55 protein-coding genes and 2 tRNA genes (1 of these 57 running past the window's edge) are annotated in these 55,601 nt (G+C 62.6%); 17 read left to right on the plus strand and 40 right to left on the minus strand.

What is annotated here, in order from left to right:
• Positions 1-39 precede the first annotated feature (39 nt).
• Together ABFC66_RS10570 and ABFC66_RS10575 are read left to right on the plus strand one after the other, a co-directional pair.
• A tRNA-Ser gene (locus ABFC66_RS10570) sits at positions 40-127 on the plus strand.
• Between the two features lie 359 nt (positions 128-486).
• The gene (locus ABFC66_RS10575) at positions 487-948 is read left to right on the plus strand and encodes an HIRAN domain-containing protein (protein ID WP_346740928.1); all 462 of its coding nucleotides are present in this window, start codon (positions 487-489) and stop codon (positions 946-948) included.
• Positions 949-1,155: 207 nt separating this feature from the next.
• On the opposite strand, the gene ABFC66_RS10580 is transcribed toward ABFC66_RS10575, so the two are convergent.
• The 16 genes from ABFC66_RS10580 to ABFC66_RS10655 form a co-directional block, all read right to left on the minus strand.
• The gene (locus ABFC66_RS10580) at positions 1,156-1,605 is read right to left on the minus strand and encodes a hypothetical protein (protein WP_346740929.1); all 450 of its coding nucleotides are present in this window, start codon (positions 1,603-1,605) and stop codon (positions 1,156-1,158) included.
• A 294-nt stretch (positions 1,606-1,899) separates the two neighbouring features.
• Positions 1,900-5,223: a hypothetical protein gene (locus ABFC66_RS10585; RefSeq protein ID WP_346740930.1), complete on the minus strand. Its 3,324-nt coding sequence runs from the start codon at positions 5,221-5,223 to the stop codon at positions 1,900-1,902.
• On the minus strand, positions 5,223-5,429 hold the full coding sequence (locus tag ABFC66_RS10590) for a hypothetical protein (protein ID WP_346740931.1): 207 nt from the start codon (positions 5,427-5,429) through the stop codon (positions 5,223-5,225). The genes ABFC66_RS10585 and ABFC66_RS10590 overlap by 1 nt, the downstream gene beginning before the upstream one ends.
• 10 nt (positions 5,430-5,439) lie before the next feature.
• The gene (locus ABFC66_RS10595; protein ID WP_346740932.1) at positions 5,440-6,588 is read right to left on the minus strand and encodes a phage major capsid protein; all 1,149 of its coding nucleotides are present in this window, start codon (positions 6,586-6,588) and stop codon (positions 5,440-5,442) included.
• A complete protein-coding gene (locus ABFC66_RS10600; RefSeq protein WP_346740933.1) occupies positions 6,585-7,241 on the minus strand; it encodes an HK97 family phage prohead protease in 657 nt (218 codons plus the stop codon). The genes ABFC66_RS10595 and ABFC66_RS10600 overlap by 4 nt, the downstream gene beginning before the upstream one ends.
• A complete protein-coding gene (locus tag ABFC66_RS10605) occupies positions 7,234-7,479 on the minus strand; it encodes a hypothetical protein (RefSeq protein WP_346740934.1) in 246 nt (81 codons plus the stop codon). The genes ABFC66_RS10600 and ABFC66_RS10605 overlap by 8 nt, the downstream gene beginning before the upstream one ends.
• A gap of 320 nt (positions 7,480-7,799) precedes the next feature.
• Complete coding sequence (locus tag ABFC66_RS10610) at positions 7,800-8,252, minus strand: MarR family transcriptional regulator (RefSeq protein WP_346740935.1); 453 nt, start codon at positions 8,250-8,252, stop codon at positions 7,800-7,802.
• A 15-nt stretch (positions 8,253-8,267) separates the two neighbouring features.
• Positions 8,268-8,468: an AlpA family phage regulatory protein gene (locus tag ABFC66_RS10615; protein WP_346740936.1), complete on the minus strand. Its 201-nt coding sequence runs from the start codon at positions 8,466-8,468 to the stop codon at positions 8,268-8,270.
• Between the two features lie 84 nt (positions 8,469-8,552).
• Positions 8,553-9,224 (minus strand): hypothetical protein, encoded by a 672-nt coding sequence (locus ABFC66_RS10620; protein WP_346740937.1) that lies wholly within the window; start codon positions 9,222-9,224, stop codon positions 8,553-8,555.
• Positions 9,221-10,456, minus strand: coding sequence for an integrase arm-type DNA-binding domain-containing protein (locus ABFC66_RS10625; protein WP_346741188.1), 1,236 nt, complete (start codon positions 10,454-10,456; stop codon positions 9,221-9,223). The genes ABFC66_RS10620 and ABFC66_RS10625 overlap by 4 nt, the downstream gene beginning before the upstream one ends.
• 216 nt (positions 10,457-10,672) lie before the next feature.
• The gene (locus tag ABFC66_RS10630; protein ID WP_346740938.1) at positions 10,673-11,440 is read right to left on the minus strand and encodes an alpha/beta hydrolase; all 768 of its coding nucleotides are present in this window, start codon (positions 11,438-11,440) and stop codon (positions 10,673-10,675) included.
• Positions 11,441-11,505: 65 nt separating this feature from the next.
• Entirely contained in the window at positions 11,506-12,432 is a 927-nt protein-coding gene (locus ABFC66_RS10635) for an SRPBCC family protein (protein ID WP_346740939.1), read from the minus strand.
• Entirely contained in the window at positions 12,429-12,773 is a 345-nt protein-coding gene (locus tag ABFC66_RS10640; protein ID WP_346740940.1) for a metalloregulator ArsR/SmtB family transcription factor, read from the minus strand. Before ABFC66_RS10640 ends, ABFC66_RS10635 begins: the two co-directional genes overlap by 4 nt.
• A 67-nt stretch (positions 12,774-12,840) precedes the next feature.
• A complete protein-coding gene (locus ABFC66_RS10645; protein WP_346740941.1) occupies positions 12,841-13,260 on the minus strand; it encodes a PaaI family thioesterase in 420 nt (139 codons plus the stop codon).
• A 31-nt stretch (positions 13,261-13,291) separates the two neighbouring features.
• Positions 13,292-13,678, minus strand: coding sequence for a hypothetical protein (locus ABFC66_RS10650; RefSeq protein ID WP_346740942.1), 387 nt, complete (start codon positions 13,676-13,678; stop codon positions 13,292-13,294).
• A gap of 120 nt (positions 13,679-13,798) precedes the next feature.
• Positions 13,799-14,416, minus strand: a complete 618-nt coding sequence (locus tag ABFC66_RS10655; RefSeq protein ID WP_346740943.1) for a glutathione S-transferase — start codon at positions 14,414-14,416, stop codon at positions 13,799-13,801.
• A 196-nt stretch (positions 14,417-14,612) separates the two neighbouring features.
• Here ABFC66_RS10655 and ABFC66_RS10660 point away from each other — a divergent pair, with 196 nt between their 5' ends.
• The 3 genes from ABFC66_RS10660 (at position 14,613) to ABFC66_RS10670 (ending at position 17,822) form a co-directional block, all read left to right on the plus strand.
• A complete protein-coding gene (locus tag ABFC66_RS10660; protein WP_346740944.1) occupies positions 14,613-15,860 on the plus strand; it encodes an MFS transporter in 1,248 nt (415 codons plus the stop codon).
• Between the two features lie 29 nt (positions 15,861-15,889).
• A complete protein-coding gene (locus tag ABFC66_RS10665; RefSeq protein ID WP_346740945.1) occupies positions 15,890-16,471 on the plus strand; it encodes a gamma carbonic anhydrase family protein in 582 nt (193 codons plus the stop codon).
• Between the two features lie 100 nt (positions 16,472-16,571).
• A complete protein-coding gene (locus ABFC66_RS10670) occupies positions 16,572-17,822 on the plus strand; it encodes an MFS transporter (RefSeq protein ID WP_346740946.1) in 1,251 nt (416 codons plus the stop codon).
• Positions 17,823-17,836: 14 nt separating this feature from the next.
• On the opposite strand, the gene ABFC66_RS10675 is transcribed toward ABFC66_RS10670, so the two are convergent.
• Positions 17,837-18,307 carry an allene oxide cyclase family protein gene (locus tag ABFC66_RS10675; RefSeq protein ID WP_346740947.1) on the minus strand — a complete coding sequence of 157 codons (471 nt, stop codon included), beginning with the start codon at positions 18,305-18,307 and terminating at the stop codon, positions 17,837-17,839.
• A 245-nt stretch (positions 18,308-18,552) separates the two neighbouring features.
• On the opposite strand from ABFC66_RS10675, the gene ABFC66_RS10680 reads away from it, so the two are divergent.
• Entirely contained in the window at positions 18,553-19,596 is a 1,044-nt protein-coding gene (locus tag ABFC66_RS10680; RefSeq protein ID WP_346740948.1) for a CoA ester lyase, read from the plus strand.
• A gap of 72 nt (positions 19,597-19,668) precedes the next feature.
• Here ABFC66_RS10680 and ABFC66_RS10685 read toward each other — a convergent pair whose 3' ends face one another.
• Complete coding sequence (locus ABFC66_RS10685; RefSeq protein WP_346740949.1) at positions 19,669-20,772, minus strand: NADH:flavin oxidoreductase; 1,104 nt, start codon at positions 20,770-20,772, stop codon at positions 19,669-19,671.
• Between the two features lie 136 nt (positions 20,773-20,908).
• Here ABFC66_RS10685 and ABFC66_RS10690 point away from each other — a divergent pair, with 136 nt between their 5' ends.
• The 3 genes from ABFC66_RS10690 to ABFC66_RS10700 all read left to right on the plus strand — a co-directional run bounded on the left by ABFC66_RS10690 (position 20,909) and on the right by ABFC66_RS10700 (position 22,992).
• Positions 20,909-21,814, plus strand: a complete 906-nt coding sequence (locus ABFC66_RS10690; RefSeq protein ID WP_346740950.1) for a polysaccharide deacetylase family protein — start codon at positions 20,909-20,911, stop codon at positions 21,812-21,814.
• A gap of 26 nt (positions 21,815-21,840) precedes the next feature.
• Positions 21,841-22,173, plus strand: a complete 333-nt coding sequence (gene hspQ, locus ABFC66_RS10695) for a heat shock protein HspQ (protein WP_346740951.1) — start codon at positions 21,841-21,843, stop codon at positions 22,171-22,173.
• A gap of 96 nt (positions 22,174-22,269) precedes the next feature.
• Complete coding sequence (locus ABFC66_RS10700) at positions 22,270-22,992, plus strand: acyltransferase (RefSeq protein WP_346740952.1); 723 nt, start codon at positions 22,270-22,272, stop codon at positions 22,990-22,992.
• A 3-nt stretch (positions 22,993-22,995) separates the two neighbouring features.
• Here the strand turns inward: ABFC66_RS10700 and ABFC66_RS10705 are convergent, their stop codons facing one another.
• Entirely contained in the window at positions 22,996-23,562 is a 567-nt protein-coding gene (locus ABFC66_RS10705; RefSeq protein WP_346740953.1) for an invasion associated locus B family protein, read from the minus strand.
• A 203-nt stretch (positions 23,563-23,765) separates the two neighbouring features.
• Here ABFC66_RS10705 and ABFC66_RS10710 point away from each other — a divergent pair, with 203 nt between their 5' ends.
• Positions 23,766-25,577: an extracellular solute-binding protein gene (locus tag ABFC66_RS10710; protein ID WP_346740954.1), complete on the plus strand. Its 1,812-nt coding sequence runs from the start codon at positions 23,766-23,768 to the stop codon at positions 25,575-25,577.
• 3 nt (positions 25,578-25,580) lie between these two features.
• On the opposite strand, the gene ABFC66_RS10715 is transcribed toward ABFC66_RS10710, so the two are convergent.
• Together ABFC66_RS10715 and ABFC66_RS10720 are read right to left on the minus strand one after the other, a co-directional pair.
• Positions 25,581-26,339, minus strand: coding sequence for a histidine phosphatase family protein (locus ABFC66_RS10715; RefSeq protein ID WP_346740955.1), 759 nt, complete (start codon positions 26,337-26,339; stop codon positions 25,581-25,583).
• A complete protein-coding gene (locus tag ABFC66_RS10720; RefSeq protein ID WP_346740956.1) occupies positions 26,336-27,466 on the minus strand; it encodes a CaiB/BaiF CoA-transferase family protein in 1,131 nt (376 codons plus the stop codon). Before ABFC66_RS10720 ends, ABFC66_RS10715 begins: the two co-directional genes overlap by 4 nt.
• A gap of 142 nt (positions 27,467-27,608) precedes the next feature.
• Here ABFC66_RS10720 and ABFC66_RS10725 point away from each other — a divergent pair, with 142 nt between their 5' ends.
• Entirely contained in the window at positions 27,609-29,165 is a 1,557-nt protein-coding gene (locus tag ABFC66_RS10725; RefSeq protein ID WP_346740957.1) for an acyl-CoA synthetase, read from the plus strand.
• A 15-nt stretch (positions 29,166-29,180) separates the two neighbouring features.
• Here the strand turns inward: ABFC66_RS10725 and ABFC66_RS10730 are convergent, their stop codons facing one another.
• Together ABFC66_RS10730 and ABFC66_RS10735 are read right to left on the minus strand one after the other, a co-directional pair.
• Positions 29,181-29,429 (minus strand): hypothetical protein, encoded by a 249-nt coding sequence (locus ABFC66_RS10730; RefSeq protein WP_346740958.1) that lies wholly within the window; start codon positions 29,427-29,429, stop codon positions 29,181-29,183.
• A gap of 159 nt (positions 29,430-29,588) precedes the next feature.
• Positions 29,589-30,362, minus strand: coding sequence for a glucose 1-dehydrogenase (locus ABFC66_RS10735; RefSeq protein ID WP_346740959.1), 774 nt, complete (start codon positions 30,360-30,362; stop codon positions 29,589-29,591).
• Between the two features lie 145 nt (positions 30,363-30,507).
• Here ABFC66_RS10735 and ABFC66_RS10740 point away from each other — a divergent pair, with 145 nt between their 5' ends.
• Positions 30,508-31,158 (plus strand): DsbA family oxidoreductase, encoded by a 651-nt coding sequence (locus tag ABFC66_RS10740; protein ID WP_346740960.1) that lies wholly within the window; start codon positions 30,508-30,510, stop codon positions 31,156-31,158.
• Here ABFC66_RS10740 and ABFC66_RS10745 read toward each other — a convergent pair whose 3' ends face one another.
• From ABFC66_RS10745 to ABFC66_RS10760, 4 genes are all read right to left on the minus strand, one after another.
• Positions 31,159-31,770, minus strand: coding sequence for a protein-methionine-sulfoxide reductase heme-binding subunit MsrQ (locus ABFC66_RS10745; protein WP_346740961.1), 612 nt, complete (start codon positions 31,768-31,770; stop codon positions 31,159-31,161).
• 2 nt (positions 31,771-31,772) lie between these two features.
• A complete protein-coding gene (gene msrP / locus ABFC66_RS10750) occupies positions 31,773-32,705 on the minus strand; it encodes a protein-methionine-sulfoxide reductase catalytic subunit MsrP (protein ID WP_346740962.1) in 933 nt (310 codons plus the stop codon).
• 81 nt (positions 32,706-32,786) lie between these two features.
• The gene (gene mfd, locus ABFC66_RS10755; protein ID WP_346740963.1) at positions 32,787-36,287 is read right to left on the minus strand and encodes a transcription-repair coupling factor; all 3,501 of its coding nucleotides are present in this window, start codon (positions 36,285-36,287) and stop codon (positions 32,787-32,789) included.
• An 11-nt stretch (positions 36,288-36,298) separates the two neighbouring features.
• Positions 36,299-36,598 carry a succinate dehydrogenase assembly factor 2 gene (locus ABFC66_RS10760; protein ID WP_346740964.1) on the minus strand — a complete coding sequence of 100 codons (300 nt, stop codon included), beginning with the start codon at positions 36,596-36,598 and terminating at the stop codon, positions 36,299-36,301.
• A 196-nt stretch (positions 36,599-36,794) separates the two neighbouring features.
• Between ABFC66_RS10760 and recG the strand changes: the two genes are divergently transcribed.
• Positions 36,795-38,894, plus strand: a complete 2,100-nt coding sequence (recG, locus tag ABFC66_RS10765; RefSeq protein WP_346740965.1) for an ATP-dependent DNA helicase RecG — start codon at positions 36,795-36,797, stop codon at positions 38,892-38,894.
• Here the strand turns inward: recG and ABFC66_RS10770 are convergent.
• Positions 38,872-39,519: a DUF502 domain-containing protein gene (locus tag ABFC66_RS10770; protein WP_346740966.1), complete on the minus strand. Its 648-nt coding sequence runs from the start codon at positions 39,517-39,519 to the stop codon at positions 38,872-38,874. The genes recG and ABFC66_RS10770 overlap by 23 nt on opposite strands.
• Positions 39,520-39,799: 280 nt before the next feature.
• Here ABFC66_RS10770 and ABFC66_RS10775 point away from each other — a divergent pair, with 280 nt between their 5' ends.
• From ABFC66_RS10775 to ABFC66_RS10785, 3 genes are read left to right on the plus strand one after another with little or no spacing between them, the layout of a single operon-like run.
• Positions 39,800-40,834 carry a hypothetical protein gene (locus ABFC66_RS10775; protein WP_346740967.1) on the plus strand — a complete coding sequence of 345 codons (1,035 nt, stop codon included), beginning with the start codon at positions 39,800-39,802 and terminating at the stop codon, positions 40,832-40,834.
• 1 nt (position 40,835) lies between these two features.
• A complete protein-coding gene (locus ABFC66_RS10780; protein WP_346740968.1) occupies positions 40,836-41,852 on the plus strand; it encodes a phosphotransferase family protein in 1,017 nt (338 codons plus the stop codon).
• Positions 41,853-41,856: 4 nt separating this feature from the next.
• Positions 41,857-42,240: a DUF6285 domain-containing protein gene (locus tag ABFC66_RS10785; RefSeq protein ID WP_346740969.1), complete on the plus strand. Its 384-nt coding sequence runs from the start codon at positions 41,857-41,859 to the stop codon at positions 42,238-42,240.
• A gap of 12 nt (positions 42,241-42,252) precedes the next feature.
• Here ABFC66_RS10785 and ABFC66_RS10790 read toward each other — a convergent pair whose 3' ends face one another.
• The 8 genes from ABFC66_RS10790 to ABFC66_RS10825 all read right to left on the minus strand — a co-directional run bounded on the left by ABFC66_RS10790 (position 42,253) and on the right by ABFC66_RS10825 (position 52,651).
• Complete coding sequence (locus ABFC66_RS10790; protein WP_346740970.1) at positions 42,253-43,266, minus strand: hypothetical protein; 1,014 nt, start codon at positions 43,264-43,266, stop codon at positions 42,253-42,255.
• A 12-nt stretch (positions 43,267-43,278) separates the two neighbouring features.
• Positions 43,279-44,790, minus strand: coding sequence for an MBOAT family O-acyltransferase (locus ABFC66_RS10795; protein WP_346740971.1), 1,512 nt, complete (start codon positions 44,788-44,790; stop codon positions 43,279-43,281).
• An 88-nt stretch (positions 44,791-44,878) separates the two neighbouring features.
• Positions 44,879-46,081 (minus strand): acetyl-CoA acetyltransferase, encoded by a 1,203-nt coding sequence (locus ABFC66_RS10800; protein WP_152216478.1) that lies wholly within the window; start codon positions 46,079-46,081, stop codon positions 44,879-44,881.
• Positions 46,082-46,128: 47 nt separating this feature from the next.
• A complete protein-coding gene (locus tag ABFC66_RS10805; protein ID WP_346740972.1) occupies positions 46,129-47,628 on the minus strand; it encodes a 3-oxoacyl-[acyl-carrier-protein] synthase III C-terminal domain-containing protein in 1,500 nt (499 codons plus the stop codon).
• A gap of 117 nt (positions 47,629-47,745) precedes the next feature.
• Positions 47,746-48,810: an SPOR domain-containing protein gene (locus ABFC66_RS10810; protein ID WP_346740973.1), complete on the minus strand. Its 1,065-nt coding sequence runs from the start codon at positions 48,808-48,810 to the stop codon at positions 47,746-47,748.
• Positions 48,811-48,986: 176 nt separating this feature from the next.
• A complete protein-coding gene (gene glmS, locus ABFC66_RS10815; RefSeq protein ID WP_346740974.1) occupies positions 48,987-50,810 on the minus strand; it encodes a glutamine--fructose-6-phosphate transaminase (isomerizing) in 1,824 nt (607 codons plus the stop codon).
• Positions 50,810-52,168 carry a bifunctional UDP-N-acetylglucosamine diphosphorylase/glucosamine-1-phosphate N-acetyltransferase GlmU gene (glmU, locus tag ABFC66_RS10820; protein ID WP_346740975.1) on the minus strand — a complete coding sequence of 453 codons (1,359 nt, stop codon included), beginning with the start codon at positions 52,166-52,168 and terminating at the stop codon, positions 50,810-50,812. Before glmU ends, glmS begins: the two co-directional genes overlap by 1 nt.
• A gap of 174 nt (positions 52,169-52,342) precedes the next feature.
• Positions 52,343-52,651, minus strand: a complete 309-nt coding sequence (locus ABFC66_RS10825) for a hypothetical protein (protein ID WP_346740976.1) — start codon at positions 52,649-52,651, stop codon at positions 52,343-52,345.
• Between the two features lie 238 nt (positions 52,652-52,889).
• On the opposite strand from ABFC66_RS10825, the gene ABFC66_RS10830 reads away from it, so the two are divergent.
• Complete coding sequence (locus ABFC66_RS10830) at positions 52,890-53,537, plus strand: carbonic anhydrase (protein WP_346740977.1); 648 nt, start codon at positions 52,890-52,892, stop codon at positions 53,535-53,537.
• Between the two features lie 4 nt (positions 53,538-53,541).
• Here ABFC66_RS10830 and ABFC66_RS10835 read toward each other — a convergent pair whose 3' ends face one another.
• The 4 genes from ABFC66_RS10835 to queA form a co-directional block, all read right to left on the minus strand.
• Positions 53,542-53,919, minus strand: coding sequence for a hypothetical protein (locus ABFC66_RS10835; protein ID WP_346740978.1), 378 nt, complete (start codon positions 53,917-53,919; stop codon positions 53,542-53,544).
• 96 nt (positions 53,920-54,015) lie between these two features.
• Positions 54,016-54,091, minus strand: a tRNA-Lys gene (locus tag ABFC66_RS10840).
• Positions 54,092-54,162: 71 nt separating this feature from the next.
• Positions 54,163-55,314: a tRNA guanosine(34) transglycosylase Tgt gene (gene tgt, locus ABFC66_RS10845; RefSeq protein WP_346740979.1), complete on the minus strand. Its 1,152-nt coding sequence runs from the start codon at positions 55,312-55,314 to the stop codon at positions 54,163-54,165.
• Positions 55,311-55,601 carry the final stretch of a tRNA preQ1(34) S-adenosylmethionine ribosyltransferase-isomerase QueA gene (gene queA / locus ABFC66_RS10850; RefSeq protein WP_346740980.1) on the minus strand. The gene runs 768 nt beyond the window's last position, so only the last 291 of its 1,059 coding nucleotides appear in the window; its start codon lies beyond the right edge, outside the window; the stop codon is at positions 55,311-55,313. Before queA ends, tgt begins: the two co-directional genes overlap by 4 nt.

Below are 55,601 nucleotides of genomic sequence, written 5' to 3' on the forward strand. Positions count from 1 at the left end.
GTTGAGTCAACGGCCCGAAGCCGGTAATGGCTTCATCACGGAAGGGTGGCCGAGTGGTTTAAGGCACCGGTCTTGAAAACCGGCGATGGGCAACCATCCGTGGGTTCGAATCCCACCCCTTCCGCCAAGGTGCCTTATAAATCAATGACTTAAGCGGTAGTCACGGCTCCTGCCCACAATTCGACCCACAACGCGATTTTGGCACTGACGAAATCGAAAAGGTGCTTGTGCCGCAGGCATCATTGCCGCGTCGACGCCCGTTTTTCCGAAATCTTGAAATTGTTCATTAATTATGGGTTTCCGGCTTATTTTTCGGTCATTTCACCGCTTTTGGCGGGAATTTTGGGCGAGGAATAAAAAACCTCTGAATGAGCCCCAGCTGGTAACCACCCCAGTAGGTGCCAGAGACTGAAGGTGCCCTAGGGCTCGACGCTCGGTTCTCCATCCGGCAGGATGCTCGAGGCGTTCAACTGAGGGGGGGAGACCATGGGTTTCTTTGTCGTCATCGGGCTGCTCGCGCTACTCGCTGTTTGGCTTTGGACGCGCAATCCCGAGGTTTCGTCGAACGCTTCCAATTCCGGACCCGTAGCCGTGAATGCAATCGAACTTCTGGGGGATGGTTCCTTTTCTTTCGAGATCGTAGGCGAAGCCTTCTATCAAGCGGCGATCGAGCTCATTGCTGGTGGAAGGACAGAGGAAGGTGTGGAGGTCGAGACGCCTGCGCTGTTGGTCCCCGAGCCAACGAATCCGCACGATCACAACGCTGTGGCTGTCCAGATATTCGGACATACAGTTGGCTATCTCTCGCGCCCAAACGCGGCTCGCTACCGCGCGGCACACGGTCTGATACCTGCCAGTTGCACCGCTCTGATAGTAGGTGGATGGGACAGGGGACCAGAAGACCAAGGCCATTTTGGCGTAAAGCTCGACATTGACGACGTGGTCTGATGGAGGCCAATCAGGTCAGAACCTCCCGGCGTCGGGAGGTTTCGATGCTCCTGTCCTTTCAATCCTTGGAATCGTTCGAACAACCGCCGGCGGTTTTTGACGACGCGCGGTCAGCCTGAAATGAAGAAGGCGGCGCCAGTGCAGGCGCCGCCTTCCTATCAATCCTGTTGAACTCGGGAGCCGCTCAATGCGGCGCTTGAAGCGCCTTCATTTCTTCGGATGGAGAAGGTCGTGGGCCATAAGGCCTTCACAGTCTCCGTTATTCGCACCTTCCCATGCGGCCGCCGGCTCCGGGTTTGTCCACCCGAGGCTCTCCTCGTCATCTGATGTATCGAGCTCGCAGTCGACGGGGTATCCGCAAAAGCCGCCTCCGATAGACGGCTCATCATCGCCGGTGTCCTCGTCATCGCCGGTGTCCTCCAGATCGGGATCATCGTCGAGTTCGTCTAGGATCAATATCCCAAGCTCGACGAATTCTTCGAGCATGGCGCGGGTGGCTTTTGTGGCAGTGAACGCTGGCTTGCTGCTGGCCAAAGCGAAACCGACTGCGATGAGATGGTTCACCATTTGATGAACGGATGGCCGGGCGGTCTCGAGGTTTTTCAGTATCCGGGCAGCGCTGCGGGATGTGGTAGCATTGCGCTCAGCTTTAGGCATCGGGTGATCTCCGTGCTTGGGGTTAGGGTCGGAAAAGAGGTTGCCGCCTCTTGTCCGGCCCGCTATTTTGCGTCATCATAAAATCATGGCGAAAGATTTTATGCAATCACAAAACAAACGCGGCCGCCCGGCCACCGGAACCAATACTTCCATCGGCGTCAGGATGCCGGACGCGGAGATTGCGGCCATTGACGCTTGGCGGGCGAAGCAACCCGAGCCACCGTCTCGTCCCGAAGCCATACGCCAGCTCGTTAGAAAAGCCCTGAAAGGCAAGGCATAGGCCGGCCACGGTCGTTATGCGGCGAGTGCTTGCTGCAGCATCTTGAGATCTAGCCGCATTCTGCTGATCTCGTCCTTAACCGCCGTGATCGCCTCAACCTGGCTTTGGGTAGCGAGCTGCATCGCCTTGGTGATCTGATCCGCTATCGACTGTTGCGATGAAATGCTCTCGCCCAGCGCCGCCAGGCTCTGTGTGACGTAGGACTCGACCGATGAAAAGCCAGCCGTCGAGCCGTAGTTCGTCCTTGCGATCGACAGGTAATTCGACGCCGCGCCGGTCAGGTTGCTGGTCTGGGTGAGGTCGCCGCCCTGCACCTTGGCGAGCAGGTCATTGAACTGCTGCTGGGCAAGGGACTGTTTCCCGAGAGGCGATAGGCTCGACACGTCCGAGAGTTGCTGGCCGCTCAGGAAGTTCGTGATCGTCGAGAGAGAGCTTGCGACGTTCGCATAACCGCCGAGGCTGTACCCCGCGCTCGCTTCATCGAGCTGCTTCTGCCGCGCCGCTTCGAGCTTCGACAGGAGATCGGTCGAAAGCCCGAGGTCGGTCGCCTGCTTCTTCAGCGCATCAAAGCTGTCATTGATCGACTGGAGCGCCGTGACGAGCGGATCGGCCGCCACCGCCGTCGATTGAAGGATGTTCTGGACCAGCGTCAGGTTCGAGATGATCTCTTCCGCCGTGCCGCCCTTGTCGAGCACCTTCTGGATATCGGCATTGGTGACGCCGGTTACCTGCTTCGCAAGCTGCTGGACCATCCAGTCGATGGCTTGCTGCGCGCCTTCCTCCGTGTTCGCAAAGGTCTTGCGCGAGCCGAGATTGTTCCAGAACGTCGCGCCGTCGCCCACACCGACCACGATGCCGTCACGCGAGCCGACCTTGGTAAAGGCCGAGTTCGGGCCCGTGCCGCCGGTCAGCGCGAGCAATTGCTTTTCGATGGCGAGGAACGAACTGGCGAGGTTCTGCGACGCGCTGTTGTTCGTGTCGCTCGTCTCGTCCGCCCGGCCATGCTCGACCGATCCGATGGTTCCCTTCGTCAGGTCGATGCCGGTATTCGCGAACATGTCGGAGGGCTGGCTGTTGCCGAACAGGCCGCCTAGCGCATTGCCCAGGAATGAGCCGATCAGAGTTCCGACAACTGGGATCGGAATGAAAGACCCTGCAATTGCTCCGATGGTGCCGCCGATGTTTGCGCCGATGCCGCGATCACCGAAGAGCGCGTTGGCGCCGAGATTACCGAGCAGGCCGCCCGCCATGCCACCCAGTGACGACAGGTTGAGGCCAGCGTTGCCGAATGTCGCACCAAGATCAGCACCCCCGAGCCAGTTCCCGGCTGAGGCGAACAGGTCACCGACCCCCGTGGAGCCGTTGAGCCAGGTCGAGGCGCTAAAAAGATTGCCGATCGAGCCGAGCAGGCTGCCCCCACCGCTCAATGAACCGAGACTGCTTGCAGCACTTCCTCCCGCGCTCACGATCCCGAGAAGCGAGGAATTGCTTCCCACGATCTGCGTGACAATCGGCAGGATCAGCGTGTTCTCAAGGAACGTCGCCGCGAGCTTCACCAGAAGACGTTTCGCGCCCGCAAGCGCCGCGTCCCACATGTCCTCCCACATCGACTTGCCGGAGTTCCCCACCCCGGTCAGGCCGTCGACCAGATAGCTCGTGATATCGTCGCTATAGGTCTTCGCGAGCGAGGTCACATCGTTCCAGTAGCGGGTCTGGTCTTCGATCGCCTTCTGCTTGTCGAACTCGGCCATGTGCTTGTTCACCTCACCAAGCTGGCCGTTGTATTTCTCCATCAATTCGTTGCGGTGCTGCTGGCGCTCGGCTGCGAGTTCCTCTTCGTGCTTCACCTGCGGATCGAGGATCTGCGCAATCCGAAGGGCTTCGAGGTCGTTCGCCGTCTTCAGCTTCTCGTTGTTGAGGTCCTTGGCCGAGGCTTCGGCGCGTTCGCCCGCTTCGACCTTTTTCAGCGCCGCGTAATAGGCCTCATATGCCGTTTTGCCGAGGCCGACCGTGGCGAGTGCCGCCTTCATCTTCAGCTCGGCTTCGTGACCCGCCGCCGCGGACTCGCCGTAAGCGTCAGCGATGAGGCCCTGCATCTTCGCTTGCAGTTCCATCGAGGCGATACTCTTCTCCGCCTGCTTCCGTTCGCTTTCGAGCGCCTTGGAGGCCTTGTCGTACGAGCCTGTCAGCTTGCTGATGACCTCGTTCTGGGTCACCAGGCGCTCTGCCAGCGCCCGAGCCTGATCTCCGGTTCCGGCGAAATTGCCGCGCAGGATTTCCTGCGTCTTGGCCGTGACTTCGTATTCGTGTCGGGAGCGACCCAGCGCGTCGATCAGGTTGTCGTTATCCGCGATCTGCTTGTCATAGCTCGATCCGAGGCCGGTGAGGCGTTCGCGGAGTTTGCTCACTGAGTTCGATGCATCGTCATAGGCGGCGCCGGCCTCATTGATCTTCTCCTGCAATTGCGCGATGCCGGCGGCCTCATTGGCTGCCCGCGTCCGGTAATAGGCGCCGGCACGGTCTGCGCTCGCGCCGCTCGCCCGGTCCCGAATTTCCGCCGCTGCGGCTTGATCGAGGATCGCCTGTGCAAGTCGAAGTTCTTCCCTCGCCGCCGCCTGGGTCGCTTCAGCGGATCGCAGACGCTCCTCCGTCGCCTTCCGTGAGAGTTCGATTTCGCGGCTGGTCTGATCGGCAAGGGCGCCGGTGGCCTTCTGGAGCGCATCCATCGACTTCGTGGCGGACTCAGCTCCTTTGTCCGTATCCACAAGCGAGGTGTAGAGAGCCCCCAGGACCGCGCCCGCAGCGCCGATGACGGCGCCCCACGGCCCGAACATCGAGATCAGCTGGGTTCCCTGCTGGATGAACGGACGCAGGACGCCCTGCCCCGATGCAACCTGAACGGCGAAGTCGCCGATCTGATAGCCCGCCTGCTGCGCTATGGCGCCCATGTTGCGGGTGGTGCCGCCGGCCTTTGTCGTGGCTCCATCGAGGGCGGCGAGACCGGTAATCGTGCGCTGATAATTCGCGGTGACCTTGGCCGAGACTGTGGCGGCCCGCTCCTGCGAGATGTTTCCATCTTCGACGGCACGCTGCACTATAGCCAGCTGGCGTTCGTAGAGTTGCTGGGCTCGAACGGCCTTGTCGACCGAGGCCTCGAGCTTGTCGATGGTGCGCGACGAGGTGATCTGTCGCTGCTCAATCTGAGCCGTGGTGTCGACCACCTTCTGGCCGGATACCACCATCTTCTCGTTTGCCTGAGCGACGCCATCCGCCGCGCGCTGATAGTCGCTCGACTCGAGCCCCATCTGCGTCACGACGCGGCGAATGACGTCTGCCATTAGGCTTTACCTCCGGGGAGCGAAACCACCTTGCCGCGTTTCTGTGCGGTGGCTTCGAGATATTGAACGCGCTGAACCAGGGCAATGTGAGCGGCGGTCAATTCAGCAAACGCCGCTGCGAGCGCGGTGATTACCTCCGTCGCTTTGGCCTGGTTGGTCTCGACCACCTTCTGGATTTTTAGCCAGTTCTCTGCGTCATCGGCCATTGACGTCCTCCTATGCCGAGATCTGCTGCAATTTGATCGCATCGCTATTTGCCACACCGCCGCCGACGCGCTTGAAGGCGTCGAAGAGGACGTTCGGCTTGCTCGTGTAGGGATCGCGGACAAGGCGGAGGCCGAGCCGGTCGACGATGACGTACGCCTTTTGCCAGTCTGCGAACGCGACGGGAAATGTCCCTGCCGCAATCGTCGGCATGTTCTCATCAAACTCCACCGGCCTTCCGAGCAACGTCGGCAGCACGCCTGCCGTCGAACTGGACCGCCAGATGTAATCGCCATAGCCGTCTTTGAGCTTGTCGAGCGCATTAGCCGTCGCGGAGGCCATCAGCCAGGTAGCGTTCGCCCGGTGCGGCGCGCGGAGCGTCCAATAGAGATCGCGCAACCCGTCTGCGGTGATCGCCGTGGCGGAGCCGCTGTTGACGAATTGCAGCGCGTTTCCGGGCCGGCTGGCCATGTCGCCGAGGGCGCTTTTTGCGAGGGTCATGAAACCCTGCGGTTCGAGCGGCGTGTCGCCGTTCACGAAACTTTCGCCCTCGACACGGGCGAACTTGTCGGAGAGTTTTCCTTCGATCCACGCGCCGACGTTGACGGACGAGGTGTCGAGCAGTTTCTGGGTGACCGGCTGCTGTCCCCAGATTTCGCAGAGCGGTACGCGGAACATGCCGAGCTGAGGCGTCGCCGTCGCGCCGCGTTCCTGCCTTTCGCCGACCCATTGAGCGCCGGACTCATCATTGTCGATCGGCTCCTCCCAGACGTCCCCGGCCTCAAGCGAAATGGTGCGAGACAGACGGCGAATGGGCGACTGGTCGTAGATGCGTTTCGTCATCGTCGACGACATTTGCGGCAAGACGAAGTAGCCGGCAGCGGGATCGAAGTCAGTCGCCAGCGCCTTGAATTCCGTTTCGTCGCCCGATTTGATGAAAGCGCCGAGGGCCTTATGTTCCGCTGCGAGATCGCCCGCCTTGGTGTCGAGATCGCCGCCACCACCGGGACGCGCCGGGCGGTTGAATTTCTTCTCCAGCTCGTCCTGTCGCTTCAGAAGCGCGGCCAAGCTGCCCTCCATTTTCGCGGCGAGATCGTCGATCAATTCGACGACGTCCGGCTCGTCTTCGCCACGATCTTTCGTTTCGATTTTCCGGTTCATGATTTTTGTCCTTTGTTGAAGTTTTCGATGTGGCGGCGGAGCGCGTCCGCAAGACGGGATTTCGTGTCGGTGTCGTCTTCGACGTTCAGGGCGGACCAGTCGACGTTGGCGAGAAGGGCCCGAGCGAGCTTTCCATTCATGCCAGGCATGTGCATGAGGTGGCTCTTCACGTCGGCGCGCGTGATGGTGGTCTGTGTCTTCACCGCGCTGATCCGGGCACTATCGAGCATCGGGAAAGTGACAAGCGAGATTTCGACGAGGTCGAGCTGATCGAGAAAGCGCCCGCGTCCGCCGGCCGGACGGCTCTTGATCGTTCGGTAGCCGATGCTGAGGCCGTTCAGTGCGCCTGCCTTGGCAAGGGCGAAGGCTTCCTGACCGCGCGAAGTCTCGAGGACGATGCGACCGGAGACCTTCAAGCCGCGTCGATCTTCGACGGCGGAATTCCAAGACCCTATCGGCTCGTCTGGTCGGTGCTGCCAGAGCATCGGGATTTGCCGCCCCGCCGCCTTGGTCGTGGCCAGCGACGCAGCGAAGGCGCCCGCTTGAACGGTATCGCCGCCATGATCCTTCGTGCCGAACTCGGATGCGTAGCCGACGATTTCGCCGCGGTCACCAGCGAGCTTGAATTCGAGGGGAGCGAGAAAGTCAGCCATGACGGCGGGCCTCCTTCACTTCGGCGGCGGCGTTCTTGATTTCCTCGAGCACGTGAAGCGCGTCATAGGTCCGGCCGCAGAGGATCAACTCAGACGCTTTGCCGATGAGCTCAATGAGATCTTCGGCCATTTTGCCGTTGATCAAGGCTTGTCGCGTTGCGAACTCAGCCAGGCGGCGCGCCTGGTCATGGTCTGCGTTCGCGATCAAGCGAGAGTATTCGAGTGGGAGAGCTGTCATGCGCGCGGCCTCATGCAAACGAGATCGACGGCCACCGAAGGCCGCTTGTGATCCCGCGCTGATGAAAGCCACCTTGCGCTGGGGAGTGTCGAACAGCGGATGAAGCCACCTCGCAATGTTCGAGCGATTTTAGAATAGGTGATTTTGTTTTCATGTGCAAATCCTCAGTTGTTCCGGGTGCGGAGCGCGAGTTGACCCCAATCGTTCTGTCAGCGTGACCACCTGGTAGACTACATGTGTACCTCTGGTGAGACCGTGAAACGCTCGCACGGTCCCTCTGGTGAAACCGTAGGGGCATATTTCTTCGGCCCCTTGTCTCACTACGAGGACCGTACGGTCTCATTACGAGGACCGTTCGGTCCCTCTGGTGAGACCGTCTTTTGTTTTTTCCAGCGCGTGAAATCCTTGGTCGCCAGCTCGCCGGTGACGTCATCGGCGAACTCAGTTAGGCGCCATTCGGTCGCGACTCGTACCTTCACGCTGAAGGCACCTTTACGCGTTTGAGCGATGAAGCCATGGTCTTGCAGTCGCTCGAATGCGCGGGCCGCAGTTGCCTTGCTGACGTTCAGCCGCTCTGCCATTTCCCTGATTGAGAAGCTGATGCGTCCGTTATTCGAGCCAGGCCCGCCATAGCGACGCGAAATCTCGATGTACGCGCATCGTGCGACGGGATCGAGATCCCGCCATGCGTCAGTGTCGAGAAACCACCGATGCAGTTGGACGAACTTTCCGCCTTCACCGGAGCGACCTGTGGCGTTGTGGCGTCGAGCCATTGGCGATGCCTACCGTCACGCGCCGTCACGCTCCGCGATGCGGGCTTTCTGCCATGCAGAGATCTCCGATCCCAGCCACGCAATCGCTCGGCCGCCGTTTATCTTCACCGGGCGGGGAAATCGCGGCGGCGTCTCAGCCATCAGAACGTAGATCGTTGAGCGACCGAGACCGGTTGCCCGTTTGACGTCTTCGAGCCTCAGAAAAGTATCGACCATCGTATCATCTCCATCGACGATCCAGCCGGATATAGCTGGACGGTATGAAGATGCGAAAATGTTCTGATGCAGTCTGTTCCGATTTCAAACCTGAACAGTCAAGGTACCGCGCGGGAGTATCGCGAGGACGTCATCGGGAAGACGAACCGAGACGCCGCGGGGGATGATCGGTTGACCGCGGTGCTTCGGCTTCGTCCTCTCTGCGAGCTCGCGAAAGTCCTCCGCAAAGCCCAGGAATTGCGGCAAATCTTCCGGGCAACAAGGAAAAGGAGCACCGTCCTCGCCGCCATCGTCGAAATAGATGTATGCGGCCCATAGCGCGGCGACCGGACGATAGGTCTTAACGACGTCCTCGTTTATGTGCTTCGAATTGCTATTTTTCGCCCCGTAAATCGCGGTCCTGACGGCCTCTGTCGCTTTGCCGACAGGCGCTTTCGCTGAAGGGTCCAATATCACTTCCTTCATGGCATCGTAGACGATCCTGCCGGCGCCCATGCCACGCGGCGACCGCTTCGCCCACTCGCCGGCAATTTCGTCCGGGGACGCAGCCGCTCGGGCCAGCGACACAAGAGCGGTGATAGGACCGCGCGACATAGTAGACGGGAGCCGCGACAAAACATCTTCGACGGCTAACGTTGAAAAGTACCTTTTCCGCCATTCGCCGTCGGTCGGCCATAGCATCCATGCACCGACGATTCCGAGGTTCTTTTCCGACGCCAGGTTGCTCGCGTCGAGCGGCAAGATCGGTGCGGTCATGATGCCTCCGCCGCGTTGATCGGAACCACGTTCCCCGACTTGTTGCGTGACGGCGAGCAACAATACGCTGCCCAGGCTTCCATGAGACGACGGCGCTTTTCGAAGAGATCGCCGCGCCGGTATGCCGCCTCCACCTTGTCGCCGACAACGTGCGCCAGCGCCGCCTCGCAAACCTCGTTCGCAAAGCCTGTCTGCTCGGCCGCCCAATCCCTAAAAGAGCTTCTGAACCCGTGGACGGTACTGTCGGTGCGTCCGAGGCTGGCCAACACCTTCGTCATCGCCATGTTCGACAACGGACGCCCCTCCTTCGCGCCCGGAAAGAGATGATCGCCGTCACGCTGAATTCCTTCGATGATGGCTATAGCGCGCGCACACAGTGGAACGCGGTGTTCCCGCCCGGCCTTCATACGAGCGCCCGGGATCGTCCAGACTTTCGCGCCGAAATCGATCTCGCCAACCTTCGCACCGATCACCTCACCCGTGCGGGCGGCGGTCAGGATCGTGAACTCGAGCGCCCTCCGACTCACGCCGGCGTGATTCGCGAGATCGAGCATGAAGCCGGGGATCTCCGCATAGGGCAGCGCCGGATGGTGGCGCACGCGGGCGACTTTCGAACGGGCCGGTAAGAGCTTGTCGAGATGGCCGCGCCATCGGGCGGGGTTCTCGCCCCGTCGGTGACCGCGCGCGGTGGCCCAGTCGAGAACCGCTTCGACCCGCCCGCGGACGCGGCCCGCAGTCTCCGGCTTTTGTCGCCAGATAACCTCCAGCGCCTTCAGAACATCGCCGACCGCCACTTCTCCAACATCGAGGTCGCCGAAGATCGGAAAGGCGTAGTGCTCAAGCGTCGCCGTCCACTGGCTTGCATGTTTTGCGTTCCGCCATCCCGCTTGGTGCGCTTCGATGTAGGCTTTAGCGGCTTGCCGGAATGTCATCGACCGGGCGGCCTCGGCGCTTGCAGCGCGTCTGAGGCGGTTGCGCTGCTCGATCGGGTCCAAGCCCTCGTGAAGCGCTCGACGGCACTCCAGAGCCTTCTCTCGCGCTTCTGCGAGGCTCACAGTACCGACCGGGCCGAGGCCCATCTCTCGCGCCTTGCCGTCGCGGGTGAAGCGAAAGAGCCAAGACCGCGTGCCCGTGGGGCTCACCTGCAAGTATAGTCCGCCGCCATCGGCAAACCTGCCTGGCCTTGTCAGCGACTTGACCTGCAATGCTGTCAATTTGTTGAGAGTGCGCAGCGTCCGATTCCTTCCGCCATACTCACTGACCCACAAGCCGACCCCCAAATCAGAGCCGGAAAGTAGCGGAAGTCAGAAGACAGCGGCGGATAGTGAAAGTCCAGAAAAACCTTGTGCCCCAGTGCTTTTGTGGACGTTAGCAAACATTGGTGGACTGACAAAAAACGCCCACCCCTTCCGCCACTAAATGTGCAGAACGCGCTTCGCCCCATTTTATTAGTCGCTGGCTTCGATTTGATAAGCCCTGAGCGTGGAATAATGCGATTTGCCGCTTAGCCTGTGTAAGGCGGTCACGTTTGGGAGTGATCCGGCAAGGTCTTCGGCCATTTCCGGCGGCGCCCAGTTGTCCTTCTGCCCGTGCCACAAGGCGACTGGATGGCGAATTTCCTTCAAGACCCGAGACCAGTCGGACACATATCCGGAAATTTCACGACGGTAATTGCTTGTATCCGCAGCCAGGCAATCGTTGAGGATGCATGCCATTGTTTGGCGAAATCCCGGCTCGTCGCGCAAGCCCCGATCCTCGCCTTGCGCCGACGCAAAAAGCGCATTGCAAAGAAGCGTCGGAGCAATCTGCGACGCAAGTGCCTGAGCGCCCGTTAGCGCGGCAAAGAGCTTCGGATGTTCCGCCGCCAAACCAAAGACTGCTTTGCCAGCCATCCTGTTCAGGTAATCTTTGCCTGATAGTGGTGCGGCGGCCGATACAAGATCGATAGTCATCGATATCTCGGGCAACCGGCTCGCCACTTCGAGCGCAACATAAGCGCCGAGCGAAAAGCCGACCACCTTTATTGATCTGTCCGGGTATCGCGCGCGTATATCGGAAGCCAGCCGGTCGAAATGATCGGAAAGGCTAACGCCTCGGTTCAATGCTCGCCGATCGGGAGCATACCATCGATCCTTTGCAGTCCCGTCAAACAGCTGCAATTCGCGCGGCGAGCCAGGAAGCCCATGGAAATAGACTATGTTTTCGCGTTCGGACATCAGTAAGCCGTATCACGGAAACGGTGATTGGTCGCCACTCATGACATTCCACTGTCGCCGATCGCTCAGCCTTTGAGCGACTGCCCCAAGCGATCCATAAGCCCGGCTGTGCCCTCTTCGCGCGCGCCCGCGTCGTCATAGCCGTCGAGGAAAGCGCCCTGCTCCGTGATCTTCAGCGTGGTGCGGCTGTCATTGACGCGCTTGAACTGAACGGTTGCGAGCGACACTGAAATCTTCTTGTCGTCGAGATGCATTTCGTAGGTGTAGACGATGCGCTCCATCGGAATGATGTCGAGGTAGATCGCATCGAAGGTCGAGACCACGCCGCCTTGCCAGCGGCCGCTCGCCCGCTCGGTGCCACCGACGCGAAAATCCATGTGCCGTTCGAGAGATTCCCACTGGCTCGCATCGCCGCCGAACCACTGGGTCTTGCCGGCGTCGGTCGAGAATGCCTCGAAGACGCGGTGGATCGGCGCGTCATAGGTACGTTCCAGATGAAACATGGAATGCACGACGGAGCGCGCCGGTTCAACCTTTCCGTCCATTCGTGCGATTTCCGCGTCGAGCCGATCGAGCGTCTGCTCCCAGCCGACGGGGGCGCCTTCGATCATCGGCGCGGCATTCGGATCGAGCACCGTGTAGCTCTGCACCACTTCCACGCGTGTGCCGCCAATGGCCTCGGCAAAAGTCACTTCCGTTCGTGCGCGGAAGAAGCGATGGCCACTCGGGTCTTCGGCATGAAGCTCCAGCACGAGCCGGTCGACCGGCGAGATTTCCGTGAAGGTTCCGCGCGTCCAGTAATCCGTCCCGTCCGGTCCGCGCATGCAGACTTCGAACGGGCCGCCGACATGCATCTGAACTCTTGCATGCGGGATGGTGAAGCCTGACGGTGCGAACCAGCGCTTCACATGATCGGTGGAACTCCACGCCTTGAATACCGTTTCGCGCAAGGCGGGAAAGGTGCGTGCGATCCGAACGGGTGACGGGCTCATTTTTCCTCTCCTTCGGTCTTCAATGTTTCGAGATACCGGCCCAGCCGGTCGAGGCGATGCCCCCACTCGATCCGTCGTTGATTGATCCATTGCTCCGCCGCGCTGAGCGCTTCCGGATTGATCTCACAGGTGCGGACGCGACCGGCCTTCCGCGACTGCACGAGGCCCGACGCTTCGAGCACCGCGAGGTGCTGCATGACCGCGGGCAGCGACATGTCCAGCGGGCGCGCGAGTTCGCTGACCGAGACTGGACCGCGCGCCATGCGCTCGACCATCGCCCTCCGCGTCGGGTCTGCGAGCGCCTGGAACGCCTTATCGAGTTGGGCCTGTTGGTTAAGCATATGCTTTAGTATCGCGACGGCGATAGTTAAGCAAGCGCTTTATTATTAAAATGGGAGTTTGGGAGCCCTACGCCGCCCCGACCTTGAAGGTCGCGCTGGCGCGGGCGACGATCTCGCCCTGCTCGTTGCGCAATTCGGCCTCGGCAAAGGCAATCGATTTGCCGCGATGGCGCACCCAGCCTTCGCCTATCAGCGTGCCCTTGTCGGCGCGTCCGATGAAGCTGGTCTTGAGTTCAAGCGTGACCTGAGGCGTTCCCGGCTCGCGGTGGGTGAGCCGCACGGCATGGCCGCAAAGGCCGTCGAGCATCGCGGCGAGGAAGCCGCCATAGATGCGCCCGCCCCGGTTGAGGAAATTGTCGCCCGCATAATACGAGGCGCGGATATAGCCGCGCTCGGGATCCATCGCCAGCACCTTCTTGCCGAGCGAAACGGCAGCCGGTGACTCCCAATCGGGATCGAGCGCCTTTTCGGGGGAATAATCGGTCACTTCGTCCGCCCTCTGATGACTATGGCCGCGCCTACTTGAAGGGCGGCACGAAGGTCTTCTTGAACTGCACCTTGCAGGCCGCAAATTCTTCCGACATGAAGTCCGCGCCCTTGCCCTGACAGGCATGGTTTGCCCGCGAGTCCGCCACGCGCAAATTGGTGCATTGCTTCATGTCAGGGTCGGCGAGAAGAATGCACACCATCGGAATGTAGCGTTCTTCGCAAGGCAGCTCGCGGATATATTTCTGCTGCTCCGGCGAGCGCTTGTCCCACCATGTCTGGGTGAAACCGGGGGCCATGGGGCGCTGCTTGCTCTCCATGCAATCGGGCGCCTTGTCGGCATGAGCCTGTTGCGGCAGCGCGGTCCATGCGACCAGCGCCAGCGCCACGACGAAAAAACCCTGGACGAATGCCCTCACGTCACCACCCTCCCCGAAATAGTAACTCCCCCTTACGACATTAGCCGCATTGTCCCGGAAGACAAAGCGGAACCGGCCCCGCGATGGGGGCCGGTTTGTCTTGTCGTCGGTGCGGCTGGATCAGGCAGACGCCGCCGCGCTGGGGCGCGCCTTCATGCGCTCGAACCATGCGAGCACATTCTTGTTCGCCGGGTTGAGCGGCTGGCCCACGGCCGTGCCGAATTCGAGGAAGCCGAAGAGCAAGATGTCGGCGAGCGTCAGGCGCTTGCCGGCGATGAACTCCTGGCCCGCCAGCAGACCGTCGAGCCAGTTCAGCCCATCCTGAGCGATGGCCTTGAGGCCGGCTGCCGCTTCGGGAAGGCAGCGCATGCGCTCCTTGAAGAGGCCTAGGCCTTCGGAATAGCGGAAGCCCATGGTCAGCGGCTCGCAGATCTTCAGATCGACGCGGCGCGTCCACATGCGGGTCTCGGCGCGCTCCTCGGGGGTCGAGCCGACCAGCGGGTTGGCCGGGAACTTCTCGTCGAGATATTCGCAGATGGCCGTGATCTCGGCGAGGATGAGGCCGTTGTCGAGTTCGAGCGCCGGAAGCTGGCCCGACGGGTTCTTCGACAGATAGGGCTCGCGGCGATTGTCGCCCTTCATGAGGTCGATCTCCTCGAAGGGAATCTCGATGCCCTTTTCCTTCATGAACATGCGGACCACGCGCGGGTTCGGGCCGATTGAATTGTAGAGTTTCATGGTGTCCTCCCTGTCTGATGTCGGTCTTGATGCCGATCCTGAATCCTTAGCTGATCGTCTCTGCACATGCCAGCATCCAGCGCGTCAATGCCGGACTGAAACGGGAATTGGCACTTGCGCCGATGAACGGCTCCCCCGAAACTCGGCGGCCTTTTGGGGCGAGAGGGAACCGCGAAGAGTTCCGCCGGGAGTGAGAATGAACGACAGGCGCAGAGGTCCGGCAACGGGCTGGTTCGGCATCTATTACGGTTGGTATGTCGTCGGCGCCACCATGCTGGTGATGACGGTCGCCTCCGGCCTCGGTTTCTACAACCTCTCCGTCTATTTGAAGGCGTTTGTGGGCCATGACGGGTTTTCCGTCTCGGCCGCCTCCGGCGCCACCGCGTGTTTCTTCATCGCCTCCGGGGTTGCTGGCCTCGGCGTCGGCGCGCTGATCGAAAAATACGATGTCCGCATCACGCTCACCGCGGGGGCCATCATTTGCAGCGTGGCGATGTTCGCCGCCGCGCATGTGACCGCGCTCTGGCAGCTATACGGGTTCTATATTCTGTTTGGCGTCGGCTATTCCGCCTGCGGGCTCATTCCGGGTACGACGCTTGTCGCCCGCTGGTTTGCGCGCCGCCGCTCGCAGGCGCTCTCCATCGCCTCCACAGGCTTGTCGCTTGGCGGCATCCTGCTGACGCCGCTTTCCGCGCGTCTGATCGCGCATGTGGGCTTCGCGGGCGCGGCCCCCTGGCTCGCTCTTGTCTTCATGCTCGGCATCGTTCCCGTCGCATGGATCGCGATCAGGCCGAGCCCGCTCGACTATGGCGTCGGGCCGGACGGCGATCCGCTTCATCGCGATGAAACCGGAGCTCTGCTGCCTGCCGACGGCGTCGCCTTTCACGACGCGATCGGAAGCCGCTTCTTCGTCCTCACCACGCTGGCCTTCATCTTTGCGATGATGGCGCAGGTGGGGTCGATTGCGCATCAGTTCAGCCTCGTTGCCGGACGCACGGCGAGCGACGAGATGGCGGGGCTTGCCGTCGCGGTTCTGGCGAGCGCGAGCATCGTCGGACGACTGATCGGCGGCTGGGCGCTCGCCTATATATCCTCCCGGGGCTTCGTCCTCGCGCTTCTGGTGGCCCAGGGCATCGCCCTCGTCCTCTTCGCCTTTGCGCAAGGCATGGGGCTCATCTTCGTTGCCGGACTCTTCGGCTGCACGGTCGGCAATCTCTTGATGATGCAGCCGCTGATCCTTGCGGAAGCTTTCGGGTTGCGCGCCTATGGGCGCATCTTTTCCTTCAACCAGCTTTTCATGGTCACGGGTGTCGCCAGCGGTCCCGCCGTGATGGGGCTGCTCTTTCAACGCTCCGGCAGTTATGAGGATTCCTTCCTGACGATGGCGGTCGCCTCCGTACTCGCCATCGGCCTCATCATGGCGGCAGGGCCGGTCAAGGCCTAGCGACACATCACAACCCGGCACGAGGTCAAATGAACGATCCGCAGAAGCGATTTGGTCCAGGTGTCGTCCTCGACAATCCGGCCTTCATTCACGACACCGCCCTCGTCTACGGCCATGTGCATATCGCCGAGGGCGCGTCGCTCTGGCCCCATGTCGTCATCCGCAGCGAGATGCATGAGGTCCGCATCGGGCCGCGCACCAATATCCAGGATTTCGTGATGATCCATGTCGGCAACACGACGCCGACGATCATCGGCGCCAATTGCTCGATCACCCATCACTGCACGATCCACGGCGCGGAGATTGGCGACAATTGCCTCATCGGCATCAATGCGACGCTGATGGATGGCGCGAAGATCGGCGCGAATTCCATCGTGGCGGGCCATTCCATCGTGACCGAGGGAGCCGTCATCCCGGAGAACTCCATCGTTGCCGGTTCGCCCGCCAGGGTCATCAAGACCCGGGACAATCGCGTGGCCAACATCATGAACGCGGCTTTCTACTTCGAGAATGCCAGGGCCTATGCCAAGGGCGACCATCGGATCACCGATCGCGATGAGTTCCGGCAGGCCATGGCGGCCGAGCTCAAGGCCCTCACAAGCGGAAATTAGGGTGTGCGACGATTTTGCTTGTTCGACGCTGGGGAATGATTAATTAAGCGCCCGTGAGCCGCTCTTCTCGCGCGGTTTTGCGTTCCCTCGGAGTGCCAGGATGAGTACGCCGCCCGACCGCCCCAAAGGCGGTCTTTTCTACGGCTGGTATGTCGTTGCCACAGTCTTTGTCGTGCAGACGGTTGCCTGCGGCCTGGGTTTCTACAACCTCTCGGTCTTCCTGAAGGCCTTCGTCAGCGATGGCGGGCTTTCGGTCACAGCGGTTTCCTCGGCCAATGCCGCCTTCTTCCTGTCGAACGGCATCGCCGGACTCGGCGTCGGCTGGGCGCTCGACCGCTACGATCCGCGTATCCTCATCACGATCGGCGCCGTTGTGTCCTCCGTCGCGCTTGCCTGCGCGGGGCACGTCAAAGGCCTGACGGAACTCTATCTCTTCTACATCCTGTTCGGCGCGGGCTATGCCGCCACCGCCGTCATTCCGGGCACGACGATTGTCGCGCGCTGGTTCAATCGCGAGCGATCAAAGGCGATCGCCTATGCCTCGACCGGACTTTCGCTCGGCGGCATCGTCTTCACGCCCATCTCGGTCGCGCTCATTCAGGGACTCGGCCTCGAACACGCCGCATACTGGCTCGCGTTCTTCTTCATCATCGGCACGGTGCCGGTGACGTGGTTCTTTCTCCGGGCAAGGCCGTCCGATATGGGTCTCGCGCCCGATGGCGATCCGGTGGTGGAGGAGCACGTGCATGGTGGCGCGATGTCCGATGGCGTCGGCTTCGCGCATGCCGTCCGCAGCCGCTTCTTCATCCTCTTCACGCTGTCCTACGTCTTTTCGATGATGGCTCAGGTCGGCGCGCTCGCGCATCAATTCCGTCTCGTCGCGACGCGGACCGACAATGACCATGTCGCGGCGCTGGCCGTTTCGCTGATGGCGGCGGGCAGCATCGGCGGGCGTCTCATCGGCGGCTGGGTTCTGCCACGCATGTCGTCGAAGCATTATCTCCTCGGCGTGATGATCCTCCAGACGCTGGCCTATGCGATCTTCGCAATTTCCTATGCATCCATGCCGCTGGTCGCCGTCTCGATCATCTTCGGCATGACGGTTGGAAACCTGCAGATGATGCTGCCCTTGATGATGGCCGAGGCCTTCGGCCTCAGGGCTTACGCGCGCATCCTCTCGCTCGCGCAGATGATCGTCACCTGCGCCAATGCATTCGGCCCGATGCTTGTCGGTCTGCTATATGAGCGCGGCGGCTACGCCATGTCCTTCAGCGCTCTCGCGGGCGTGTCGCTGATCGGCCTTGGATGCATGGTTGTCGCCGGACCGGTACGCGCGGAACTTGCCCGCTAGCCGCCGCTCTCAGCTCAATCCCTCAGATTGTACGTGAAGTCGTATTCGCTCCCTTGCGCGTTGCGGGCGTGAAGCAGCAGGTCGCCATGCGCGTGAGCGTATTCGCCCGTACCGCCGGTGATGGAGAGCATGGAGTCACCAGCATCGAGGAACGGGCCTTCGGCCGTGATCTGCCCCTTGGCGAGAGTAAGCGTCCAGTTGCATTCCCACGCCTTGCCCGCGACGGTTCGCACGCAATAGCCGTTATCCGTGCCGACCTTTTCCTTGTTCTCCTTGTCGAACACCTCATTCGCAAAGGTGAGAATGTCACCAGTGCTGTCGCCCTTCGCTCCAAGATCGAGCGTTGCGTCAGTCGTCGCGCGCTCGACGACGACAATTTTTTTCTCGCCGCCCTCCGATGCATGGCTGGGGGCGATTGAGAGAAACGCTGCAACAAACGCAACCGACACTGGAACGAGAAGGCCAGACTTTGCGATAGCAGGCATGATCGTCTCCGGGGTTGAACGCGGCTTTACCGCCGCCTGGAGATGCTAGCTCATCGCTGCCGCGATCCCAATTCCGGGCTCGCAGCGGGCAGTCTTCGACGCAGGCATCCCCTGAGAGGCGTCTCGCTGCCTCTGGATATGGACGAAAAAACAATGGCTTGCGGCATTTCTCTCGCAAAGCCACTTACACTTTCCGGGATCGCGCTCTAAACTGCGGCAACCTCCCCTCGACCAGCGGATTTCCCATGAAGTTGCCTTCGAATTTCTACAAGCCTCTCGCTATCGGCGCGCCGGAACCCTATCGCGAACTGCCCGTCGCGCTGGAGCGCATGATCCACTTCTTCCCCGGCCATAACGAGAAGGTGCGCGCGCGCATCGGCGAGATGATCCCGCAGGTCGACGTGCTGCTCGGCAATCTCGAAGACGCGGTGCCTGCGGACGCCAAGGAAGCGGCCCGCCGCGGCTTCATCGAAGTAGCGAAGGCGCATGACTTCGGCCAGACAGGCCTCTGGACGCGTATCAATCCGCTTAACAGCCCATGGGTGCTCGACGACATTACCGAGATCGTCGCCGAAGTCGGCAACAAGCTCGACGTCATCATGCTGCCCAAGGTCGAAGGCGCCTGGGACATTCACTATCTCGATCAGTTGCTCGCGCAGCTTGAAGCGAAACACAGTCTCAAAAAGCCCATTCTCATTCATGCCATTCTTGAGACGGCGCAGGGCGTGAAGAATGTCGAGGACATCGCTTCGGCGAGCCCGCGCATGCATGGTATGAGCCTTGGGCCTGCGGATCTCGCGGCGTCGCGCAAGATGAAGACGACGCGCGTCGGCGGCGGCCATCCCTATTACCGCGTACTCGAAGATCCGCATGCCGACGGTTCGCCCCGCGCCTCCGCGCAGCAGGATCTCTGGCATTACACCTTTGCCAAGATGGTCGACGCCTGCGTCGCGAACGGCATCAGCCCCTTCTATGGGCCCTTCGGCGACATTCAGGATCTCGATGCCTGCGAACAGCAGTTCCGTAACGCCTTCCTCATGGGCTGCGTCGGCGCTTGGTCGCTGCATCCGAACCAGATCGCCATTGCGAAGCGCGTCTTCAGCCCCGAACCGAGTGAAGTGCTTTTTGCCAGGAAGATCCTCGAAGCCATGCCGGACGGCACAGGCGTCGCGATGATCGACGGCAAGATGCAGGACGACGCGACCTGGAAACAGGCGAAGGTCATCGTCGATCTGGCGAAGAAAGTGGCCGCCCGCGATCCGGAACTCGCGAAGGCTTACGGTTTCTGAGAAACCGGCTGGCGAAATTATAAAAGGCCGGGTTCCTTAAAGGGAGCCCGGCCTTTCTGCATTCAGAGAGCGTTACGACAGCGTCGCAAGAGCCGCCGGGCTGAAGGGCAGCAGCGCGTCGTAGCGCTCTTCGTGGATCTTGCGCGCCCATTCGGGATCGACGAGCAACGCGCGGCCGACGCTGACGAGGTCAAACTCCTCGCGCTCCAGGCGTGCCAGAAGATCGTCGATGCCGGTGACGGTCGAAGACTCGCCGCCAAAGGCCGCGATGAACTCGCCCGAAAGGCTGACGCTGCCGACCGTGATCGTGGGCTTGCCGGTGAGCTTCTTGGTCCAGCCGGCGAGGTTCAGATCCGAGCCTTCGAATTCCGGCTCCCAGAAGCGGCGCTGCGAGCAATGGAAGACGTCGACGCCGGCTTCCGAAAGTGGCTTCAGGAATTCGCCGAGAAGTTCCGGCGTGGGCGCAAGGCGCGCCGTGTAGTCCTGCTGCTTCCACTGCGAGAAGCGGAGGACGAGCGGATAGTCCTTGCCCACTTCGCGGCGCACAGCCTCGATGATCTCGATGGCGAAGCGTTCACGCTTCAGCATGCTGCCGCCGTATTCGTCGTCGCGCTTGTTGAGGCCTTCCCAGAAGAACTGGTCGATCAGATAGCCATGCGCGCCATGAAGCTCGATGCCGTCGAAGCCGATTTCACGCGCATCCGCGGCGGCGCGGGCGAAGGCGTCCACGACATGCTGGATGTGCTGCCTGGTCATCGGTTCGGCGACCTGCTTGGTGGGCGCGGCGAGTCCCGACGGCCCTGCGCTCGGCAATTCGGGATGCCAGACATTGCCCTTCTGATTACGCGCGGTGCCGACATGCCAGAGCTGGGGCATGATCTTGCCGCCGACGCCGTGAACCTCCTCCACGACGCGCTTCCAGCCCTGCAGAGCCTCGCCGAAGAAGTTCGGCACGCCGACATCGAGCGACGAAACGGGGTCGTTGACGGTGGTGCCTTCGGTGATGATGAGGCCCGTCTCGTTCTCGGCGCGGCGGCGGTAATAGGCGGCCACATTGGCGCCTGGAATGCCGCCCGGCGATTGCGTGCGCGTCATGGGGGCCATGACGATGCGGTTGGGAAGCTCAAGCCCATTGATCGTGAAGGGGCGAAACAGGGGCGCAACGGATCGGCTCATTCAGTTCTCCAATATCTCGCCGTGAAACCGCAGGGTTTCCGGCCAATTTCAGTTGGGTGCATATTGGGTATCCAATGCCAAAGTGCAAATGCGGATCGCGGCTCGGCGATCAAAATAAAATGAACGAGGGGACGACATGGGGGCCAACCCGGCACTGATGCGACTGGGTCTCAAGGAGACCGATCGAGTGGCGATCCTCCATGTCGACGATGTGGGCATGTGCGGCGCTTCGCTCGATGCCTTTGCGGAGCTCTGGTCGGTCCGCGCGGTGACGTGTGGCTCGGTCATGGTGCCCTGCCCCTGGTTCCGTGCCACTGCTGCATGGGCGCGCGAGCAGCGGCAAGTCGATCTCGGCGTTCACGCGACCTTGACCAGCGAGTGGAGCGGATATCGCTGGGGACCGGTCTCGACACGCGATCCGGCAAGCGGCCTCGTGGATGACGAGCTTTGCTTTCCGCGAACATCGGCAGAGGTCGCGGCCCACGCGAAAGCGGATGCCGCCGCCAATGAATTGCGGATGCAGCTTCGGCTTGCGCGCGATGCGGGGATCGAGCCCACCCATCTCGATACCCATATGGGCTCTGCGCTGAACGCGCGGCTTTATGGTGGGTTCACGGAGGCCGCGCTCGACGCAGGCGCCCTGCCCTTTGGTCTGAGGCTCAGCGCCGAACAGTGGCGCAAGAGCGGATATGACGAGGAATCGGCGGCGGTTCTGTCCGGCGCCGTCAGGAAGCTTGAGGAGCGCGGTGTGCCCATGCTCGACCGCATGCTGATGCTCTCCCTCTCTGTCGGCGAAGAGCGTTTGGACCGCACGCTTCAACTCGTGCGCCGCATCGAGCCGGGACAGATCGGCTATGCCATCTTCCATCCGGCAGTCGATACGCCGGAACTTCGCGCCATTTGTCCCGATTGGAGGTCCCGGGTCGCCGATTACGAGCTGCTTCGTTCCGGTCGGATTCGCGACGAGCTCGAGGGCGCGGGCGTCAGGCTCATCGGTTGCCGCGAATTGCAGGCGCTCATGCCAAGCTGCTATTCTTCATGACATATTTGTGGAGCACAGAAGACCTCATGGAGATCAACCGGCAGGCGAAGTTTCAGATCGGACAGATCGTTCGCCACAAGTTTTTTCCCTTCCGGGGCGTCATTTATGACGTGGATCCCACCTTCAACAATACCGAGGAATGGTGGCTCTCTATTCCGGAAAAGATGCGCCCACGCAAGGACCAGCCTTTCTATCATCTGCTCGCGGAGAACGCGGAGACGGAATATGTGGCCTATGTCTCCGAGCAGAATTTGCTGCCCGACGACACGGGTGAGCCCGTTCGCCATCCTCAGGTGAAGGAGCTTTTCGGTCCCATGCGGGACGGCGTCTACACGCTGCGCGCGAGGACCGCCCATTAGGCAGGCATCGGCGCGGCGATTTCGGATGAGCCCTGCTCCGGCTCGTGCTATCCGTCGGGCATTGACGGCAATCGGACCAAATCGGGGAGAGAAAAATTGCGGCGCGACAGGCGGCCCTATTTCATTCGTCGCCTGCAAGGCGCCTGGAATCGTTTTCAGACGGAGCATTACCTCGTACCGGCCTTAGACGAGGTGGGGCCAGGCCTCTCCGTCAGCAGCCCCCGCAATGTCGAGGTCTTCGGCGGCAATATCCGCCTCGGCACCTGCGTTCACCTGAATGCTGCGGTCGGCAACATGATCCGGCTTTGCACCTGGACGACCGATGGCCGAGAGGGCCGCATCACATTGGGCGATTATGTGCTGGTGAGTCCCGGCTCGCATATCGTCGCGTCCGAAAGCATCACCATCGGATCGAACACGATGATCGCGAGCGGCTGCTACATCTCGGATTCCGACTGGCACGACACCTATGACCGGACACGCGAACTCGACAAGCATGCGCCCATCGTAATCGGGGAAAATGCCTGGCTCGGCGTTCGCGTCATCGTCGGCAAGGGTGTGACCATCGGCGAAAACAGCATTGTCGGCGCAGGCTCCGTGGTCACGAAGGACATCCCTGCCAATTGCATCGCGGCGGGCAATCCCGCCCGCGTCGTTCGCCAGCTCGATCCGGACCGGCCGATGAGAAAACGCTCGGAACTCTTCGCAGAGCCCGAGCGTGTCGAACAGGATATGGACAGGCTGATGCGCTACCTGCTTCGGGAGAACACACTGCGAGGCTGGCTCCGCAGCGTGTTCTTCCCGACGCGGGAGGACTGAAGATCAGCCCTTCTGCTTCGGCAGAGCGCCGATCGCGGCGCTGAAGCCGTCGAGCTTCACCGGCACCTTGATGTCGCCCTTGCCGGCATGCTTGAAGGCGACTTCCATCTCCTTCGCGCTCTTCAGCGCCTTCAGGTTCTCAGCCGTGATCGGCATTTCCGCCTGGCAGCCGAGCGGCACGCAGAAGATGTACTGGCCGCCAAATTTGGCCTTGCCGCTGTTGTCGATATCGACGCCGAGGCCGGCGGGCAGGATCGTGCCGAGCGGCGTGATCGCGAACATGAACATGCTTCCATCGGTCTTCTTCGGGATGTAGCCGACGCCGACATAGAGCACGCGCTGCTTGCCATCCTCGCCGATACGCACGTCGACGAAAGCGTGGCATTCCTTCTGCTTCGCGTTCTTCGGATTGGTGTCGCAGCGCATCGCCCAGCTGCCGAATTTCTTGATTTCGGGCTTCGGGCCCGCGTCGGTCGCGGTGGCCGAGCCAACGTCTGCGGCCATGGCCGGCGCCAGCGGCGCAATCAGCGCCATCATGAGGGCGCCGAGCGCCACACGACGGAAAAACATGAGGTTCGTCCTTTCTGAGGCTATAAAATCAGCCCGTATAGTCCGGCTCGCAGTTCGAGTCGGAGCGGGATTATAGATAACCGGCATGACTCCGGTAGTCCGAACTCTTTCCTGATCGGGCCATTAAATGCTGGTAATCTGAAAGTCTGCGAAACACTCGCAAGTGCTTACGGAATAGGCAGTCAGCAAGGGAAGAGCGCGAGTTGAGACGCAGGGGGGCGGCGATAGCGGCGGTGATCCTGGGGGTTTTATGGCCGCTTGCCCCCCATGCGGAGCCCAGCTCTGCCATTGCGATGCATGGCGAGCCGGCCTATCCAGCCGGTTTCAAGGCATTCGGCTATGTAAACCCCGACGCTCCCAAGGGTGGAACGATACGTTTCGGGGCGGTCGGCAGCTTCGACAGCCTCAACCCTTTCATCGTGCGCGGAACACCCGCAGTCGGCCTTCGCGAGTTTGTTTTCGAGAGCCTGATGGCGCGGGGCTATGACGAAGCCTTTTCGCTTTACGGGCTTCTCGCGGAGAGCATCGAGACAGCCCCCGACCGGAATTGGGTCGGCTTCCGCTTGCGCAAGGAAGCCCGCTTTTCCGACGGCGCGCCGGTCACGGTCGATGACGTGATCTTTTCGCTGGAGACGCTGCGCGACAAGGGCCGCCCGAACTACAAGAGCTATTACGGCAAGGTGGAGCGCATCGAGCGGCCTGACGAGCGAAGCGTGAGGTTCCATTTCAGGCGCGATCCCGGCGAGGCGAGTGCGGATCGCGAGATGCCGCTCATCCTCGGCCTCATGCCGATCCTGCCGAAACATGTCTACGAAAAACGAGCCTTCGACCAGTCGAGTCTCGATTCCGCGGTGGGGAGCGGCCCCTATCTTGTTGAAGAGATCAAGCCGGGCAGCCGCATCTCCTATCGTCTGAACACGGATTATTGGGGCTCTAAGCTCGCGGTCAATCGAGGCCGCAACAATATCGATCAAGTCGTCTACGACTATTATCGCGACAGCAACGCCTCGTTCGAGGCATTCAAGGCCGGACTCTACGATGCCCGACCGGAGGACGATCCGGGCCGATGGGCGACCGAATATGATTTTCCGGCCGTACGGCAAGGGCACGTGCGCAAGCTCGCCTTTGAAACGGCGATGCCTTCGGGAATGAAGGCGATGGTCTTCAATATCCGCCGCCCGGTCTTTGCCGATCGGCGGGTGCGCGTCGCCCTCACCTACCTCTTCGATTTCGAGTGGGCGAACAAATCGCTCTACCATGGTGTCTACAAGCGGACGCAGAGCTACTTCGACAATTCGGAACTATCGTCGTTCCATCGCGCGGCGGGCATAAGCGAGCGCGCGCTGCTCGCGCCTTTTCCCGATGCGGTGACGCCCGAGATCATGAGCCGCGGCTATGAAGCGCCGGTGGGTGATGGTAACGGCCTCAACCGGGCCAATCGCGTGAAGGCGCTCTCGCTGCTGCGCGACGCCGGTTACACCATCTCGGCGGGACAGGTGGTCAACGCAAAGACGCATGCGCCGCTCCGCTTCGAAATCCTGGTGGCGACGCCTTCGGACGAACGCCTCGCCCTCGTCTATGCCAATATGGCGCGACGATCCGGCGTTGATGTTCGTGTACGGAATGTCGACTCGAGTCAGTATCAAGGCCGGCTCGACGCCTATGATTACGACATGATCTTTTTCGAATGGACGAGCTCGCTGTCGCCCGGCAACGAGCAGAGTTTCCGTTGGGGATCGGAGGCGGCGGACGCCAAGGGGAGCTATAATTTCATCGGCGTGAAGGACAAGGCCGTCGATGCCATGATCTCGGCACTGCTGGCGGCGAAGACGAAGGATGATTTCATCAGCGCCGTCCGGGCATTAGACCGCGTTCTTCTTTCCGGAAATTACGTGATCCCGCTCTTCTATTCCCCGACGCAATGGGTGGCGCTGTGGGACCGCGTGAAGGCGCCCGCGCGCACCTCCATCTACGGTTATCGCAGCGATACCTGGTGGATCGACGAGAAGCGCTGAAACCTAGCGCGGGTCCTTGGCGAAGATCGCTTCGAGGCTCGTCATGTTCATGCCGTGCTTGAAGTAATTGTACGGCGTGACGTTGACGGCCTTGATGATGGCGCGCTGGATCTCGGTGCCCACCGATCCATCCGCGTTGGGGACCATGTCGAAGTCGATGACATTGATGCAGGCCGGATCCTGCTCGAAGGCTTTGACGGCCTTGAGGCCGCTTCCCTGCGCGCCGAGCGCCGCCCAGCCGAGGATCAGCCGGTTGATGCCTTCATGCGCGGCGATGAGCGCCGTATGCCAGCCCGGCTCTGCCAGCAGGCGGCGGATGGCGCCGATGGCGCGCCGTTCGGCATCCACGAAGACCTCGCCATGTTCGAGCATGGTCGCGCCCGGCTCGCCGGCCAGCTCGAAATAATAGGCCATCTTCGCCGCAAGCTCGGCGCGGCTTTTGATTTCACCGAAGCGGCCGTTATGGATTTCGATGAGTTCCGGCTCGACCTCGAGTTCAGGCACCGGATGGTCGGTCTGCGCGGCGAGCACGCGCTCGGCGGTTTGCCGCGTACGCGGAACGCCCGAGCAGAGAGCGCGATCGAAGCGGACATGAGCGAGCGCGTGTCCTCCGGCATCGGCCTGGTGCTGGCCGAGCGGCGTCAGGGGGACGACCTTGGTGTCGCCCCCCGCTGCCTGTATCTCGCGGCCGAAATAGTCGACATGGCCGTGGCGCATCAGATAGATGCGCCTTCGGCCTGTCGTGCCGGGAAGTGCGGTCAAATCGCTTCCACCTTCTTCAGTGCGTCGACCTCACCATCGGCGAAGCCCCAGTCCTTGAGCACTTCCAGCGTGTGCGCGCCGTTGATGGCAGGCGCACCCTGGATCTTCGACACCGTGCGCGAGAAGCGCGGCGCGATGTTCGGCTGCGCCACGCCGTCGACCTCGACGATGGTCTCACGCGCCTTGTTGTGCGGGTGATCCTTGGCTTCGGTCAGCGACAGCACGGGCGCAAAGCAGATGTCGGTGCCTTCCATGATGGCGCACCACTCGTCGCGTGTCTTCGTCTTGAAGACGGCTTCGATCTCCGTCTTCATCTCGGGCCACTTGGTGCGGTCCATCTGCTGGTCCCAGATCGCGTCGGTCAGGCCCGCCTTCTCGCGCAGGAGAGCATAGAACTGCGGTTCGATCGAACCGATCGAGATCCACTTGCCGTCCTTCGTCTCATAGGTGTCGTAGAAGTGCGCGCCGCCGTCGAGCATGTTGGTGCCGTGCGGCTCGTGCCAGATGCCCGCGGCCTGGAAGCCGAAGAACATCGCCATCAGCGAGGTTGCGCCATCCGTCATGGCGGCATCGACGACCTGACCCTTGCCGGACTTGTTCGCTTCGACCAGCGCCGCGAGCATGCCCATGGCGAGGAAGAGCGCGCCGCCGCCGAAATCGCCGACGAGGTTCAGCGGCGGAACCGGCTTCTCCCCCGGACGGCCGATCGAATGCAGCGCGCCGGTGAGCGAGATGTAGTTGATGTCATGGCCGGCGGCGAGCGCCATCGGGCCGGTCTGGCCCCAGCCGGTCATGCGGCCATAGACGAGCTTCGGATTGCGCTTCAGGCAGACGTCCGGCCCGAGGCCGAGACGCTCCATGACGCCGGGGCGGAAGCCCTCCTGAAGAATGTCCGCCTTCTCGATGAGCTTCAGCGCCGTTTCGACGGCTTCCGGCTTCTTGAGGTCGAGCGCGATGGAGCGCTTTCCGCGGCTGGAGATTTCGAACTTGGAGCCGCCGCGCGCGCCCTTGCGGTCGATGCGGATGACGTCCGCGCCCATATCGGCGAGGAGCATGCCGCAATAGGGCCCTGGCCCGATGCCTGCGAATTCAACGACTTTGACGCCTGACAGCGGACCGCTACCCATTCTCTGGCTCCCTTGATTTGCCTGTTGTTGGCGACTCTTTTAGCGGCTGGCGGGCAGCGCGTAAATGTCGCCAGATATGACGTAGGGGCTTCCTTGACGCCTCGCGCTTGCCTCGCGGGGGCGCTGCTCGTACAAAGCATTCATGTCGCTTCCAGCCTCCGAAATCGCTCGCGGCTTCACCGGCGAGCCCTGCCCCGCGCGCTTCAATCTCGCGCGTTATTGCCTCGCGCGCGGCGCCGCCGAAACGCCCGGTAAGACCGCGCTCATTGTCGTCTCGGATGCGAACGCACCCATCGAAGACGCCGAGCATTGGAGCTATGGGCAGCTTGACGAAGCGGTACGCCGGATTGCGGCGGGACTCTTTGCCGAAGGCTTCCGCCCCGGCGACCGGCTGATGATCCGGATGCCGAATACGAGCGACTATGCCCTGCTCTTTTTCGGCGCCATTGCTGCGGGTCTCGTGCCGTTGCCCTCTTCCTCGATGCTCACCGAGGCGGAGGCCGATTTCCTGCTTCAGGACTCGCATGCAGCGGCGGTGGCTGTCTCGGGCGATATGCCGATCCATTCGGGTAAGGCGAGCGTCATCGACGACGCCATGCTGACGCGGCTGAAGGCGCATCCGCCGCTCGGCGACTATGCGGACACGGAAGCGAACGATCCGGCCTTCCTCGTCTATACCTCCGGCACGAGCGGGCGGCCCAAAGGTGTGCTCCATGCGCAGCGCAGCGCCTGGGGGCGGCGGCCGATGTATCAGGGCTGGTATGGCATCGGGGCCTCCGACATCGTGCTTCATGCGGGCGCCTTCAACTGGACCTATACGCTCGGTGTCGGGCTTCAGGACCCATGGGCGAACGGCGCGACGACGGTTCTCTATATCGGCCCGAAAGATGTGCATGTCTGGCCGAAGCTTCTGGAGCGGACGCGTGCGACGCTCTTTGCCGCCGTGCCGACGCTCTATCGGCAGATACTCAAATATTGCGATCTCGCGAGCCACGATCTCTCCGCTTTGCGTCATGGGCTCACCGCGGGCGAAGCGCTCTCACCTGCCCTGCTTCGCCATTGGCGCGAGGAGACGGGCAAGAACCTCTATGAAGCGCTCGGCATGAGCGAATGCTCGACCTATATCTCGACAGGCCCCTCGATGGAGATACGCGCGGGCAGCCCCGGCAAGCCGCAGCCGGGACGCTGCATCGCGGTGCTTCCCGTCGAGGGTGGTAACGATCCGTTGCCCACGGGCGAAACGGGCATGCTCGCCGTCCATCGCAGCGATCCGGGGCTGATGCTCGGCTACTGGCAGAGGCCGGGAGACGAAAGCGAAGTCTATCGCGGCGAATGGTTCATCGGCGGCGATCTCGCCTCCTTCGATGATGATGGCTATCTCTGGTATCACGGCCGCGCCGACGACGTGATGAACGCCATGGGCTATCGCGTTTCACCGGCGGAGGTCGAGGCGGCGCTATCGGATCATCCGGGCATCGCGGAAGTTGCGGTGACGGAAATGCATGTGCGCGACGACGTCACCGTCATCGCCGCATTCGTCGTACCGAAAGATGGGAAGCAGCCGGACAAGGCGTCGATCTTCGCTCATGCCGAGGAGAAGCTTGCCGCCTACAAGCGTCCGCGCGAAATCGTCTTCGTCGAAAGCCTGCCGCGCACAGCCAATGGCAAGGTCATGCGCCGGACGCTTGCCGCCCGATAGGCGGCCTTCAGGCGATCACCGATAGGTATCCACTTCTAGTGACGCCGGGCCGCGCTGCGTGTCGGGGCCGATTGCGGGCGCGGGCGTGCGCTGTTGCGCCGTGTACGAATGAACCGTCTTGTAGGCCTGATCCGCAGCCGCGCTCATTTCCTGAACCTGCTCGAGCTTGCTCCAGAGTGCGGCGACGGCCGAACTCGGCGTGGAGCCCACGGCCCACACGCAGGTCAGAAACCCGGCAATTGCTCCGACCAGGAAATTCGTCATTTCACTCGCACTCCAGCCAAATGGCCTTTGGTGTCGCTACTTTGCGTAGCAAGTAGAGAAATGACAAGTCCGGAGCATTACTTAAAAGTCTACAATGTCCCATAACAAGACAACTTGCAGCTTTATTCACGAAGGGGCAGCAAAACCTTCGTCTACTGTTCAGAGCGACTGGCCATCATCGGCAGTAAAAAGCGAACCTGTGATGAAGCGTGAATGATCGGAGGCAAGCAGGAGTAGCGTGCCATCGAGATCGGACTCCACGCCCAGACGGCGTCGCGGCCATGTCTTGATCTGCCTCTGACCGCCTTCGCTCTGGAACCAGTCCGAGTTCAGCTCGGTCTCGATGAAGCCGGGGCACATGGCATTCACGTTGATGTTCTTGCGCGCCCATTCCTTGGCGAGCGACTTCGTCATCATGGCGACGGCGGCCTTTGTCATGCAGTAGATCGTCAGTCCCGGCAGCTGCGTGAACGCGCCGATGGAGGCGATGTTGATGATCCGTCCGCCAGCGCCCCGCGCCATCATGCTGAGACCGACGGCCTGCGCCATGAAGAAGGCACCGCGCACATTGGTGTCGAACATGGTGTCGAAACCTTCAGGCGTAACTTCCGCCGGCAGGGCCTGCACGTTCATGCCGGCATTGTTGACGAGAATGTCCACCGGGCCGAGATCGCGCTCAGTCGTCTCGACGCATTGCTTGATGCTCGCGGGATCAGTGACGTCGAGCGCCACGGCAAGCGCGCGGCCACCCAGCGCCTCGATTTCCGCCTTGAGCGTCTGCAACCGATCCACGCGGCGGCCAGTGATCGCGACGGCGGCACCTGCCTTGGCCAGCACAAGTGCGAAGCGCCGGCCCAGGCCGCTGGTCGCGCCGGTCACAATGGCGGTCTTGCCGGTGAGGTCGAAGGACGGGAGGGAAATGTCGTCGCTCATGGTGCGTTTCCGTGGATCGAATGCAGCGGTTCCTGGTTGGGGCGCATCCTAGGGGCTCGCCGCGCCGGGTCAAGCCGCCCTCGCCGCTTGCCTCGGCCGAGGCGTGGCGCATAATCGGCAAAACGAAATTGCGGAGGATGGGTCCATGGAACTCGATGTCGTTTCCGATACGGTCTGCCCCTGGTGCTATATCGGCAAGAAGCGGCTCGACGAGGCGCTTGCGATCCGCGGCTCCGAGGGGATTACGCTGCGTTGGCGCCCCTTCCAGCTCGACGCCTCGATTCCCGATGGCGGCGTCGACCGCAAGGCCTATATGCAGAAGAAGTTCGGCTCCGATCCGGAGCGCGCCCGCTCGATCGGCAACACCATCCGTGAATATGGCGAAGCGCTCGGCATAGCCTTCAACTTCGACAAAATCGAAAAATTGCCCAACACGCTCGACAGCCACCGCCTGATCCGTTGGGCGGGCACGGCGGGATGCCAGAACGAGATGGTCGACGTGCTTTTCCGCCGCTATTTCACCGACGCCGAGGACATCGGCAATCGTGACGTGCTGCTCGATGCCGTCGCAGAAGTCGGCATGGACGCGGACATCGTGGGCGATCTTCTGGCGCGCGGCGCAGACCGCGAGCTTGTGATACGCGAAGAGGCGATGGCGCGCGAGATGGGTATTCAGGGCGTGCCGAGCTTCGTCATCAACTCGAAATGGGTGATGGTCGGCGCACAGGAAACCCCTGCTCTCCTCCGCATGTTCGACAAGTTGCTGGCGCAGGAGGCGGAAGGCGCGGCGGAGTAATCACGCGCCGGCGCGTATTGTCTTGTGCAATGGCGTCGCCTGCCACATGCGCCAGCCAAGCGCCGCCATCAGGATCGTGCCGTAGATCAGCGGCCATGTGATGTCGGCCTTCACCAGCAAGTAGTAGTGGATGACGCCGAAGCTCGCGGCGACATAGACGGCGCGGTGAAGCTGTCGCCAGCGCTTCGGCCCCAGCCGCGCGACCATCTTCTTGGTCGAGGTGATTGCCAGCGGCAGGAGCAGCAGGAACGCCATCATGCCGAAGGTGATATAGGGCCTTTTCAGAATGTCCTTCACGATGGCATGAAGATCGAAGCCCTGATCCACGGCAAGATAAAGCGACAGGTGGACGCAGACATAGAAGAAGGCGTAGAGCCCGATCATCCGGCGAAAGCGCACCGGTAGCGGGTTCTTCAGAATGCGCGTGAGCGGCGTCAGCAGCAGCCCGACGACAAGCAGTTTGATCGCCCAGTCACCCGTCGTGCGGATCAGCGTCTCGACGGGGTCGGCGCCGAGGTCGCGCGTGAAGAGACGTCGCAACAGATCGGCGGCGGGCAGCATGCAGCCGATGAAGATTGCGAGCCAGAGAATGCGGCGATTTCGTTCTGTCACGATCAAAAGAATGTCCTGAAGTCCATGCCCCGGTAAAGACTTGCCACCTGATCGCCATAGCCATTGAACATGAGCGTCGGTCGCCGGAAGAAATCGCCGATACGACGCTCTTTCGCCTGTGACCAGCGCGGGTGATCAACCTCCGGATTGACGTTGGAATAGAAGCCGAACTCGCTCGGGTTGGCAGTGTTCCATGCGGTGGCGGGCTGGCGTTCCAGAAAGCGTATGCGGACGATCGACTTCGCGCCCTTGAATCCATATTTCCACGGCACGACAAGGCGCAGCGGCGCACCATTCTGGTTCTCCAGCGTTTCGCCATAGAGCCCGACGGCGAGCGTCGTCAGGGGATGCATGGCCTCGTCCATGCGCAACCCCTCGCGGTAGGGCCAGTCGACATAGGGAAACAGAAGGCCCGGCATGGTTCTGCTGTCGGCGAGGCTCGTGAACTCGACGAACTTCGCCTTCGATGTCGGCTCGACGCGGTTGATGAGCGCGGAAAGCGAAAACCCGTTCCACGGCACCACCATGGACCAGGCTTCAACACAACGATGGCGATAGATGCGCTCCTCGACGGGCGCGAGCTTCAGTATGTCTTCGATTCCGAGCGTCATGGGCTTTGCCACCTCGCCCGAAATCTCGACAGTCCAGGGCCGCGTCTTCATTGCGCCGGCGTAGGCCGCCGGATCGCTCTTGTCGGTGCCGAACTCGTAGAAATTGTTGTAGCCGGTTACGTCCTTGAGCGGCGTCAGCACTTCGCCCTTTGTCGAGAGCGGACTCTCAACAAACTTCAACGCGGTTGCATTGGCTTTATCATGCGGAAATGCGATGCCGAGGCCCACGGCTGCGGCGCCCGTCATGAAACGGCGCCTGTCGAGCCATAGCGATTTCGGCGTGATCTCCGAAGAGGCGATGTCGGACTTCTTTCCGATCAGCATGCGCGATGCTCCTTTGCGTGGAGTATCGCAGAGGCTGGTCCATCACGACAAATCGCGTTTGCGTGAGCGCCGCGCGAGCGATCAGGCGGCCTTTGCAGGCACCATACCGGCCAACGTCTTCATCAGACGATAGGTGCCGCCAAGGCGCTCGGCAGGCGTCTCCCAATCGCGCTTGAAGAAGAGTTTATGGTCTGGCCTGAGCTTCGCGTTGCCGCGCTCGTCATTGATGAGTTCGACCAGCGCGCCCGGATTCGGGAAGGTGTTGCCGCGCAGCGATATGACAACGCCCTTCGGCCCCGCCTCGATCCGCTCGACATTGGCGACGCGGCAAAGGCCCTTGATTTCGACGATCTTGAGCAGGAATTCGACTTCCTCAGGCAGCTTGCCGAAGCGGTCGATGAGCTCCGCTGCAAAGCCGTCGATCTCCGCCCGCGTCTCGACATCGGAGAGACGGCGATAAAGCGCCATGCGCGCGTCGAGGTCGGGCACATAGTTCTCCGGGATGAGGACCGCGGTGCCGACATTGATCTGCGGCGACCACTGGCCCTCTTCGTCTTCGGCGGAGCCGCCGCCGCGAAGCGCGGCGACCGCCTCCTCCAGCATCTCCTGATAGAGCTCGTAGCCGACTTCCTTGATGTGGCCGGACTGTTCGTCGCCCAACAGGTTTCCCGCGCCGCGAATATCGAGATCGTGGCTCGCGAGCGTGAAGCCTGCGCCGAGCGAGTCCAGCGACTGGAGGACGCGCAGCCGCTTTTCGGCTGCAGGCGTCATGGTGCGGTTCGGCGCGACAGTGAGATAGGCATAGGCGCGCGCTTTGGAGCGGCCGACGCGACCGCGGATCTGGTAAAGCTGCGCGAGGCCGAACATGTCGGCGCGGTGGACGACGAGCGTGTTCGCGGTCGGAATGTCGAGGCCGGATTCGACGATGGTGGTCGAGACAAGCACGTCATACTTGCCGTCATAGAAGGCGTTCATCTTGTCTTCGATTTCGCCCGCCGCCATCTGGCCATGCGCGGTGATGGTCTTCACCTCCGGCACGTAATTGGCGAGATATTCTTGCGCATCGGCGAGATCGGTGATGCGCGGCACGACATAGAAGCTCTGGCCGCCGCGATAATGTTCGCGCAGCAGCGCCTCGCGAATGACGACCGGGTCGAAGGGTGAGACATAGGTGCGAACCGCGAGGCGGTCCACCGGCGGCGTCGCGATGATCGAGAGTTCGCGCACACCCGACAGCGCAAGCTGCAGCGTGCGCGGGATCGGCGTCGCGGTGAGCGTCAGCACATGCACTTCGGCGCGCATCTGCTTCAGCCGCTCTTTGTGTCCGACGCCGAAATGCTGCTCCTCGTCGACGATCATCATGCCCAGATTCCTGAACTTGATCGTCTTGCCGAGCAGTGCATGAGTGCCGACGACGATGTCGATATCGCCGCTGGCGAGACCGGCCTTCGTTTCGGACATGTCCTTCGTGGACACGAGGCGCGACATCTGGCGGATCTTGAGCGGCAGGCCCTGGAAGCGCGTGGAGAACGTCTTGTAGTGCTGGCGCGCGAGCAGCGTCGTCGGCACGACGACGGCGACCTGATAGCCCGCCATGGCGGCCACAAAGGCCGTGCGCAGCGCCACTTCGGTCTTGCCGAAGCCGACATCGCCGCAGACCAGCCGATCCATCGGGCGACCCCGCCCGAGGTCTTCGAGAACGGACTCGATCGCCTGTTCCTGATCTTCCGTTTCCTGGAACGGGAAGCGGGCGCAGAACTCGTCGTAAAGGCCCGGCTGCGGCTCCATGACGGGCGCTGTCTTGAGTTCACGCGCGGCGGCGATCTTGATGAGCTCGCCCGCCATCTCGCGGATGCGGCTCTTGAGCTTCGCCTTGCGCGCCTGCCAGCCGGTGCCGCCGAGCCTGTCGAGCTGCGCGCTTGCCTCGTCGGAGCCATAGCGGGAAAGCAGTTCGATATTTTCGACCGGCAGATAGAGCTTGTCGCCGCCATGATAGATCAGCAGCAGGCAGTCATGCGGCGCGCCGTTGACCTCGATCGTCTGAAGGCCCTCGAAGCGGCCGATGCCGTGATCGACATGGACGACGAGATCGCCCGGCGAGAGGCTCGACGCCTCGCGCAGGAAGTTCTCCGCCCGCTTCTTGCGGCGCTGGCGGATCAGGCGGTCGCCCAGCACGTCCTGTTCGCTGATGAGCGCGAGGTCGGCGGTCTCGAAACCGGCTTCGAGACCGAGAACAATTAGTGAAACTGTCGCCTTGTTAACAGCGTTTACATCGGCCCAGCTTTCCGCAAGCTCAATATGCTTGGCGCCGTGGTCCTTGAGAACATGGGAGAGGCGGTCGCGCGCGCCCTCGCTCCAGCTTGCGATGGCAATGCGCTTGCCCGCCTTGCGGAGCCCGGCGATGTGCCCGCCAAGGACCTCGAAGATATTGACGCCGTCCTGTGCGCGCTCGGGCGCGAAGCTGCGCCCCTGCTTGCCGCCGAGATTGACGACATTGCGCTCGCTGTCCGGTGCGGAAAAGGCCGTGAACGCGCGAACCGCACGCTGGCCGTCCAGAACCGCCTGCCAGTCATCCTCCGTCAGGTAGAGCGCGTCCGGCTTCAGCGGCTTGTAGATGCTCGCCTCGATCGTCTTGACCTCGCGGGCGGCGACGCGGGCTTCATAGTAATCGCGGATGAGTTCGAGGCGGCCCGCCTTCGACTCTTCGGCGAGCCCGTCCAATGCCACCAGCGCGTCGGGCAGATAGTCGAAGAGCGTGACGAGCTTGTCATGGAAGAGCGGGAGCCAATGCTCCATGCCCTGATGCTTGCGGCCTTCGCTCACGGCCTCATAGAGCGGATCGCGGTCCGTGGCCGGACCGAATGTCGCGACATAGGCGGCGCGGAAATGACGGATGACCTCGGCGTCAAGATGGATCTCGTTCGCGGGCACGAGATCGAGCCCGCGCAGCGTCGCCGTGGTGCGCTGGCTCTCGGGATCGAAACTTCTCACCGAGTCCAGCGTGTCGCCGAACATGTCGAGACGGATCGGCGCGTCGAAGCCCGGCGGGAAAATATCGACAATGCCGCCACGCACCGCGAACTCGCCGCGCTCGCGCACGGTGCCCGTGCGGTCATAGCCGTTGGCGGCGAGATAGGCGGTGAGCGCCTCGAGGTCGATGCGGTTGCCGACATGAGCGGACCATGCGGAGCGGCGCACCATGTCGGGCTCCGGCACGCGCTGGAGCGCGGCATTGACCGTCGTCAGCAGGATGAAAGGCTTGCCGTCGGCCTTGCGGTTGGCAAGGCGCGACAGCGCAGCCATGCGGCGGCTGGAGATTTCGGGTGCGGGCGAAACGCGGTCGTAAGGCAGGCAGTCCCATGCGGGGAAGCTGAGGATCTCGACATCGGGCGCGAAGAAGCCGAGAGCTTCCTCCGTCGATGCGAGACGCGCGTCGTCCCGCGCGATATGGATCACGCCCGTTGCGTCGCCTTCGGCGCGCGCGCGCGCAAGATCGGCCAGCACGAGGGCGTCGAAGCCCTCGGGCGCCTCGCCGAGTGTCAGCCGGCCCGGAGCGGCCGCAATCCTGGTCAAGTCTCGCAAGTGGGTACCGCTCAGCCGTTCTGCTGCCAAAGGGCCGCCTTCAGATGTTGGGCGCTGCGGATGCGGGCGAAGACGGGCGTCTCATACTCCGCGGGCAATTTCTCGTGTCCGGAGATCCAGTTGTAGAGGGTGATGTCCTGAATCTCGATCAGGCGCTCGTAATCGTCCAGATCGGAAGGCGCCAGGCCATCGAGTTCCTCATCGGCGAAATGGCCGAGGATGAGGTCCATCTCCTTGATACCCCGGTGCCAGGAGCGGAATTTGAGCCGCCGCAGGCGAATTTCATGATCGGTCGGAGGGTTTTCGGCCATTTCGATGCTTCCTGTTTGGGGAGGGATATAGACCCGCGAGGGGCCTCCTGTCAGCCCCGCTGCGATATTTCCCGCCCGCGACCGATTGGCGATAGACTGCGCCCATGACCGACTCTCTCCGGAGCCTTGCTCCCCTCCATGCCGATTTTGCTTGCCGGGCCCGGTTTTGGCCCGAAATGTGGGCCTGAGCGCGGCCATGCGTCCGGAAGTCCTTTTTCCGCTATTCGCCCCTGCCCGAACCCTGCCGGGCATCGGCCCGCGCGTCGAAACGCTGGTCGCGAAGCTCGTGGGCACCAAGCCCGGCGAGAGCAAGGTCGTCGATCTTTGCTGGCACCTCCCGACCGGTCTCGTCGATCGCCGCTACCGGCCGAAGATCGCCGAGGCGCGGGACGGCGAGATCGCGACCATGGAGGTTCAGGTCGGGCTCCATGTGCCGCCGCGGCTGAAGCGGCTCCCCTATCGTGTGCATGTGCATGACGAGACGGGCGAGATGCAGATCATTTTCTTCAACGTGCATGGCGACTATCTGGCGAAAGCCCTGCCCGAGGGCGCGACGCGCGTCGTCAGCGGCAAGGTGGAGTTCTATCAGGGCCAGCCGCAGATGACGCATCCGGACCATATCGTGGCGCCGGAAGAGCTGTCCTCGCTGCCGCTGCTCGAACCGCTCTATCCGCTCACGGCGGGCGTCACCATGAAGCCGCTGCAAAAGGCGATCCGTGCGGCGCTGGAGCGCGTGCCGGAACTGCCCGAATGGCAGGACGGGCCATGGCTGAAGGCACGGGGATTCGCTCCTTGGCGAGCCTCGCTCATCGCCGCGCATCACCCGCAATCGGCGGCAGACCTCGAACCGGACGCGCCCGCGCGGGCGCGGCTTGCCTTCGACGAATTGCTGGCGAACCAGTTGGCGCTAGGCGTCGTGCGGCTCCGCATGCGGCGGCTGCCGGGGCGCGTCGTGAAAGGCGACGGACATTTGCGGAAGAAGGTTCTCGCCGCCCTTCCCTTCGCGCTCACAAGCGCACAGACGCAGGCACTGGCCGAGATCGAAGGCGACATGGGTTCCGACAGGCGCATGTTGCGGCTCCTTCAGGGCGATGTCGGCAGCGGCAAGACAGTGGTGGCGCTGCTGGCGATGCTCAACGCGGTGGAGGCCGGGTTCCAGGCAGCGATGATGGCGCCGACCGAAATCCTCGCCCGCCAGCACCATGCCTCGCTCGTGCCGCTCTGCGAGGCAGCGGGCGTGCGTCTTGAACTGCTGAGCGGACGGGAGAAAGGCGCGAGGCGCGCCGCCATTCTGCAGGCGCTGGCAACGGGCGAGATCGACATTCTCGTCGGCACGCATGCGCTCTTTCAGGAAGACGTCGCCTTCAGAGCACTGGCGCTGGCGGTGGTCGACGAGCAGCACCGCTTCGGGGTGCATCAGCGTTTGCAGCTTCAGTCGAAAGGCGGCTCGGCGACCGACATCCTCGTCATGACGGCGACGCCGATCCCGCGCACACTGACGCTGACGGCCTATGGCGACATGGATGTGTCGCGGCTCAACGAGAAGCCGCCGGGACGCAAGCCCGTCGATACACGCGCCCTTCCGCTCGAAAGGCTCGACGGCGTCGTCGATGGTCTGCATCGCGCGCTTGGCTCGGGCGCGCAGGTCTATTGGGTCTGCCCGCTGGTCGAGGAGTCGGAAGAACTCGACGTCACGGCGGCGGAAGAACGATACGGGCATTTGCACGAGGTCTTCGGCGAACGCGTCGGCCTTGTGCATGGCCGCATGAAGGCCGCCGAGAAGGATGCCGCCATGGCCCGCTTTCAGGCCGGTGAAACGCGCATCCTCGTCGCGACCACCGTGATTGAAGTCGGCGTCAATGTGCCGTCGGCCACCGTCATGGTGATCGAGCATGCGGAGCGCTTCGGCCTCGCGCAGTTGCACCAGTTGCGCGGCCGCGTCGGGCGCGGCGCCGACAAGTCGAGCTGTCTCCTACTTTACCAGACGCCACTTGGCGAGACCGCGGCGGCGCGGATCAAGATCATGCGCGAGACGGAAGACGGCTTCCGCATCGCGGAGGAAGATCTCCGGCTGCGCGGCGCGGGCGAACTTCTCGGCACGCGCCAGAGCGGGCTGCCGACATTTCGCCTTGCCGATGTCGAGCGGCAGGGCGAACTTCTCGCCGCCGCCTATGACGACGCGCGGCTCATTCTCGAACGCGACCCGGAGCTTGAAAGCGAGCGCGGCAAGGCGCTTCGCGTGCTGCTCTATCTCTTCGGACGCGACGAGGCGATCAGATATTTAAGGTCGGGATAGTCGGCTTCTGCTTGGCCTTGCCGCCCTTCGACGGTTCGACGATGCCGAAGGAGACGATCATCTTGAGCCCGTCCTCGACGGTCATGTCGAGCACCCTCACCTCCTCGCGCGGCAGGTAGAGGAAGAAGCCGCCGGTCGGGTTCGGCGTCGTCGGCACAAAGACGCCGATCATCTCGCGACCTTCGAGGCCCGGCAGATCGCTGCGTGGCCCGGAGGTGATGAAGGCAAGCGTATAACTTCCGAGGCGCGGATATTCGACCAGAGCCACCTCGCGGAACGAGGTGTTGGACTGGGAAAGCACCGTCTCGAAAATCTGCTTGAGCGCACTGTAGATGCTGCGCACCACCGGCATGCGCTCGACGACGCGCTCCGTCAGGGTAAGGAGAGCCTGTCCGAAGAAATTGGCCGCAAGCGCGCCGAGCACGGTCAGCAGCACCAGCGCAATGATGAGGCCGAGGCCGGGAATATTGAACGGGAGAAGCTGGTCCGGCTGGTATTGCTCGGGCAGCAACGGCACGAACCAGGTGTCCACCAGATCGATGAACCAGCTGGTGATATAGACCGTGAGCCCTATGGGCGCGGCGACGATGATGCCGGTGAAGAAGTAGGTTCTGAGCCGCGCCATGATTCCGTGTTTACGCGGCGGCAACAGCAAGGATGGCTCGCCTTCGGTAGAGCCGGATTCCGGCTGCGGGTTCTGTGGCTCGGTCATTTTTTCCTGTTCGCTGAACCTTGACGTTGCGTCCCCTTGGACGACGCCTGGCGCCTCATGCGGCAAGGCCTCGCCGGGTCAGGATTCCTTTTCCTATCATGCTTGGTTCGTGGCAGGATTCATAACAACAATTTACTAATCGAGGCGGGCCGGCTGACGCGCCCGCCCGGAAGAAACTCCAGGGAGAATGACCATGGCGAAGCCTCCGGCAGGTTTCAAAATCCGCCTCGCGCCCGAGGATGAGTACACGCATCAGCCAGATGCGGCCACGAACTATAACGAGAGCATGTATTTCAACATGTTCGATCCGGAACGGAAGACGGGTGGCTGGTTCCGCATCGGCAACCGGCCGAACGAAGGCTACGCGGAAGTGTCCGTCTGCCTCTACCTGCCGGATGGGCGCGTCGGCTTCATGTATGCCAAGCCGAAGATTTCCGACAACAAGGAGATGAACGCGGGCGGCTTCCGCGTGCAGGTTCTCGAGCCCTTCAAGCGGCTGCGCGTCACCTATGACGGCAAGATCTGCCTGCTGAAGGAGCCGAACGACATGGCCGAGCCCGGCAAGGCCTTCAAGAACAATCCCATTCTGCCCTGCAAGGTTGAGCTGGATTACGAAGGCGTGTCGCCCATGTTCGGCGGCGAGACGGTGAAGGAAGACGGATCGGCGCTCGACATCGACCCCGAGAAATCCTTCGCCAAGGCGCATTACGAGCAGCATGTCGCGGCGAAGGGCAGCTTCGTCATCGGCGACGAGCGATTCGAGGTTTCGGGCTTCGGCCTGCGCGACAAGAGCTGGGGCCCTCGCTACTGGCAGGCCATCCACTGGTATCGCTGGTGTCCGATGAATTTCGGCCGCGACTTCGGCATGATGCTGTCGATCGTCGCCGGTGAGAAAGGCGAGCCGCGCCAGGGCGGCATGGTGCTGAAAGACGGTAAATACGATCTCATCACCGAAGTGTCGATCGACAGCGACTGGGACGAAAACTGGTATCAGACGGGCTTCCGCTCGCATATCAAGACCGAGTCCGGCGCGGCCTATGACGTCGAGGCGAAAGTGCTGTCGCTCATTCCTCTGCGCAATCGCCGTCAGGATGCACAGGGCAACGAACTCGTCACGCGCATCACCGAGGGCATGACCGAATATCGCTGCAACGGCCAGGTCGGCTACGGACTGTCGGAATATCTCGACCAGATCGTGGACGGCAAACCCGTGAGCGTCGGGGGCTGACATGAGCGCTGAGACAAATCCATTCGCCGAGGCTCTGGCCGGCGCGGTTCGCCGATCCATTCCCGGCGCCACCGGCATTGCCGGCCTGAAGCGGCTTTCCGGCGGCGCGAGCCAGGAGACATGGGCCTTCGACGCGACCACGAATGCCGCGCCGATCCCGCTCATCCTGCGCCGCGCTCCGGGCGGCGCCCGCGTCACTGAAGGGCGCGGCTCCACTGCCGCCGGCCTCGAAACAGAAGCGAAACTCATTCAGCTGGCCGACGCGGCTGGCGTCGCCGTGCCTCCGGTGCGGCTGGTGCTGAGCGAGGAAGATGGCGTCGGCCACGGCTTCGTCATGGATCGCATCGAGGGCGAAACCATCGCGCGAAAGATCCTGCGCGACGCGGAGTTTGCCGAAGCGCGTCCGAAGCTCGCGCGCCAATGCGGCGAGATGCTGGCGCGCCTGCACAAGATTGACAAGGCGACCCTGCCGCCGCTGCGCGTGTCGCCGGCCAGCGAGGAAATCGAGCAGTATTTCAAGACCTACAAGCTGCACGGCCACCCTCACCCGGTCTTCGAGCTGGCCTTTCGCTGGCTCAGGGACAATGCGCCGGCCGATGCCACGGCAATGACGCTGGTGCATGGCGATTTCCGGCACGGCAATCTGATGATCGGGCCTGAAGGCGTGCGCGCCGTTCTCGACTGGGAACTCGCCCATATTGGCGACCCGATGGAGGATCTCGGCTGGATCTGCGTCAACTCATGGCGTTTCGGCAATATCGACAATCCCGTCGGCGGCTTCGGCAAGCGCGAAGACTTGTTCGCGGGTTACGAAGCTGCGGGCGGCGGCAAGGTCGATCCCGAACGTGTGAAATTCTGGGAAGTGCTCGGCACGCTCAAATGGGGCGTTATGTGCACGACCATGGTGATGGCTTTCAAGGCGGGCGACCGTTCCGTCGAACGCGCGACCATCGGTCGGCGTTCGTCGGAGACCGAAGTCGATCTGTTGCGGCTTCTCGCGCCGCGAAAGAAGGGATGAAGAGATGCAGGACCAGCCCACAGCCATTGAGCTTGTCGACATCGTTGCGGAGTTCATCCGCAAGCACGCCATGCCGCAGCTTCAGGGGCATGCGGCCTTTCACGCCCGCGTCGCTGCCAATGCGCTCGACATCGTGAAACGTGAACTGGAGATCGCGCCCAAGGCTAACGCCGAGGAGCATGGGCGGTTGCAGCTTCTGCTGGAGCGCGATGGTTCGCTCGACGAACTCAACCGCGAGCTATGCGCGGAAATCGAGCGCGGCGAGATCGGCCTCGAGTCCGAGGAACTTGTCGATCATCTCTGGAAGATCACGCTGACGAAGCTCGCCATCGATCAGCCGAACTACTCCGGCTATGTGCGGGCAATTGAGGAAGGCGCAGAGGCCTGATGGCCTCTCGCCTCACTGCGCGGCGAGCTTGAGCTTTTCTGCGTAGCGCGTGAGCTGCGCGCGATAGGCGGATTGCGTCTCGTCCTCGGTGAGCGCCTTCAGGTCGAGCGCTTCGTCCGCCCCGCCTTCGAGCAGCGTCGCCGCGATCTTTCCGTTTGCGACTTCCGAATAATGCGTGCCGTCATAGGTCATGGCCGGGTCGACGGTCATGGCGGACGGCACACTGTAGTCGGTGAAGCGGTCGAAGACCTTTGCCGCGTCATGCAGAGCATTCGTATAGCTCGCGAGCCAGCCCATCTTCTCATATTCCGCGATAGCCCATGCCGATAGCGGTGAGGCGTAGCCGACAAACTTCGCATCCGGAAAAACGGACTTCAGCTTTTCATACGTGGCAATCGGCGCCCTGTTGTCGAAGGGGCCGGTGTGAAGATCGCGGATCGGAATGCGCGGATCGTAGTGACGCGACACAAAGGCGGCGCGACAGCGGAAATCGGCATCGTAGACGCGGTCGAGGGGCGATTTGCCGAAGAGCGTCCGCCGCGACATCACGAGAACGTCGAGCGACATATAGGCAAGGAACGGACTTTCGGGCGCGGCCTTTTCCTTGATGAAGTCGGGCACGTTGCGGGCGGGCGGAATGGAGCGAAAATCGCCCGCGCTCAGGCCGACGATGACGAGCTTCGGCGCGAATCCCCGCGCCTTCAGCCATTCGGCATAGTCCACGAATTCGAGCGGCGCGCCGGACGAGAAGGCGAAGTTGAAGCAACGGTGTCCGGCGATCTTGTGTTCCGGCAGAAGCGTGACGCGGCTGTCTCCGAAGATCACACAATCGTAATCCCCTTCACGGCCCGCGATGAGGTTCGGCTTCGACAAGCGCTCGTTGAATGCAAAATTGACCGGCGTGACCTTGTTGCCGCCGAAATACCAGAGCGGATCGACCAGCGCGTTGAAAGCGAAGGCGAGCGCGCAGCAAAGTGCCAGCGTGCCGAACAGCGTGAGCAGATAGGATGAAGCGGTCGCGGACATTTTCATTTTTGATCAGAACTGGAAATAGAGAAATTCACTGACACGCTGGAGACTGAGAAAGGCGGCTGCGGCGCCGATGCCGACCACTGCCGCATAAGGGGCCGCGGGCCGCCAGAAGATCGCGCTGCGCCAGCGAGCACTGCCGTCGAGAGGCACGAGCAGAGGGTCCTTGCGGCGGTCGGCGCGCGAATAGTTGAAGGCGGGCCGCACCATCGCCATCCATTGCTGCGTGTTCGGCCAGAACCAGACGACGGACATCCAGAAGGTGCCCCAGAGGAGATCGACGCCGAGATCATGGGCGGAGATCGCGGGCGTCACGGCGACAAGGCCCTTATAGATCGCGAGTGCCGCGTCGATGCTCGGCGCGCGGAAAAAGACCCATGCGAGCGCGACCGCGAGGAACGTGATCGTTCGTGCGATCCCGCGTGACCACCACTTGTTGATCGGCCTCGTCCAGATTGCGCGCCAGCCATGATTGAGGATCAGCATGGCGCCGTGCATCGCGCCCCAGACGACAAAGGTCCAGGCCGCGCCGTGCCAGAGCCCGCCGATCGCCATGGTGAGGAAGAGGTTGAGATAGCGCCGCGCGCGACCACGCCGGTTTCCGCCGAGCGCGATGTAGAGATAGTCACGCAGGAAGCGCGAGAGGGTCATGTGCCAGCGGCGCCAGAAATCGACGATGCTCGTCGCCTGATAAGGCGAGTGGAAATTGAGCGGCAGCTTGATGCCGAAGACGCGCGACGCGCCGATGGCCATGTCGGAATAGCCGGAGAAATCGAAATAGAGCTGGAACGTATAGGCGAGCATTCCCTCCCATGCGCGCAGGAAGGTGATGTCATGCCCCGCTCCGGCATCCGCGAAGACCGAGCTTGCCAGCGGCGCGAGATTGTCCGCGAACACGACCTTCTTGAAGAGGCCGATGAAGAAGATCGTAAGGCCGATGGCGACATTCATTCGGTCGAAGGCGAAGCCGCGCGCGCTCTTCGTCTGGGTGAATATCTCGTGGTGATGGACGATCGGCCCGGCGATGAGCTGAGGGAAGAACATCACGAAGAAGCAATATTCGAGAAAACTGTGTTTCTCGACCTGTCCGCGCCCGGCATCGACCAGATAGGCGATCTTCTGGAACGTGAAGAAGGAAATCGCGAGCGGCAGGACGATGTGCTGGAGCGGGATGTCGCTGCCCGCCACGTCGTTCGCGGTGCGGATCAGGAAATCGGTATATTTGAAATAGGCCAGCGCCGAGAGATCGACCGTGACGCCGAAGGCAACAAGCGCCGTCGCCCAGCCCCGTCCAGGCTTCAAACGTTCGATCAGGATGAAGCGCGCCAGCACGAAGTTGAAAACCGCGAGCCCGATCAGCAGCGGCAGATAGATCGGGTTCCACCAGCCATAAAAAAAGAGCGAGGCGAGAACCAGAAAGCCGAGCGCCGCTTCCCGGCCCATCCAGGCGCGGATGAGGAAGCAAAGGATCGCTGTGGCTGGAAAGAAACCGAACAGGAAGATCGGAGCGTTGAAGAGCATGAAGACTTCTCTGGTCGCCGGAGGTCGCCGCAAATGAAAAGGGCCGGAATTTCTTCCAGCCCTTCCCTTCTAGCACATGGTTGCGCGATCAGGCACCGAGGGCACCGATGATCGTGACCGAGCACACATTCGAGGCGGGCGCGCCGCCGAGATTGTGCGTGAGGCCGATCTTCGGCGCGGCAAGCTGACGCTCGCCCGCCCGGCCCTGAAGCTGGAGATACATCTCATAGGCCATGCGCAAGCCCGACGCGCCGATCGGGTGGCCGAAGCACTTGAGGCCGCCGTCGATCTGGCAGGGCACCTTGCCGTCCGCGTCGTAGAAGCCGTCCATCACGTCCTTCACGGCATGGCCTTCGGGCGAGATGAAGAGGTCTTCCATGGTCACGAGCTCGGTGATGGAGAAGCAGTCATGCACTTCCATCATGCTGACTTCCTCGCGCGGACGCTGAATGCCCGCTTCGGCATAGGCCTTCTTCGCCGCGATGCGCGCGGTGTGGAAGTAGCTGCCGTCCCAGCTGTTGTGCTGCGACTCGAGACCGTTCGAGACGGCGAGCTGCATTGCCTTCACTGTCACGATGTCCTTCTTGCCGAGCGCGCGGGCGATTTCCGGCGTCGTCACGATGGCCGCCGCCGCGCCGTCCGAGACGCCACAGCAGTCGAAGAGGCCGAGCGGTTCGGCAATCATCGGCGCGTTCATGACCTGCTCTTCGGTCACGGCGTTGCGCAGATGGGCCTTGGGGTTCTTCGCACCGTTGGCGTGGCTCTTCACGGAGACATGGGCGATGGCGCGCTTCAGGTCTTCCTTGGAGACGCCATGCTTGGCACGATAGGCCGAGGCGAGCTGGGCGAAGTTGCCCGGCGCGGAGCCCGACGGCGCCCACTGCGGAATGAGCGTGCCGGCATTGCCGACCGGCAGGCCGCCATAGCCCGTATCCTTCAGCTTCTCGACGCCGAGCGCGATGGCGATATCCGCCGCGCCCGAAGCGACGGCGTAGACCGCGCCGCGAAGGGCTTCCGAGCCGCCCGCGCAGAAGTTTTCGACGCGCGTCACCGCGATGTTCGGCAGGCGCAGCGCCAGCGACATGGGCGTGCCGCCCTTGCCCGTGCCCGTCTCGTCGATATGGGTCGAGAACCAGGCCGCGTCGATCTGCGTCGGCTCGATGCCGGCGTCCTGCATCGCCTCGAGATAGGCCTCGACCATCAGTTCCTCGGGGCCGGCGTCCCAACGCTCGCCGAACTTCGAGCAGCCCATGCCGAGGATCGCAACCTTGTCCTTAATTCCAGCAGCCATGATGTTTTCCTTCCCGGTTTTCTCTGGCTTGATTGTCGTGGCTGCGCTTATTCAGCGGCCTGCGATTTCGCCTGTTCTTTGAGGATGGGGACAGCCTTCCAGAAATACCTCCGGAAGCCGCGCTTCTCGTCGAAGTCCTTGATGCGGAAGACGAGCTTCACTTCCATGCCGGAATCCACCGTGCCCTGCTCGACATCGGTGAAGTCCATCATGATGCGCCCGCCTTCATCGAACACGACCATGCCGTAATGGTTCGGCGGGTTCATGCTGGCAGAGAGGAAGTCGGCCGACCAGGACAGGATCTTCGCCTTGCGCTCGGCGAACTTGTAGGGCTCCTGCGTGTCGACGGTGTGATTGTTCGGGTTGACCGAGATGCGCGAGCGCGGGAACTGCACCACGCCGGTTTCCGTGCAGCGGCCGCCGACGAGACCCATGAGCATCTCCTCGTTGCGGTAGAGCGTCGTCAGGGCAGTCTTCTTGTCCTGCTCGGCGCGCATGCCCTGCTCCCACTCGATCAGGCCATTGAAGGTGAGGAACTTGAGGTAGTTCGTCTCTTCCTTCCGGTTGGCCAGCGAGCCGACGATGCCGCGCTTGTCCGCCTGCGAGGCGAGCTTGTCGGTCGTCTCGAAGACGAGCGCGTCGCAGCCGCCGCCGAAATGCAGCACCAGCACCTTCTCGCCGGGCTTCGCGTCCTTCTGGAGCGCATGGACGAGCATGACCAGCGAATGGGCCGCACCCGTCTCGCCGCAATTGGCGGCCAGCGTATCGCGCGCGGCTTCGGGCGCGATGCCCGACTTCTTGGCGAGCTGCTGCACGAATTTGTCGCCGAAGGCGCAAGGCAGGACGAAGTGCTTGATCTCTTCCGCCTTGACGCCCGCATTGGCGAGCGCCGCCTTCACGGCGCGTGGCACGATCTTCGAGAAGCCTTCGTCGCGGATCCAGCGCTCTTCCCAGTTGTAGTCGAACTCTTCCGTGGAGCCGCGGAAGTGATCGACGAAATCGACGGTGAGGCTCGCGCCGCCGAGATATTTCGCGATGACGTTTTCGGTACCGACGGAAACCGCTGCCGCACCATCGCCGAAGTCGAGTTCCTGCGCGCTGGCGGCGCGTGCCTTGCGGTGATCCGCGGCGAGCACGATCGCATGCTTCGCCTCTCCCGCCTTGACGGCGGTCAGCGCCTGCAGAAGCGCCGAGGTGCCCGCGCGCTGCGTCGAGGCCACGTCCACCGCGCGGACGGTTTCGCCGAGCGTCAGCGCAGCGGAGATGATCCCGGCGTTCAGACGATCCTTGAAGGGCATGGTCGTCGAGCCGAAGTACAGGGCGTCGACATGGGAGCGGTCATCATCCGGACCGAGAAGATCGCGGGCGGCTTCGACCGCCATGGTGACCGCGTCTTCGTCCCAGTTCGCCATCGAGCGCTCACCCTTCCCCTTGCCGAGGAAATTGGGCGCGATCCACGCATTCGCCTGCGCGACCGCCTTGCGCTGAAGGCGTAGCCTGGGAATGTAGCCACCAAAACCTGTAAGGCCGATCGACTGCTGAGCCATCGTCTCCCTCTCGTATTGCTTGGTTATTGTTGGCGGGAGTTTACCGGTGAACCGGCCATGGCGACAACAGGCGGTGTTTGGCCCTGCCGCTACGTCACGTCAGAGAAAGACAAGATTTCAGCGTGCCACGACGACGCAGGCGAGCCCCTTGGCGGTCAATTGGCTGCAGTGCGCCCTGGCCTCCTCCGCTGTCTGGAAGCTGCCCGCCTTCAGCCGGTACCAGACGCCCTTGGGTCCGAGATCTGCGGCATCGATATTGTGATCGAAGGAGGCGAGCGACGGATCGCGGCGTTGTGCGTCGGCCCAGGCGGAAGCCGCACTGGAGTGTTTGCGGAAGGAGCCAAGCTGCAGGCGGTAACGGCCCGAGACAGGCGCGGCTTCTTGTTGTTGCTCCGATATGGCGCGCTCTTCCGCCGCCGGTTGCGCCGGGGCCGCTACCGGCTCGGCGCGAACGGCCGTGGTGCTCCACCCGTCGGCGGGGGCGACCTTGACCTGCTGGCCGCTGCCGCCAGCCGCTACCAGCGGCTCGCCAAGAGCTTCGAGCTTCTTTCTTGCCGGTTCATAGTCTGGATCGATGACCAGAGCCTCCCGGAGGTCGGCCACCGCCGCATCGGTATTGCCCGAGCGCTCGAAGGCGAGCGCCCTGCCAAAGAGCGGCAATTTCCGCTGCTCCCCTGTAATGCGCTGGATCGCCGCCCCATAGTCGCGAATGGCCGTCGCATAGTCCCGGTGCTCGCGTTCAAGGTTGGCCCGGTTGTGATAGGCCGCGCCGTGATCCGGGGCGAGATCGATTGCCTTGGTGTAGTCGCTTTCCGCGCCCAGATTGTCGCCGGCGGAAGCCCGCGCGATGCCGCGATTGTAATAGGCCCGTGCCGCGACATCCCTGGGCAGGGTGCCGAGGTCGATGGCCTTTGTGTAATCGTCGCGCGCCAGACTCTGGAGGCCGAGCTTCTGGCGGGCGATGCCGCGGTGGTGATAGGCGAGCGCGAGGCGGCGCTGATCGAGGCCGCCACTCTCTATCGCGCGATCGAGCGAGGCGACGGCGTCTTCATAACGGCCCGTGTCGATGGCGCGATTGGCGCTCTCGAAATCCGAGTCGACATCGGAGGCCGCAACTCCCGATCTGGTAATCACAGGTGGCGCCGCGTTGGCCGCGCTGCACAGGATCAGGAGCGCAGCCACGGCCGCTCCCCTTGCCAGATGCCTCGCCCTCATTTGCCGCATCAACAGCCCTCCTTCAACGCGAAGGTTAACATGGGCTGCGTGTGCCTGTTCGGAACAGGCGCTATTTGCTGCAATACGAAGGGCTTAGGGATGATTATTAAAGTTCAAGTAAAATCTTAACCTCGCGAATCGGCCTATTCGACGGTCACCGACTTGGCCAGGTTGCGCGGCTGATCGACATCCGTGCCCTTGGCGACGGCGGCGTGATAGGCGAGCAGTTGAACCGGGACCGCCGCAACGATGGGGGCGATCAGCGGATCGACCTTCGGCATTTCGATCTTCGCCCAGACCTGATCGCCTGCGCGGTCGAGCCCTTCCCGGTCGGAAATCAGAACCACCTTGCCGCCACGCGCGATCACCTCCTGCATGTTGGAGATGGTCTTTTCGTAAAGCGCATCGACCGGCGCGATGACGATGACGGGCACGTTCTCGTCCACCAGCGCGATGGGCCCATGCTTCAACTCGCCTGCCGCGTAGCCTTCGGCATGGATGTAGGAGATTTCCTTGAGCTTCAGCGCGCCTTCCAGCGCAATCGGGAAGAAGTGCCCGCGGCCGAGATAGAGCACATCGCGGACTTTCGCGATCTCGGCGGCAAGCGCGTGGATCTCGCTGTCGCGCGACAGCATCTCCGCGACCTGCCGCGGCGCTTCGAGCAGCGTACGGACGAGGCGCGGCTCGTCGGCCGCATCGATGGTGCCGCGCGCAAGGCCGGTGCCGATGGCAAGCGCGGCCAGGGCAACGAGCTGACAGGTAAAGGCCTTGGTCGAGGCAACGCCGATTTCGGGTCCGGCATGGGTCCGCATGATGACGTCGGAATCCCGCGCGATGGAGCTTTCGACCACGTTCACGATCGAAAGGATCGTCTGGCCATGCTCCTTGCAGTAGCGGAGCGCCGCCAGCGTGTCCGCCGTTTCGCCGGACTGCGAGATGAAGATGGCGAGGCCCCCCTTGGGCAAGGCCGCCTCGCGGTAGCGGAACTCGGAGGCGATATCGACCTCAACCGAGATGCGGGCAAAACGCTCGAACCAGTACTTGGCGACGAGGCCCGCATAGGAGGCCGTTCCGCAGGCGACGATGGTGATGCGCGGCACGGTCGCGAGGTCGATCGGCAGCTTCGGCAGGCGCAGCGTTTCCTCGACGGGATTGACGTAATTCGCCAGCGTGTGGCCTATCACCTCCGGCTGCTCGAAGATTTCCTTCGCCATGAAATGGCGGTGGTTGCCCTTGTCGACCAGCGCCGTCGAAACATCGGTGATGCGGACGGGACGCTCGACGATATCGCCGGCGGCATTGTGGAAGACGGCCCCTTCGCGGGTCAGCTCCACCCAGTCGCCCTCTTCGAGGAAGGAGACCCGGTTCGTCATCGGCGCGAGCGCGAATGCATCGGAGCCGAGATACATGGCCTTGTCGCCATGGCCGACTGCCAGCGGGCTGCCGCGCCGGGCGCCGATGATGAGGTCTTCCTCGCCCTTGAAAATGATACCCAGCGCAAACGCGCCTTCCAGTTCCTTCAGCGCGGCCGCAGCCGCTTCGCGAGGGCTGAGGCCCTTGTCGAGGTAATGCGTGACGAGATGGGCGACGACTTCGGAGTCCGTCTCCGTCTGGAACTTCGCGCCGCCTGCGGTCAGTCGCTCGCGAAGGTCGCGGAAATTCTCGATGATCCCGTTATGCACGATGGCGACGCGCTCGGTCGCATGCGGATGCGCGTTGCGCTCGGTCGGCGCGCCATGCGTCGCCCAGCGCGTGTGGCCGATGCCGATGGTGCCTGCGAGCGGGTGGCTGTCGAGCGCCTTTTCGAGGTTGAAGAGCTTGCCTTCGGCGCGGCGGCGCACGATCTCGCCATGGTCGAGCGTGGCGACGCCCGCAGAGTCATAGCCGCGATATTCGAGGCGCTTCAGCGCTTCGAGGATGATGGGGGCCGCGGGCTTACCGCCGATGACGCCGACAATGCCGCACATTATTCGCCTGCCTTCTTCATGCCCGCGTGCTTCGCGCGGAAGGCTGCCGCCCAGCCCGGCTTTTCGAAATGCTTCGAGCGTTCGACGGCTAGCGCGTCGGCGGGCACATCCTTGGTGATGACGCTGCCGGAGCCCGTATAGGCGCCGTCGCCGATCTTTACCGGCGCAACAAGCGACGAATTCGAGCCGATGAAGGCGCCTGCGCCGATATCGGTGTGGTGCTTGTTGAAGCCGTCATAATTGCAGGTGATGGTCCCTGCGCCGATATTGGCCTTCGCACCCACGCGGGCGTCGCCGATATAGGAGAGGTGGTTCACTTTCGCGCCCGCCTCGATCTTTGCCTTCTTCGTCTCGACGAAATTGCCGATATGGACGTCGCGGCCGATCTCGGAGCCCGGACGGATGCGCGCGAAGGGCCCGATCTGCGCGCCCTCCTCGATCCTGCCGCCTTCGATGTGGCAGAAGGGTTTGATCGTCACGTTGCTCGCGACTTCGACTCCGGGGCCGAAGACGACATTCTGGCCGATGGTCACGTCCTGGCCGAAGATAGTGTCGGCGCAAAGGTAGACAGTTTCGGGATCGGCCAGCGTGACGCCGCCCTCCATCGCACGCCTGCGCAGGCGGCGCTGCATTTCAGCCTCGACGGAGGCGAGATCGGCGCGGCTGTTCACGCCCTGAATGTCTTCCTCTGGCGCACAGATGACCGCGCAGCCGAGACCTTCGGCGCGGGCGTGCTCCACGACATCGGTGAGATAATATTCGCCGCTGGCATTGTCGTTCGTCATGCGTCCGAGCAGACGGAAGAGATGCTCCGCGCGAACCGCCATCGCGCCGCCATTGCAGAGCGTGATGGCGACTTCCTCGGGCGTCGCATCCTTGCGCTCGACGATGCGGGCGAGCGACCCGTCTGCATTGAGGACGAGGCGGCCATAGGCGGCGGGATCGCGAGCCTCGAAGCCCAACACGACGACCGGAGCTTCGGCTCGGCAGGCGGCGACCATTTCTGAAAGCGTTTCGGCGCGCACCAGTGGCGTGTCGCCGAAGATGACCAGCACCACGCCTTCCCCCGACGGCACCAAAGCTTCGGCGGCGCGGACCGCATGGCCCGTCCCGAGCGGCTTGTCCTGAATGGCGATGTCGAGATTGGCGTCGACGCCCTTTGCGTAGCGCGCGACATCATCCATGCCCGGCGCGAGAACCAGCACGGTTCGCGACTTGCCGAGGCTTCCCACAGTCGCGAGTACATGACCGAGCATGGGCCGTCCGGCGATCTGGTGGAGCGCCTTGGGTGTGCTCGACTTCATCCGCGTGCTGCGGCCTGCGGCGAGAATGATGGTGGTAACGGTGGAGTTCGGCATGGGGCTCTTCGGCAAAATGTGCGCTCTCGGCCGCGACAGACGGACCACGCCCCCGGTCCTCTATCCGACGGCGTGAAAACTGGCATACGCCATCTTTCGCCGGGAAATAAATTTATATTTCCGTATGTTGCGCCATTTTAATCCGACGCCGCGCCCTGTGCCTTGGGCGCCCGCTCAGCGGGCCCGTTTATAGGCGGGGCGCATGGTGCGGGCGGCGGGCACGACCTTCGCCGAGGACCCGGCGACGGGACGATTCGCGGTCAGCCTCGGCTTCGCCCTGCCCTTGGCACTCTTCGCGGTCATGCCTTCGACGGCTTTCAGGAGCCGGTCCACGCGAGCCTCGTTCTCGATTCTGGCGAGCCGCCGCGCGGCATTCGTATTCCTGCTATGAAGCGACAGAAGCAGGATCAGCAGCACGACCGAGCCGAGCATGAGAAAGATGCTCTCGACGGAGAGGCTTTCCAGATAGGCGGCGACAGGCATTTTTCCCCCGGAAACCAGGTTGGGTGTTGGCTGCGCGCCTCTTTGCAGGTTTCGGGCCTCGCTTCGGCCCGTTGGTTCGGCAGGGATTCCCTCGGGGCCGTCGCCGCCCCTCCAGCCCCAAATGATTATCCATAAGGCATCTGCCTAATAGGAGGGCAGCGGGTGTCAGGCTTGCGGATCGGACAAAAGACTGGCTACCTTGCGCCCGCAAAAGCGGGCAGGCACCAGTAGGGTTAAAATGAGCGCAATCGACAGTCTGATCGACGGCTACCGTGCCTTTCGCACCGGAACCTATCGGCAAAACGAGGAGCGCTATCGGGCCCTCGCGAGCCGAACGCAGAAGCCGAAAGCGCTGATCATCGCCTGCTGCGACAGCCGCGCTGATCCCGCGATGGTCTTCTCCTCCGATCCGGGCGAGCTCTTCGTCGTCCGCAACGTCGCCAATCTCGTGCCTCCCTATGAGCCGGACACGCATTATCACGGCACCAGCGCCGCGATCGAATTCGGCGTGACCGGTCTCAATATCGCGGACGTCATCGTCATGGGCCATGCGCGCTGCGGCGGCATCGAGGCGCTTTATGAGAGCCACCACGGCAACCCACCCAAGGGCGAGTTCGTATCCGGCTGGATGTCACTCGCGCAGACCGTGGCCGACGATGTGCGCAAGACGTACGCACATCTCGACCGCGAAGGCGCGCTGCGCCAGATGGAGCAGCGGGCGGTGCTGAGTTCTCTGGAACGCCTGCGCACCTTCCCCTTCATCCGCGAGCGCGAAGCGGATGGCCGGGTGCGCCTGCATGGCTGGTTCTACGGCATCGGAAGCGGCGTCCTGTCCATCTATGACGAGGCGCAGGACCGCTTCATCGACGTGCCGGACGAAGCCTGATCGATCAGGCTCCCAGGCGCAGGTAATAGACGAGCGCCACCGACAGAATCAGATGCGCGGCGCCGGGCACGTAGGCGCCCGAGTCGATCTTGGCGCCCTGATAGAACAGGTTGACCATCGCGAGCACGTTGTAGACGAGCAGCGCAACCAGCACGGGCTTCAGCGCGGCAGGATCGGTGATGTCCCGCGCAAACCAGGCAAGCGCGCCAAGCGACAGAAGCGCCGAGCCAGCCAGACGGCTCACTGAAATCGCGTCGAGGCCAGGCGTCATGCCCGGCATCATGCGCGCAAGGAATCGGCCGGGTGCCGCGAGCATGAGCAGGCCCACGACCGCTTCGAGCGCGGCGCAGACGATCAGCAGAATTTTCGGTGTCTCAGGCATTTCATCCCCCTAAAAATAATGAGGGGCATTATAGCCGATTCCGCGCGAAATGCCGGGGTTTCGCGGTGTTCTGACGAAGGGGCAATTGGGGAGGATTGGTGGGTCCGCTGGGACTCGAACCCAGGACAACTCGATTAAAAGTCGAGTGCTCTACCAGCTGAGCTACGGACCCTCGAAAGTGTGGCGGAAACTAACGGCGACGCCCCTCCGGGTCAACCGCCACGCGCCACCTCCGCAAATATCTCACAAACCAGCGGAAAACGGCTCGATATCGCCCGCCGCCTGCTCCGCCTTGAAGCGTGCGACGAAATCATCGAGTCGCCCCTCGGCAATGGCGGCGCGCAGGCCTGCCATCAGTTCCTGGTAATAGGCGACGTTGATCCAGCTGACCAGCATCGAGCCCAGCATCTCGCCCGACTTGATGAGGTGATGCAGATAGGCGCGGCTGTAGTCGCGCGCGGCGGGACACGAGCTGTCCGCATCGAGCGGGCGCGGGTCATGCGCGTGGCGGGCGTTACGCAGATTGACGCGGCCCCGCCGCGTGAAAGCGAGCCCGTGGCGGCCATTGCGCGTCGGCATGACGCAATCGAACATGTCGATGCCACGGCGCACGCCCTCGACGAGATCGTCGGGCGTGCCGACACCCATCAGGTAGCGCGGGCGGTCCTTCGGAAGCAGCGGCACGGTAAAATCGAGAACACGCAACATTTCCGGCTGGCCTTCGCCGACGGCGAGACCGCCGATCGCATAGCCGTCGAAGCCGATGTCGATGAGTCCGGCGGCCGAACGCGCGCGCAGCTCGCTATAGGTGCTGCCCTGCACGATGCCGAAAAGCGCCTGACCTTCCTTGCGGTGCGGCTGCGCTTCGAAGGCGGCCTTGGAGCGCCTTGCCCAACGAAGCGAAAGCTCCATCGATACGCGCGCCTGTTCCTCGGTCGCGGGAAACGGCGTGCACTCGTCGAGCTGCATCTGGATGTCGGAACCGAGCAGACACTGGATTTCGATGGAGCGCTCCGGCGTCAGCAGATGGCGCGAACCGTCGAGATGGGAGGCGAAGGTGACGCCCTCCTCCGTCATCTTGCGCAGGCTCGTCAGCGACATCACCTGAAAGCCGCCGCTGTCGGTCAGGATCGGATGCGGCCAGTTGGCGAATTTGTGCAGGCCTCCCAGCGCATGTACCTCCTCCGCACCCGGACGAAGCATCAGATGGTAGGTGTTGCCGAGAATGATGTCCGCCCCTGCCTCACGCACCTGATCCATGTAGAGCGCCTTGACCGTCGCCGCCGTGCCGACAGGCATGAAGGCAGGCGTGCGGATCTGGCCGCGGGGCGTGTGGATGACGCCGGTACGGGCCGCGCCGTCGGTCGCCTTCAGTTCATGACGGAAGAGGCTCATGCCACGTCTCCACGATAAATGAGGCAGGCATCGCCGTAGGAATAGAAGCGATAATGCTCGGCGATGGCATGGGCATAGGCGTGCTTCATTTCATCGAGCCCGCGAAGCGCGGAAACCAGCATGAAGAGCGTCGAGCGCGGCAGGTGAAAATTCGTCATCAGCATGTCCACGGCGCGGAAGCGATAGCCCGGCGTAATGAAAATATCTGTCTCGCCTCTGAAAGGCGCGACCCGGCCATCGGGCGCGGCCGCGGATTCGAGCAGCCGAAGCGAGGTCGTGCCGACGGG

It is taken from the genome of Parvibaculum sp. (assembly GCF_039680535.1).
Taxonomy (GTDB): domain Bacteria; phylum Pseudomonadota; class Alphaproteobacteria; order Parvibaculales; family Parvibaculaceae; genus Parvibaculum.

Bases quoted from the DNA above. Each gene is read 5' to 3' on its own strand.
- ABFC66_RS10580 (WP_346740929.1), bottom strand. From the start codon at position 1,605: ATGCCTAAAGCTGAGCGCAATGCTACCACATCCCGCAGCGCTGCCCGG.
- msrP (WP_346740962.1), bottom strand. From the start codon at position 32,705: ATGCTGATCGGAAAGAAGTCCGACATCGCCTCTTCGGAGATCACGCCG.
- ABFC66_RS10785 (WP_346740969.1), top strand. From the start codon at position 41,857: ATGCAGGACCAGCCCACAGCCATTGAGCTTGTCGACATCGTTGCGGAG.
- ABFC66_RS10825 (WP_346740976.1), bottom strand. From the start codon at position 52,651: ATGCCTGTCGCCGCCTATCTGGAAAGCCTCTCCGTCGAGAGCATCTTT.
- ABFC66_RS10575 (WP_346740928.1), top strand. From the start codon at position 487: ATGGGTTTCTTTGTCGTCATCGGGCTGCTCGCGCTACTCGCTGTTTGG.
- ABFC66_RS10630 (WP_346740938.1), bottom strand. From the start codon at position 11,440: ATGTCCGAACGCGAAAACATAGTCTATTTCCATGGGCTTCCTGGCTCG.
- ABFC66_RS10605 (WP_346740934.1), bottom strand. From the start codon at position 7,479: ATGACAGCTCTCCCACTCGAATACTCTCGCTTGATCGCGAACGCAGAC.
- hspQ (WP_346740951.1), top strand. From the start codon at position 21,841: ATGGAGATCAACCGGCAGGCGAAGTTTCAGATCGGACAGATCGTTCGC.
- ABFC66_RS10670 (WP_346740946.1), top strand. From the start codon at position 16,572: ATGAGTACGCCGCCCGACCGCCCCAAAGGCGGTCTTTTCTACGGCTGG.
- ABFC66_RS10735 (WP_346740959.1), bottom strand. From the start codon at position 30,362: ATGAGCGACGACATTTCCCTCCCGTCCTTCGACCTCACCGGCAAGACC.
- tgt (WP_346740979.1), bottom strand. From the start codon at position 55,314: ATGAGCCTCTTCCGTCATGAACTGAAGGCGACCGACGGCGCGGCCCGT.
- recG (WP_346740965.1), top strand. From the start codon at position 36,795: ATGCGTCCGGAAGTCCTTTTTCCGCTATTCGCCCCTGCCCGAACCCTG.
- ABFC66_RS10595 (WP_346740932.1), bottom strand. From the start codon at position 6,588: ATGAACCGGAAAATCGAAACGAAAGATCGTGGCGAAGACGAGCCGGAC.
- ABFC66_RS10720 (WP_346740956.1), bottom strand. From the start codon at position 27,466: ATGGGTAGCGGTCCGCTGTCAGGCGTCAAAGTCGTTGAATTCGCAGGC.
- ABFC66_RS10835 (WP_346740978.1), bottom strand. From the start codon at position 53,919: ATGCCTGAGACACCGAAAATTCTGCTGATCGTCTGCGCCGCGCTCGAA.
- ABFC66_RS10730 (WP_346740958.1), bottom strand. From the start codon at position 29,429: ATGACGAATTTCCTGGTCGGAGCAATTGCCGGGTTTCTGACCTGCGTG.
- ABFC66_RS10725 (WP_346740957.1), top strand. From the start codon at position 27,609: ATGTCGCTTCCAGCCTCCGAAATCGCTCGCGGCTTCACCGGCGAGCCC.
- ABFC66_RS10705 (WP_346740953.1), bottom strand. From the start codon at position 23,562: ATGTTTTTCCGTCGTGTGGCGCTCGGCGCCCTCATGATGGCGCTGATT.
- ABFC66_RS10640 (WP_346740940.1), bottom strand. From the start codon at position 12,773: ATGCTTAACCAACAGGCCCAACTCGATAAGGCGTTCCAGGCGCTCGCA.
- ABFC66_RS10600 (WP_346740933.1), bottom strand. From the start codon at position 7,241: ATGGCTGACTTTCTCGCTCCCCTCGAATTCAAGCTCGCTGGTGACCGC.
- ABFC66_RS10690 (WP_346740950.1), top strand. From the start codon at position 20,909: ATGGGGGCCAACCCGGCACTGATGCGACTGGGTCTCAAGGAGACCGAT.
- ABFC66_RS10830 (WP_346740977.1), top strand. From the start codon at position 52,890: ATGAGCGCAATCGACAGTCTGATCGACGGCTACCGTGCCTTTCGCACC.
- ABFC66_RS10770 (WP_346740966.1), bottom strand. From the start codon at position 39,519: ATGGCGCGGCTCAGAACCTACTTCTTCACCGGCATCATCGTCGCCGCG.
- glmS (WP_346740974.1), bottom strand. From the start codon at position 50,810: ATGTGCGGCATTGTCGGCGTCATCGGCGGTAAGCCCGCGGCCCCCATC.
- ABFC66_RS10635 (WP_346740939.1), bottom strand. From the start codon at position 12,432: ATGAGCCCGTCACCCGTTCGGATCGCACGCACCTTTCCCGCCTTGCGC.
- ABFC66_RS10610 (WP_346740935.1), bottom strand. From the start codon at position 8,252: ATGGCTCGACGCCACAACGCCACAGGTCGCTCCGGTGAAGGCGGAAAG.
- ABFC66_RS10805 (WP_346740972.1), bottom strand. From the start codon at position 47,628: ATGGCTCAGCAGTCGATCGGCCTTACAGGTTTTGGTGGCTACATTCCC.
- ABFC66_RS10675 (WP_346740947.1), bottom strand. From the start codon at position 18,307: ATGCCTGCTATCGCAAAGTCTGGCCTTCTCGTTCCAGTGTCGGTTGCG.
- ABFC66_RS10615 (WP_346740936.1), bottom strand. From the start codon at position 8,468: ATGGTCGATACTTTTCTGAGGCTCGAAGACGTCAAACGGGCAACCGGT.
- glmU (WP_346740975.1), bottom strand. From the start codon at position 52,168: ATGCCGAACTCCACCGTTACCACCATCATTCTCGCCGCAGGCCGCAGC.
- ABFC66_RS10780 (WP_346740968.1), top strand. From the start codon at position 40,836: ATGAGCGCTGAGACAAATCCATTCGCCGAGGCTCTGGCCGGCGCGGTT.
- ABFC66_RS10585 (WP_346740930.1), bottom strand. From the start codon at position 5,223: ATGGCAGACGTCATTCGCCGCGTCGTGACGCAGATGGGGCTCGAGTCG.
- ABFC66_RS10660 (WP_346740944.1), top strand. From the start codon at position 14,613: ATGAACGACAGGCGCAGAGGTCCGGCAACGGGCTGGTTCGGCATCTAT.
- ABFC66_RS10685 (WP_346740949.1), bottom strand. From the start codon at position 20,772: ATGAGCCGATCCGTTGCGCCCCTGTTTCGCCCCTTCACGATCAATGGG.
- ABFC66_RS10795 (WP_346740971.1), bottom strand. From the start codon at position 44,790: ATGCTCTTCAACGCTCCGATCTTCCTGTTCGGTTTCTTTCCAGCCACA.
- ABFC66_RS10800 (WP_152216478.1), bottom strand. From the start codon at position 46,081: ATGGCTGCTGGAATTAAGGACAAGGTTGCGATCCTCGGCATGGGCTGC.
- ABFC66_RS10740 (WP_346740960.1), top strand. From the start codon at position 30,508: ATGGAACTCGATGTCGTTTCCGATACGGTCTGCCCCTGGTGCTATATC.
- ABFC66_RS10665 (WP_346740945.1), top strand. From the start codon at position 15,890: ATGAACGATCCGCAGAAGCGATTTGGTCCAGGTGTCGTCCTCGACAAT.
- ABFC66_RS10760 (WP_346740964.1), bottom strand. From the start codon at position 36,598: ATGGCCGAAAACCCTCCGACCGATCATGAAATTCGCCTGCGGCGGCTC.
- ABFC66_RS10775 (WP_346740967.1), top strand. From the start codon at position 39,800: ATGGCGAAGCCTCCGGCAGGTTTCAAAATCCGCCTCGCGCCCGAGGAT.
- ABFC66_RS10680 (WP_346740948.1), top strand. From the start codon at position 18,553: ATGAAGTTGCCTTCGAATTTCTACAAGCCTCTCGCTATCGGCGCGCCG.
- ABFC66_RS10655 (WP_346740943.1), bottom strand. From the start codon at position 14,416: ATGAAACTCTACAATTCAATCGGCCCGAACCCGCGCGTGGTCCGCATG.
- ABFC66_RS10590 (WP_346740931.1), bottom strand. From the start codon at position 5,429: ATGGCCGATGACGCAGAGAACTGGCTAAAAATCCAGAAGGTGGTCGAG.
- ABFC66_RS10620 (WP_346740937.1), bottom strand. From the start codon at position 9,224: ATGACCGCACCGATCTTGCCGCTCGACGCGAGCAACCTGGCGTCGGAA.
- ABFC66_RS10790 (WP_346740970.1), bottom strand. From the start codon at position 43,266: ATGTCCGCGACCGCTTCATCCTATCTGCTCACGCTGTTCGGCACGCTG.